Source organism: Pseudomonas sp. CFBP 5748 (assembly GCF_053850495.1).
The window spans coordinates 393221-450891 of the sequence record NZ_JBSPTN010000004.1 but is presented as its reverse complement, the minus strand read 5'-3'; the positions used below and the strand labels follow the sequence as shown (position 1 = coordinate 450891).

52 protein-coding genes (2 of these 52 running past the window's edge) are annotated in these 57671 nt (G+C 60.2%); 38 read left to right on the top strand and 14 right to left on the bottom strand.

The annotated features are described in order from the left end of the window. From mnmG to nudK, 22 genes are all read left to right on the top strand, one after another. Positions 1-1885, top strand: the 3' portion of a protein-coding gene (mnmG, locus tag ACWNZ1_RS12070; RefSeq protein ID WP_135847922.1) for a tRNA uridine-5-carboxymethylaminomethyl(34) synthesis enzyme MnmG. 8 nt of this gene lie to the left of the window's left edge; 1885 of the gene's 1893 nt are visible here — the last part of the coding sequence; its start codon lies beyond the left edge, outside the window; the stop codon is at positions 1883-1885. 5 nt (positions 1886-1890) lie between these two features. Beyond that, positions 1891-2526, top strand: a complete 636-nt coding sequence (gene rsmG / locus ACWNZ1_RS12065) for a 16S rRNA (guanine(527)-N(7))-methyltransferase RsmG (protein ID WP_178084347.1) — start codon at positions 1891-1893, stop codon at positions 2524-2526. An 18-nt stretch (positions 2527-2544) separates the two neighbouring features. Then, entirely contained in the window at positions 2545-3342 is a 798-nt protein-coding gene (locus tag ACWNZ1_RS12060) for a ParA family protein (protein ID WP_003187199.1), read from the top strand. A 9-nt stretch (positions 3343-3351) separates the two neighbouring features. Beyond that, complete coding sequence (locus tag ACWNZ1_RS12055) at positions 3352-4224, top strand: ParB/RepB/Spo0J family partition protein (RefSeq protein ID WP_003207098.1); 873 nt, start codon at positions 3352-3354, stop codon at positions 4222-4224. Between the two features lie 148 nt (positions 4225-4372). After that, on the top strand, positions 4373-4780 hold the full coding sequence (locus ACWNZ1_RS12050; RefSeq protein ID WP_135847920.1) for a F0F1 ATP synthase subunit I: 408 nt from the start codon (positions 4373-4375) through the stop codon (positions 4778-4780). A 16-nt stretch (positions 4781-4796) separates the two neighbouring features. Continuing rightward, positions 4797-5666, top strand: a complete 870-nt coding sequence (atpB, locus tag ACWNZ1_RS12045; RefSeq protein ID WP_135847919.1) for a F0F1 ATP synthase subunit A — start codon at positions 4797-4799, stop codon at positions 5664-5666. Positions 5667-5796: 130 nt separating this feature from the next. Further along, positions 5797-6054 (top strand): F0F1 ATP synthase subunit C, encoded by a 258-nt coding sequence (atpE, locus tag ACWNZ1_RS12040; protein ID WP_003097235.1) that lies wholly within the window; start codon positions 5797-5799, stop codon positions 6052-6054. Between the two features lie 58 nt (positions 6055-6112). Then, positions 6113-6583: a F0F1 ATP synthase subunit B gene (locus ACWNZ1_RS12035; protein WP_122567679.1), complete on the top strand. Its 471-nt coding sequence runs from the start codon at positions 6113-6115 to the stop codon at positions 6581-6583. 12 nt (positions 6584-6595) lie between these two features. Beyond that, positions 6596-7132 (top strand): F0F1 ATP synthase subunit delta, encoded by a 537-nt coding sequence (locus ACWNZ1_RS12030; protein ID WP_135847918.1) that lies wholly within the window; start codon positions 6596-6598, stop codon positions 7130-7132. Positions 7133-7153: 21 nt separating this feature from the next. After that, positions 7154-8698 carry a F0F1 ATP synthase subunit alpha gene (gene atpA / locus ACWNZ1_RS12025; protein ID WP_003207093.1) on the top strand — a complete coding sequence of 515 codons (1545 nt, stop codon included), beginning with the start codon at positions 7154-7156 and terminating at the stop codon, positions 8696-8698. Between the two features lie 50 nt (positions 8699-8748). After that, on the top strand, positions 8749-9609 hold the full coding sequence (gene atpG / locus ACWNZ1_RS12020) for a F0F1 ATP synthase subunit gamma (protein WP_135847917.1): 861 nt from the start codon (positions 8749-8751) through the stop codon (positions 9607-9609). Positions 9610-9636: 27 nt separating this feature from the next. Next, positions 9637-11013 (top strand): F0F1 ATP synthase subunit beta, encoded by a 1377-nt coding sequence (gene atpD / locus ACWNZ1_RS12015; protein ID WP_014340987.1) that lies wholly within the window; start codon positions 9637-9639, stop codon positions 11011-11013. Between the two features lie 45 nt (positions 11014-11058). Further along, the gene (locus ACWNZ1_RS12010; protein WP_003207087.1) at positions 11059-11484 is read left to right on the top strand and encodes a F0F1 ATP synthase subunit epsilon; all 426 of its coding nucleotides are present in this window, start codon (positions 11059-11061) and stop codon (positions 11482-11484) included. 114 nt (positions 11485-11598) lie between these two features. Then, positions 11599-12966, top strand: a complete 1368-nt coding sequence (glmU, locus tag ACWNZ1_RS12005) for a bifunctional UDP-N-acetylglucosamine diphosphorylase/glucosamine-1-phosphate N-acetyltransferase GlmU (protein WP_256453980.1) — start codon at positions 11599-11601, stop codon at positions 12964-12966. A 207-nt stretch (positions 12967-13173) separates the two neighbouring features. Continuing rightward, complete coding sequence (locus ACWNZ1_RS12000) at positions 13174-13950, top strand: DeoR/GlpR family DNA-binding transcription regulator (protein WP_135847915.1); 777 nt, start codon at positions 13174-13176, stop codon at positions 13948-13950. A 1-nt stretch (position 13951) separates the two neighbouring features. Further along, on the top strand, positions 13952-15784 hold the full coding sequence (gene glmS, locus ACWNZ1_RS11995) for a glutamine--fructose-6-phosphate transaminase (isomerizing) (protein WP_135847914.1): 1833 nt from the start codon (positions 13952-13954) through the stop codon (positions 15782-15784). Between the two features lie 539 nt (positions 15785-16323). After that, complete coding sequence (locus ACWNZ1_RS11990; RefSeq protein WP_135847913.1) at positions 16324-17295, top strand: tripartite tricarboxylate transporter substrate binding protein; 972 nt, start codon at positions 16324-16326, stop codon at positions 17293-17295. 75 nt (positions 17296-17370) lie between these two features. Further along, positions 17371-17844 (top strand): tripartite tricarboxylate transporter TctB family protein, encoded by a 474-nt coding sequence (locus tag ACWNZ1_RS11985; RefSeq protein ID WP_135847912.1) that lies wholly within the window; start codon positions 17371-17373, stop codon positions 17842-17844. Between the two features lie 9 nt (positions 17845-17853). Further along, positions 17854-19374 carry a tripartite tricarboxylate transporter permease gene (locus ACWNZ1_RS11980; protein WP_256453979.1) on the top strand — a complete coding sequence of 507 codons (1521 nt, stop codon included), beginning with the start codon at positions 17854-17856 and terminating at the stop codon, positions 19372-19374. A gap of 71 nt (positions 19375-19445) precedes the next feature. Next, positions 19446-20603 (top strand): L-talarate/galactarate dehydratase, encoded by a 1158-nt coding sequence (locus ACWNZ1_RS11975; RefSeq protein ID WP_280944557.1) that lies wholly within the window; start codon positions 19446-19448, stop codon positions 20601-20603. Between the two features lie 9 nt (positions 20604-20612). Further along, positions 20613-22049, top strand: a complete 1437-nt coding sequence (locus tag ACWNZ1_RS11970) for an FAD-binding oxidoreductase (RefSeq protein ID WP_135847909.1) — start codon at positions 20613-20615, stop codon at positions 22047-22049. Positions 22050-22129: 80 nt separating this feature from the next. After that, positions 22130-22723, top strand: a complete 594-nt coding sequence (nudK, locus tag ACWNZ1_RS11965; protein WP_135847908.1) for a GDP-mannose pyrophosphatase NudK — start codon at positions 22130-22132, stop codon at positions 22721-22723. A gap of 67 nt (positions 22724-22790) precedes the next feature. Here nudK and ACWNZ1_RS11960 read toward each other — a convergent pair whose 3' ends face one another. Continuing rightward, positions 22791-25001 (bottom strand): LTA synthase family protein, encoded by a 2211-nt coding sequence (locus tag ACWNZ1_RS11960; protein ID WP_256453977.1) that lies wholly within the window; start codon positions 24999-25001, stop codon positions 22791-22793. 333 nt (positions 25002-25334) lie between these two features. On the opposite strand from ACWNZ1_RS11960, the gene ACWNZ1_RS11955 reads away from it, so the two are divergent. The 4 genes from ACWNZ1_RS11955 to ACWNZ1_RS11940 all read left to right on the top strand — a co-directional run bounded on the left by ACWNZ1_RS11955 (position 25335) and on the right by ACWNZ1_RS11940 (position 30516). Beyond that, positions 25335-26237, top strand: coding sequence for a LysR family transcriptional regulator (locus ACWNZ1_RS11955; protein WP_135847906.1), 903 nt, complete (start codon positions 25335-25337; stop codon positions 26235-26237). 125 nt (positions 26238-26362) lie between these two features. Next, positions 26363-26989, top strand: coding sequence for a glutathione S-transferase family protein (locus ACWNZ1_RS11950; RefSeq protein ID WP_135847905.1), 627 nt, complete (start codon positions 26363-26365; stop codon positions 26987-26989). A gap of 196 nt (positions 26990-27185) precedes the next feature. Further along, complete coding sequence (locus ACWNZ1_RS11945) at positions 27186-28379, top strand: DUF3142 domain-containing protein (RefSeq protein ID WP_256453976.1); 1194 nt, start codon at positions 27186-27188, stop codon at positions 28377-28379. Further along, complete coding sequence (locus ACWNZ1_RS11940) at positions 28366-30516, top strand: hypothetical protein (RefSeq protein ID WP_135847903.1); 2151 nt, start codon at positions 28366-28368, stop codon at positions 30514-30516. Before ACWNZ1_RS11945 ends, ACWNZ1_RS11940 begins: the two co-directional genes overlap by 14 nt. Before the next feature lie 138 nt (positions 30517-30654). On the opposite strand, the gene lpdA is transcribed toward ACWNZ1_RS11940, so the two are convergent. Further along, a complete protein-coding gene (gene lpdA, locus ACWNZ1_RS11935; RefSeq protein ID WP_265072522.1) occupies positions 30655-32055 on the bottom strand; it encodes a dihydrolipoyl dehydrogenase in 1401 nt (466 codons plus the stop codon). A gap of 221 nt (positions 32056-32276) precedes the next feature. On the opposite strand from lpdA, the gene ACWNZ1_RS11930 reads away from it, so the two are divergent. From ACWNZ1_RS11930 to cfaB, 5 genes are all read left to right on the top strand, one after another. After that, the gene (locus ACWNZ1_RS11930; protein ID WP_256453973.1) at positions 32277-34238 is read left to right on the top strand and encodes a protease modulator HflK; all 1962 of its coding nucleotides are present in this window, start codon (positions 32277-32279) and stop codon (positions 34236-34238) included. Continuing rightward, positions 34235-35272, top strand: coding sequence for a protease modulator HflC (hflC, locus tag ACWNZ1_RS11925; protein ID WP_256453972.1), 1038 nt, complete (start codon positions 34235-34237; stop codon positions 35270-35272). Before ACWNZ1_RS11930 ends, hflC begins: the two co-directional genes overlap by 4 nt. Next, positions 35269-36321, top strand: a complete 1053-nt coding sequence (gene hflK / locus ACWNZ1_RS11920; RefSeq protein ID WP_135847899.1) for a protease modulator HflK — start codon at positions 35269-35271, stop codon at positions 36319-36321. The genes hflC and hflK overlap by 4 nt, the downstream gene beginning before the upstream one ends. Continuing rightward, positions 36318-38222, top strand: coding sequence for a heavy metal translocating P-type ATPase (locus tag ACWNZ1_RS11915; RefSeq protein ID WP_256453971.1), 1905 nt, complete (start codon positions 36318-36320; stop codon positions 38220-38222). The genes hflK and ACWNZ1_RS11915 overlap by 4 nt, the downstream gene beginning before the upstream one ends. A 195-nt stretch (positions 38223-38417) precedes the next feature. Next, positions 38418-39605 (top strand): C17 cyclopropane fatty acid synthase CfaB, encoded by a 1188-nt coding sequence (gene cfaB, locus ACWNZ1_RS11910; protein WP_135847897.1) that lies wholly within the window; start codon positions 38418-38420, stop codon positions 39603-39605. Here the strand turns inward: cfaB and cls are convergent. Beyond that, positions 39602-41041 carry a cardiolipin synthase gene (cls, locus tag ACWNZ1_RS11905; RefSeq protein WP_280944555.1) on the bottom strand — a complete coding sequence of 480 codons (1440 nt, stop codon included), beginning with the start codon at positions 41039-41041 and terminating at the stop codon, positions 39602-39604. The genes cfaB and cls overlap by 4 nt on opposite strands. Before the next feature lie 142 nt (positions 41042-41183). Between cls and ACWNZ1_RS11900 the strand changes: the two genes are divergently transcribed. Beyond that, entirely contained in the window at positions 41184-41705 is a 522-nt protein-coding gene (locus ACWNZ1_RS11900) for a DUF3617 domain-containing protein (RefSeq protein ID WP_135847895.1), read from the top strand. Between the two features lie 53 nt (positions 41706-41758). Here the strand turns inward: ACWNZ1_RS11900 and ACWNZ1_RS11895 are convergent, their stop codons facing one another. From ACWNZ1_RS11895 to ACWNZ1_RS11875, 5 genes are all read right to left on the bottom strand, one after another. Beyond that, positions 41759-42634 carry a metal ABC transporter substrate-binding protein gene (locus ACWNZ1_RS11895; RefSeq protein WP_256453969.1) on the bottom strand — a complete coding sequence of 292 codons (876 nt, stop codon included), beginning with the start codon at positions 42632-42634 and terminating at the stop codon, positions 41759-41761. 11 nt (positions 42635-42645) lie between these two features. Beyond that, on the bottom strand, positions 42646-43512 hold the full coding sequence (locus ACWNZ1_RS11890) for a metal ABC transporter permease (protein ID WP_135847893.1): 867 nt from the start codon (positions 43510-43512) through the stop codon (positions 42646-42648). Next, positions 43512-44180: a metal ABC transporter ATP-binding protein gene (locus ACWNZ1_RS11885; RefSeq protein ID WP_256453968.1), complete on the bottom strand. Its 669-nt coding sequence runs from the start codon at positions 44178-44180 to the stop codon at positions 43512-43514. The genes ACWNZ1_RS11890 and ACWNZ1_RS11885 overlap by 1 nt, the downstream gene beginning before the upstream one ends. Further along, on the bottom strand, positions 44177-45073 hold the full coding sequence (gene folE2 / locus ACWNZ1_RS11880) for a GTP cyclohydrolase FolE2 (protein WP_280944976.1): 897 nt from the start codon (positions 45071-45073) through the stop codon (positions 44177-44179). The genes ACWNZ1_RS11885 and folE2 overlap by 4 nt, the downstream gene beginning before the upstream one ends. Positions 45074-45186: 113 nt before the next feature. Next, positions 45187-45585, bottom strand: a complete 399-nt coding sequence (locus tag ACWNZ1_RS11875) for a glutamine synthetase (protein ID WP_135847890.1) — start codon at positions 45583-45585, stop codon at positions 45187-45189. Between the two features lie 159 nt (positions 45586-45744). Between ACWNZ1_RS11875 and zigA the strand changes: the two genes are divergently transcribed. Further along, the gene (zigA, locus tag ACWNZ1_RS11870) at positions 45745-46956 is read left to right on the top strand and encodes a zinc metallochaperone GTPase ZigA (RefSeq protein WP_135847889.1); all 1212 of its coding nucleotides are present in this window, start codon (positions 45745-45747) and stop codon (positions 46954-46956) included. Next, positions 46956-47606: a DUF1826 domain-containing protein gene (locus tag ACWNZ1_RS11865; protein WP_135848086.1), complete on the top strand. Its 651-nt coding sequence runs from the start codon at positions 46956-46958 to the stop codon at positions 47604-47606. The genes zigA and ACWNZ1_RS11865 overlap by 1 nt, the downstream gene beginning before the upstream one ends. Here ACWNZ1_RS11865 and ACWNZ1_RS11860 read toward each other — a convergent pair. Then, the gene (locus ACWNZ1_RS11860; RefSeq protein WP_135847888.1) at positions 47603-47956 is read right to left on the bottom strand and encodes an NADH:ubiquinone oxidoreductase; all 354 of its coding nucleotides are present in this window, start codon (positions 47954-47956) and stop codon (positions 47603-47605) included. The two genes, ACWNZ1_RS11865 and ACWNZ1_RS11860, sit on opposite strands and share 4 nt — an antisense overlap. Positions 47957-47983: 27 nt before the next feature. Between ACWNZ1_RS11860 and ACWNZ1_RS11855 the strand changes: the two genes are divergently transcribed. After that, positions 47984-48949, top strand: coding sequence for a CobW family GTP-binding protein (locus ACWNZ1_RS11855; protein ID WP_135847887.1), 966 nt, complete (start codon positions 47984-47986; stop codon positions 48947-48949). A 12-nt stretch (positions 48950-48961) separates the two neighbouring features. Here the strand turns inward: ACWNZ1_RS11855 and ACWNZ1_RS11850 are convergent, their stop codons facing one another. Then, positions 48962-49384 carry a DUF3301 domain-containing protein gene (locus ACWNZ1_RS11850; RefSeq protein WP_456027646.1) on the bottom strand — a complete coding sequence of 141 codons (423 nt, stop codon included), beginning with the start codon at positions 49382-49384 and terminating at the stop codon, positions 48962-48964. 119 nt (positions 49385-49503) lie between these two features. On the opposite strand from ACWNZ1_RS11850, the gene pdxY reads away from it, so the two are divergent. Beyond that, on the top strand, positions 49504-50376 hold the full coding sequence (gene pdxY, locus ACWNZ1_RS11845) for a pyridoxal kinase PdxY (RefSeq protein ID WP_256453967.1): 873 nt from the start codon (positions 49504-49506) through the stop codon (positions 50374-50376). Between the two features lie 137 nt (positions 50377-50513). Here the strand turns inward: pdxY and ACWNZ1_RS11840 are convergent, their stop codons facing one another. Next, a complete protein-coding gene (locus ACWNZ1_RS11840) occupies positions 50514-50999 on the bottom strand; it encodes an acyl-CoA thioesterase (protein WP_256453966.1) in 486 nt (161 codons plus the stop codon). Between the two features lie 258 nt (positions 51000-51257). Here ACWNZ1_RS11840 and ACWNZ1_RS11835 point away from each other — a divergent pair, with 258 nt between their 5' ends. After that, positions 51258-53021 carry a cation:proton antiporter gene (locus ACWNZ1_RS11835; RefSeq protein ID WP_135847883.1) on the top strand — a complete coding sequence of 588 codons (1764 nt, stop codon included), beginning with the start codon at positions 51258-51260 and terminating at the stop codon, positions 53019-53021. A gap of 22 nt (positions 53022-53043) precedes the next feature. On the opposite strand, the gene ACWNZ1_RS11830 is transcribed toward ACWNZ1_RS11835, so the two are convergent. From ACWNZ1_RS11830 to uvrD, 3 genes are all read right to left on the bottom strand, one after another. After that, positions 53044-53451: an SMI1/KNR4 family protein gene (locus ACWNZ1_RS11830; protein ID WP_135847882.1), complete on the bottom strand. Its 408-nt coding sequence runs from the start codon at positions 53449-53451 to the stop codon at positions 53044-53046. Between the two features lie 138 nt (positions 53452-53589). Next, a complete protein-coding gene (locus tag ACWNZ1_RS11825) occupies positions 53590-54465 on the bottom strand; it encodes a Tim44 domain-containing protein (RefSeq protein ID WP_135847881.1) in 876 nt (291 codons plus the stop codon). Positions 54466-54704: 239 nt separating this feature from the next. After that, positions 54705-56888: a DNA helicase II gene (gene uvrD, locus ACWNZ1_RS11820; protein WP_135847880.1), complete on the bottom strand. Its 2184-nt coding sequence runs from the start codon at positions 56886-56888 to the stop codon at positions 54705-54707. Between the two features lie 261 nt (positions 56889-57149). Here uvrD and ACWNZ1_RS11815 point away from each other — a divergent pair, with 261 nt between their 5' ends. Beyond that, a protein-coding gene (locus ACWNZ1_RS11815) for a putative bifunctional diguanylate cyclase/phosphodiesterase (protein WP_256453965.1) crosses the window boundary here: on the top strand, positions 57150-57671 show its 5' end (the start). 2349 nt of this gene lie beyond the right edge of the window; only the first 522 of its 2871 coding nucleotides appear in the window; the start codon lies at positions 57150-57152; the stop codon falls past the right edge of the window.

Sequence of the window (57671 nt, the reverse complement as noted above, 5' to 3'; positions counted from 1 at the left end):
CCCTTCCCGTTTTGAAGTGATCGTCATCGGCGGCGGTCATGCCGGTACCGAGGCAGCACTTGCATCAGCGCGCATGGGAGCAAAAACCCTGTTGCTGACGCATAACGTGGAAACCCTCGGTGCCATGAGCTGCAACCCCGCCATTGGTGGGATCGGCAAAAGCCATCTGGTCAAGGAAATCGATGCCCTCGGCGGCGCGATGGCTATTGCCACCGATAAAGGTGGTATCCAGTTTCGTGTATTGAACAGCCGCAAAGGCCCGGCGGTACGCGCTACTCGCGCCCAGGCCGACCGGGTCTTGTACAAAGCCGCTGTCCGCGAAATCCTGGAAAATCAGCCGAACCTGTGGATATTTCAACAAGCGGCCGATGATCTGATCGTCGAGCAGGACCAGGTACGCGGTGTCGTCACACAGATGGGCCTGCGTTTCTTCGCCGATTCCGTGGTGTTGACCACCGGGACCTTCCTCGGCGGACTTATCCACATCGGTATGCAGAACTATTCCGGCGGCCGCGCCGGCGATCCTCCGTCGATCGCCTTGGCCCAGCGCCTACGTGAATTGCCGTTGCGCGTTGGTCGCCTGAAAACCGGCACGCCACCACGCATTGATGGCCGGTCTGTGGATTTCTCGGTGATGAGCGAACAACCGGGCGATACGCCGATTCCGGTGATGTCGTTCATGGGCTCCAAAGCGCAGCATCCGAAACAGGTGAGCTGCTGGATCACCCACACCAATGCTCGTACCCATGAAATCATTGCCGCCAATCTGGATCGCTCGCCAATGTATTCCGGCGTGATCGAAGGTATTGGTCCGCGTTATTGCCCTTCGATCGAAGACAAGATCCATCGTTTTGCCGACAAGGAAAGCCATCAGGTCTTCATCGAACCCGAAGGCCTGACGACTCATGAGCTGTACCCGAACGGGATCTCCACCTCGTTGCCGTTCGATGTGCAACTGCAGATCGTCCAATCGATTCGCGGCATGGAAAACGCCCACATCGTTCGCCCGGGTTACGCCATCGAATACGATTACTTCGACCCGCGTGACCTGAAGTACAGCCTGGAAACCAAAGTCATTGGCGGCCTGTTCTTTGCCGGACAAATCAACGGCACCACCGGTTACGAAGAGGCCGGCGCCCAAGGGCTGTTGGCTGGGGCCAACGCTGCGCTGCGTGCCCAGGGCAAAGACAGCTGGTGCCCGCGGCGCGATGAGGCGTACATCGGCGTGCTTGTGGATGACCTGATTACCTTGGGTACACAGGAACCGTACCGGATGTTCACCTCCCGGGCGGAATATCGCCTGATCCTTCGCGAAGACAACGCCGACCTGCGCCTGACCGAAAAAGGTCGTGAGCTGGGGTTGGTGGATGACGTGCGCTGGGCCGCGTTCTGCAAGAAACGCGAGAGTATCGAGCTGGAAGAGCAGCGCCTGAAAAGCACTTGGGTTCGTCCAGGTACCGAGCAGGGCGATGCCATTGCGACCAAATTCGGTACACCGCTGACCCACGAATACAACCTGCTCAACTTGTTGAGCCGCCCGGAAATCGATTATGCCGGGCTGGTGGAAGTGACCGGTCAGGGCGCAGAAGATCCGCAGGTGGCCGAACAGGTCGAGATCAAGACCAAATACGCCGGCTACATCGACCGTCAGCAGGATGAAATCGCCCGGTTGCGCGCCAGTGAAGATACGAAACTGCCTGTGGATATCGATTACACGGGCATTTCCGGGTTGTCGAAAGAGATCCAGAGCAAGCTCGGCGCGACTCGTCCCGAGACCCTGGGCCAGGCTTCGCGCATCCCCGGTGTGACCCCGGCGGCGATTTCCCTGTTGATGATTCATTTGAAAAAACGCGGCGCGGGCCGCCAGTTGGAGCAAAGCGCTTGAGTTCGATGGTCACCTCGCAACATGCTGAAGAGTTATCCACAGGTGCCCGTCAGCTCGGTGTCAACCTGACCGAAGCCCAGCACGCGCAATTGCTGGGTTATCTGGCCCTGTTGATCAAATGGAACAAGGCCTACAACCTGACCGCAGTGCGTGATCCCGACGAAATGGTCTCCCGGCATCTGCTCGACAGCCTCAGCGTCATGTCTTTCATCGAAGACGGTCGCTGGCTCGATGTCGGCAGTGGCGGTGGCATGCCAGGAATCCCGCTGGCGATCCTGTTTCCCGGCTCGCAAGTGACCTGCCTGGACAGCAACGGCAAGAAAACCCGATTTCTGACCCAGGTCAAACTCGAACTCAAACTGGATAACCTGCAAGTTATCCACAGCCGCGTCGAAGCGTTCCAGCCTGCACAGCCGTTCAACGGGATCATCTCCCGGGCGTTCAGCAGCATGGAGAACTTCAGCAACTGGACTCGCCACCTCGGCGATGCCGATACGCGCTGGCTGGCAATGAAGGGCGTTCATCCGGCCGATGAGCTGGTAGCATTGCCGGCAGACTTCCACCTCGATAGCGAACACGCCCTGGCCGTACCCGGTTGCCAAGGCCAACGCCATCTGCTGATACTGCGCCGCACGGCATGATTGGGAACACAAGCAAGAATGGCTAAGGTATTCGCGATAGCGAACCAAAAGGGTGGTGTGGGCAAGACCACCACCTGTATCAACCTCGCAGCATCCCTGGTCGCGACCAAGCGCCGGGTGCTGTTGATCGATCTCGATCCACAGGGCAACGCCACCATGGGTAGCGGTGTGGATAAACATGGCCTGGAAAACTCCATCTACGACGTACTGATCGGTGAATGCGATCTGGGTCAGGCCATGCATTTCTCCGAACACGGCGGTTATCAACTGCTGCCGGCCAACCGTGATTTGACGGCGGCCGAAGTGGTGCTGCTGGAAATGCAGATGAAGGAAAGCCGTCTGCGCAGCGCGCTGGCGCCGATCCGGGAGAACTACGACTACATCCTGATCGACTGCCCGCCGTCGCTGTCGATGCTGACCCTCAACGCGCTGGTGGCCGCCGATGGGGTAATTATCCCCATGCAGTGCGAGTACTTCGCCCTCGAAGGGTTGAGCGACCTTGTGGATAACATCAAGCGCATCGCCGAGCTGTTGAACCCGGAACTGAAAGTCGAAGGCCTGCTGCGGACCATGTACGACCCGCGCCTGAGCCTGATGAACGATGTCTCGGCCCAGCTCAAGGAACACTTCGGCGAGCAGCTCTACGACACGGTCATCCCGCGTAACATTCGCCTGGCCGAAGCGCCGAGCTACGGCATGCCGGCCCTGGCCTACGACAAACAATCCCGTGGTGCGCTGGCCTACCTGGCCCTGGCGGGCGAGATGGTTCGCCGTCAGCGCCGTAACCCACGCACCGCTGCAGCCCAGCCAACTTAAGGAAACCCCATGGCCGTCAAGAAACGAGGTCTCGGACGTGGACTGGATGCACTGCTCAGTGGTCCCACTGTCAGCTCCCTGGAAGAGCAGGCCGTACAGGTCGACCAGCGCGAGTTGCAACACCTGCCGCTGGACCTGATCCAGCGCGGCAAATATCAGCCGCGCCGGGACATGGACCCTCAGGCCCTGGAAGAACTGGCCCAGTCGATCAAGAGCCAGGGCGTGATGCAGCCGATCGTGGTTCGCCCGATCGCCAACGGGCGCTTCGAGATCATCGCCGGCGAACGCCGTTGGCGCGCCAGCCAGCAGGCCGGCCAGGAAACCATTCCGGCGATGGTCCGCGATGTGCCGGATGAAACCGCCATCGCCATGGCGCTGATCGAGAATATTCAGCGCGAAGACCTCAACCCGATTGAAGAAGCGGTAGCGCTGCAACGTTTGCAGCAGGAGTTCCAGCTGACCCAGCAACAGGTCGCTGAGGCCGTGGGCAAGTCCCGCGTGACGGTGGCCAACCTGTTGCGCCTGATTGCGTTGCCGGAAGTCATCAAGACCATGCTGTCCCATGGCGACCTGGAAATGGGTCATGCCCGGGCGTTGCTCGGTTTGCCGGAAAATCAACAAGTTGAAGGGGCGCGACATGTTGTCGCACGGGGCCTGACTGTGCGCCAAACCGAGGCACTGGTTCGTCAGTGGCTCAGTGGTAAACCAGCCCCTGTCGAAGCCCCCAAGACCGATCCGGATATCGCTCGCCTGGAACAGCGCCTGGCCGAGCGCCTGGGCTCTGCGGTGCAGATCCGCCATGGAAAGAAGGGCAAGGGGCAACTGGTGATCGGTTATAACTCCCTCGATGAGCTGCAGGGTGTCCTTGCGCACATTCGCTGAAACAATTGCTCTTGTAGCGCGCAGTCGGAAATCACTACCTGGCAGTTGAATAGGGGCAGAACCGCCCCTATACTCTGCGCGCATTTTGTCGGCACAAATTATGCCAAGTTATTGAATTATGGCGGCCGACTATTGGAGAGCAAAAGCGATGGAAACCCGCACGCCAAACCGCTTGCCGTTCCATCGTCTGGCAGTTTTCCCGGTTTTGATGACTCAGTTTGTCGTTGTACTGATCGCCGCATTGGCGCTCTGGCAATGGAAAGGAGTCGTCGCCGGATACTCAGGGCTTTGCGGAGGCCTGATAGCCTTGCTTCCCAATATTTACTTCGCTCATAGGGCATTTCGGTTTTCCGGCGCCCGAGCAGCCCAGGCTATCGTCCGGTCTTTTTATGCCGGTGAAGCAGGGAAACTGATTTTGACGGCAGTGCTGTTTGCATTGACGTTCGCAGGTGTGAAGCCATTGGCGCCGCTGGCTGTATTCGGCGTCTTCCTGCTGACCCAAATGGTCAGCTGGTTCGCTCCCCTGCTAATGAGAACAAGACTTTCGAGACCTTAGGGCGTTTGAGGCAACCATGGCAGAGACAACCGCTTCGGGCTATATCCAGCACCACTTGCAGAACCTGACCTTCGGTCAGCTACCCAATGGCGGCTGGGGCTTTGCTCACACCGCAGCAGAAGCCAAAGAAATGGGCTTCTGGGCCTTCCACGTCGATACTCTTGGCTGGTCGGTCGCGTTGGGTCTGATCTTCGTTCTTCTTTTCCGCATGGCGGCAAAGAAAGCGACTTCCGGTCAGCCTGGTGCACTGCAGAACTTCGTTGAAGTATTGGTCGAATTCGTCGATGGCAGCGTGAAAGACAGCTTCCATGGCCGTAGCCCGGTGATCGCACCGCTGGCACTGACCATCTTCGTCTGGGTGTTCCTGATGAACGCCGTCGACCTGATCCCGGTCGACTGGATTCCTCAGCTGGCCATCCTGATCTCCGGTGATTCGCACATTCCGTTCCGTGCGGTATCGACCACCGACCCGAACGCCACCCTGGGCATGGCCCTGTCGGTGTTCGCGCTGATCATTTTCTACAGCATCAAGGTCAAGGGCATCGGCGGTTTCATCGGCGAACTGACCCTGCACCCGTTCGGCAGCAAGAACATCCTGGTTCAAGCCCTGCTGATCCCGGTGAACTTCCTGCTGGAATTCGTGACCCTGATCGCCAAACCGATCTCCCTGGCCCTGCGTCTGTTCGGCAACATGTATGCCGGCGAGCTGGTGTTCATCCTGATCGCTGTGATGTTCGGCAGCGGCCTACTGTGGCTTAGCGGCCTGGGTGTAGTCCTGCAATGGGCGTGGGCTGTGTTCCACATCCTGATCATCACCCTGCAGGCGTTCATCTTCATGATGCTGACCATCGTCTACCTGTCGATGGCGCACGAAGAAAACCATTAAGGCCAGTCTCGACTAGTCTGATGTCCTTCCCGGTCAAACGGGAAGGGGCCCGACCAGGGCATGAAACGATTTGTTTTACCGCTTTAATCTAAAAAACCTAAACCATACGACGTAAAAGTCGGGAGGAAAGATGGAAACTGTAGTTGGTCTAACCGCTATCGCTGTTGCACTGTTGATCGGCCTGGGCGCACTGGGTACCGCAATTGGTTTCGGCCTGCTGGGCGGCAAATTCCTGGAAGGCGCTGCGCGTCAGCCAGAAATGGTTCCAATGCTGCAAGTTAAAATGTTCATCGTGGCCGGTCTGCTCGACGCCGTGACCATGATCGGTGTTGGTATCGCTCTGTTCTTCACCTTTGCGAACCCGTTCGTTGGTCAAATCGCTGGCTAATTACTCGGATGTCTCGAGTAGATTGGTGTGATGGACAACGTAACTGCGAGGTGTTGGCGTGAACATTAATGCGACCCTGATTGGCCAGTCCGTTGCGTTCCTGATTTTTGTATTGTTCTGCATGAAGTTCGTATGGCCTCCGGTCATTGCGGCATTGCACGAACGTCAAAAGAAGATCGCTGATGGTCTGGACGCTGCCAGCCGTGCAGCTCGCGACCTGGAGTTGGCCCATGAGAAAGTGGGTCAGCAACTGCGCGAAGCGAAGGCTCAAGCAGCTGAAATCATCGAGCAAGCCAAGAAACGCGGTACCCAGATTGTCGACGAAGCCCGTGAACAGGCTCGCGTCGAAGCTGACCGTGTGAAGGCCCAGGCTCAAGCCGAGATCGAACAGGAACTGAACAGTGTCAAAGACGCGCTGCGTGCCCAAGTGGGTAGCCTGGCCGTTGGCGGTGCTTCGAAGATCCTGGGTGCGACAATCGATCAAAACGCGCACGCAGAGCTGGTTAACCGACTGGCTGCTGAAATCTAAGCGAGGGCGATCATGGCAGAACTGACCACGTTGGCCCGACCTTACGCTAAGGCGGCCTTCGAGCACGCTCAGGCCCACCAGCAACTGGCCAATTGGTCAGCCATGCTCGGCCTGGCAGCAGCGGTGTCGAAAGATGACACCATGCAGCGCGTGCTCAAGGCCCCGCGACTGACGAGCGCAGAAAAGGCCGCCACGTTCATTGACGTGTGCGGCGACAAGTTCGATGCCAAGGCACAGAATTTCATTCACGTCGTTGCCGAAAACGACCGTCTCCTGCTTCTGCCGGAGATCGCCGTCCTGTTCGACCTGTACAAGGCCGAGCAAGAGAAGTCGGTAGACGTGGAAGTCACCAGTGCTTTCGCATTGAACCAAGAACAGCAAGACAAACTCGCCAAGGTTCTCAGTGCACGACTCAACCGGGAAGTGCGCCTGCAAGTCGAGGAAGACAAGTCCCTGATAGGGGGCGTTGTAATCCGCGCCGGCGACCTGGTTATCGATGGCTCGATTCGCGGCAAAATCGCGAAACTTGCCGAAGCATTGAAATCTTGAGTTTGAAGGGGCAGCAGAGCAATGCAGCAACTCAATCCTTCCGAAATAAGTGAAATTATCAAGGGCCGCATCGACAAGCTCGATGTGACCTCCCAAGCCCGTAACGAAGGCACTGTCGTCAGCGTATCTGACGGTATCGTGCGGATTCACGGTCTGGCCGACGTCATGTACGGCGAGATGATCGAGTTTCCGGGCGGCGTCTACGGTATGGCCCTCAACCTGGAGCAAGACTCCGTAGGTGCCGTTGTACTGGGTTCCTACCAGTCGCTGGCCGAAGGCATGAGCGCCAAGTGCACCGGCCGCATCCTTGAAGTTCCGGTTGGTAAGGAACTGCTGGGTCGCGTAGTCGACGCACTGGGTAACCCTGTTGACGGCAAAGGTCCGCTGAACAACACCGAGACCGATGCGGTCGAGAAAGTTGCTCCAGGCGTGATCTGGCGTAAGTCGGTAGACCAGCCTGTACAGACTGGCTACAAGGCTGTCGATGCCATGATCCCTGTTGGCCGTGGCCAGCGTGAGCTGATCATCGGTGACCGTCAGATCGGTAAGACCGCTCTGGCGATCGACGCGATCATCAACCAGAAGAACAGCGGCATTTTCTGCGTCTACGTAGCCATCGGTCAGAAGCAATCGACCATCGCCAACGTGGTTCGCAAGCTGGAAGAAAACGGCGCCCTGGCCAACACGATCATCGTGGCGGCCAGTGCTTCGGAATCTCCTGCGCTGCAGTTCCTGGCACCGTACTCCGGTTGCACCATGGGCGAATACTTCCGCGACCGCGGTGAAGACGCGCTGATCGTTTATGACGATCTGTCCAAGCAAGCAGTGGCTTACCGCCAGATTTCCCTGCTGCTGCGCCGTCCACCAGGCCGTGAAGCTTACCCAGGCGACGTGTTCTATCTCCACTCCCGTCTGCTGGAGCGCGCATCCCGCGTTTCGGAAGAGTACGTAGAGAAGTTCACCAACGGCGCAGTGACCGGCAAAACCGGCTCCCTGACCGCTCTGCCGATCATCGAAACCCAGGCTGGCGACGTTTCCGCGTTCGTTCCGACCAACGTGATCTCCATCACCGACGGTCAGATCTTCCTGGAATCGGCCATGTTCAACTCCGGGATCCGTCCTGCTGTGAACGCCGGTGTTTCGGTATCCCGTGTGGGTGGTGCCGCTCAGACCAAGATCATCAAGAAGCTGTCCGGTGGTATCCGTACCGCCCTGGCTCAGTACCGTGAACTGGCGGCATTCGCCCAGTTCGCTTCTGACCTGGACGAAGCGACCCGTAAGCAACTTGAGCATGGTCAGCGCGTTACCGAGCTGATGAAGCAGAAGCAATACGCACCAATGTCGATCGCTGACATGGCGCTGTCGCTGTATGCCGCTGAGCGTGGGTTCCTGACTGACGTTGAAATCGCCAAGGTCGGCAGCTTTGAACAAGCGCTGATTGCTTACTTCAACCGCGATCACGCCGATTTGTTGGCCAAGATCAACGTGAAGGGTGACTTCAATGACGAAATCGACGCTGGCATGAAAGCCGGTATCGAGAAGTTCAAGGCCACCCAAACCTGGTAAGCCGCAGCGGGAGTCGCAAGGCTCCCGCTTGCTAACCTGATAGGTGTTACATGGCAGGCGCAAAAGAGATTCGCAGTAAGATTGCGAGCATCAAAAGCACGCAAAAAATTACCAGCGCCATGGAAAAAGTGGCGGTCAGCAAAATGCGCAAGGCACAAATGCGCATGGCTGCTAGCCGTCCTTATGCGGAGCGCATCCGCCAGGTTATTGGTCATCTGGCCAACGCCAACCCGGAATATCGCCACCCGTTCATGATCGACCGTGCTATCAAGCGCGTCGGTTACGTCGTGGTGAGCAGTGACCGTGGTCTGTGTGGTGGCTTGAACACCAACCTGTTCAAGGCCCTGGTCAAGGACATGGCTGTAAACCGCGAACAAGGCGTCGAGATCGATCTGTGTGTGATTGGTAGCAAGGGTGCGGCTTTCTTCCGCAACTTCGGCGGTAACGTCGTCGCCGCTATCAACCACCTGGGTGAAGAGCCGTCGATCAATGATTTGATCGGCAGCGTCAAGGTGATGCTGGATGCTTACCTGGAAGGCCGGATTGACCGCCTGTCCGTGGTATCCAACAAGTTCATCAACACCATGACGCAACAGCCAACCGTGGAGCAATTGATCCCACTGGTGGCGACCCCGGAACAGGAACTCAAGCACCACTGGGACTATCTCTATGAACCGGATGCCAAGGAGCTGCTTGACGGCTTGATGGTCCGCTACGTGGAGTCGCAGGTGTACCAGGCGGTGGTCGAGAACAACGCAGCTGAACAAGCAGCGCGGATGATCGCGATGAAGAACGCTACCGACAACGCCGGTGATTTGATCAGCGATTTGCAGCTGATCTACAACAAGGCGCGTCAGGCTGCGATCACCCAAGAGATCTCGGAAATCGTCGGCGGCGCTGCCGCGGTTTAACGGTTCAAATATTCAGAGGATCCAGCTATGAGTAGCGGACGTATCGTTCAAATCATCGGCGCCGTTATCGACGTGGAATTCCCACGCGACAGCGTACCGAGCATCTACAACGCGCTGAAAGTACAAGGCGCGGAAACTACCCTGGAAGTTCAGCAGCAACTGGGCGACGGCATCGTTCGTACCATTGCGATGGGTTCCACCGAAGGCTTGAAGCGCGGTCTGGACGTTGTCGACTCTGGCGCTGCCATCTCCGTACCGGTCGGTAAAGCGACCCTGGGCCGGATCATGGACGTACTGGGCAACCCGATCGACGAAGCTGGTCCGATCGACACCGAAGAGCGCTGGGGCATTCACCGTCCTGCGCCATCCTTCGCTGAACAGGCGGGCGGCAACGACCTGCTGGAAACCGGCATCAAGGTTATCGACCTGGTTTGCCCGTTCGCCAAGGGCGGTAAAGTGGGTCTGTTCGGTGGTGCCGGTGTGGGCAAGACCGTAAACATGATGGAACTGATCCGTAACATCGCCATCGAGCACAGCGGTTATTCCGTGTTCGCTGGTGTGGGTGAGCGTACTCGTGAGGGTAACGACTTCTACCACGAGATGAAGGATTCCAACGTTCTGGACAAAGTGGCACTGGTTTACGGTCAGATGAACGAGCCGCCGGGAAACCGTCTGCGCGTAGCCCTGACCGGCCTGACCATGGCCGAGAAGTTCCGTGACGAAGGTAACGACGTTCTGCTGTTCGTCGACAACATCTACCGTTACACCCTGGCCGGTACCGAAGTATCCGCACTGCTGGGCCGTATGCCTTCGGCAGTAGGTTACCAGCCGACCCTGGCTGAAGAGATGGGCGTTCTGCAAGAACGTATCACTTCGACCAAGGAAGGTTCGATCACTTCGATCCAAGCGGTATACGTACCTGCGGATGACTTGACCGACCCGTCGCCAGCGACCACCTTCGCCCACTTGGACGCCACCGTCGTTCTGTCCCGTGACATCGCTTCCCTGGGTATCTACCCAGCGGTAGACCCACTGGACTCGACTTCGCGCCAACTGGACCCGAACGTGATCGGCCAGGAGCACTACGACACCGCTCGCGGCGTTCAGTACGTGCTGCAGCGCTACAAAGAGCTGAAGGACATCATTGCGATCCTGGGTATGGACGAGCTGTCGGAAGCCGACAAGCAGTTGGTATCCCGCGCTCGTAAGATCCAGCGCTTCTTGTCGCAGCCGTTCTTCGTGGCTGAAGTCTTCACCGGTGCTTCGGGTAAATACGTTTCCCTGAAAGACACCATTGCTGGCTTCAAAGGCATCCTCAACGGTGACTACGACCACCTGCCAGAACAAGCGTTCTACATGGTCGGCGGCATCGAAGAAGCGATCGAGAAAGCCAAGAAACTGTAATCCCGGCGCCCGGCAACGGGCGCTAATTTAGGTTGAGGCAATCAGATGGCTATGACAGTCCATTGCGATATCGTCAGTGCGGAAGGGGAAATCTTCTCCGGTCTGGTCGAGATGGTGATTGCGCACGGTGAGCTGGGTGATCTTGGTATCGCCCTGGGTCACGCACCGCTGATCACTAATCTGAAACCAGGTCCGATCCGCTTGATCAAGCAGGGCGGGGAAGCCGAGGTGTATTACATCTCCGGTGGTTTCCTCGAGGTTCAGCCGAACATGGTCAAGGTCCTTGCCGACACTGTGCAACGTGCTGCCGACCTGGACGAAGCCTCCGCTCAGGAAGCCGTCAAGGCTGCCGAGAAGGCCCTGCACGAGCGAGGCGCGGAGTTCGATTACGGTTCTGCTGCTGCACGTCTGGCCGAGGCCGCAGCCCAGCTGCGCACCGTCCAGCAGATCCGCAAGAAGTTCGGCGGCTAAGCGTCTGCTTCCTGTGCGGTTGATTAAAAAGGGTAGCCTCGGCTACCCTTTTTTCTTTTCCCGACATTCATCTTCTGGTCGCAGCCGTTGACCACCCAGGATTGGTAGCCAGTCATGTCTCTCGAAATCGTTATCCTCGCGGCCGGTCAAGGCACTCGCATGCGTTCGGCGCTGCCCAAGGTCTTGCACCCGGTGGCAGGCAACTCCATGCTTGGCCATGTTATCCACAGCGCCCGACAACTTGATCCACAGCGCATTCACGTGGTGATTGGCCACGGTGCCGATGCGGTTCGTGAGCGCCTGGCGGCTGATGATCTGAATTTCGTCCTGCAGGATAAACAACTGGGGACCGGTCATGCCGTGGCCCAGGCCGTGCCATTCATTACCGCCGACACGGTGCTGATTCTCTACGGCGACGTGCCGTTGATCGAAGTCGAAACCTTGCAGCGCCTGCTCAAGCGCGTTGCTCCACAGCAGTTGGGCCTGTTGACCGTCAAACTGGACGACCCCACGGGTTACGGCCGCATCGTACGCAACACCGACGGCCAGGTAATGGCCATTGTCGAGCAGAAAGACGCCAACGAAGCCCAACGAGCTATTACCGAGTGCAACACCGGGATTCTTGCCGTACCGGGCGGATCCCTGGGGGATTGGATGAGTCGCCTGTCGAACCACAATGCCCAGGGCGAGTACTACCTGACGGATGTGATTGCCATGGCCGTCAATGACGGACTGGTAGTCGCCACCGAGCAACCGTTGGACGCCATGGAAGTGCAGGGCGCCAACGATCGTCGGCAACTGGCCGAGCTGGAGCGTCACTATCAATTGCGTGCCGCCCGCCGCTTGATGGCGCAAGGCGTGACCCTGCGCGACCCGGCCCGTTTCGACGTGCGCGGTGAAGTCAGCGTGGGCCGCGACGTGGTCATCGACATCAACGTTATCCTTGAAGGCAACGTCGTCATTGAGGACGACGTGGTCATCGGCCCGAACTGCGTGGTCAAGGACAGCACCTTGCGCAAAGGCGTGGTGATCAAGGCCAACAGTCATCTCGAAGGCGCGGTCATGGGTGAGGGTAGCGACGCTGGCCCGTTTGCCCGCCTGCGTCCCGGCACCGTGCTGGAAGCTCGCGCGCATGTGGGTAACTTCGTCGAGCTCAAGAACGCCCACATGGGCGAAGGCGCCAAGGCCGGTCACCTGACCTACCTGGGTGACGCCGAAATCGGCGCTCGCACCAATATTGGCGCCGGTACTATCACCTGCAATTACGATGGTGCCAACAAGTACCGGACGACCATTGGTGAAGACGTGTTCATCGGCTCCAACAACTCGCTGGTAGCCCCCGTGACTATCGGTGATGGTTCAAACACGGCCGCGGGTTCAACCATCAATCAGGATGTGGATAAGTCCCAACTGGCCGTGGCGCGCGCGCGTCAGCGCAATATCGATGGCTGGAAGCGCCCGGTAAAAATCAAGAAAAGCTAAGTTATCCACAGAACCTCTGTGGGAGCGGGCTTGCTCGCGAAAGCGGTGTATCAGGTAAAGCAGTATCGCCTGACACGCCCTTTCGCGAGCAGGCCCGCTCCCACATTGTGTTTATGATTTCTGAATTTTTCTTCCCTCGCCTTGACGATTTCGCTGCAATAGGTTTTGATTACTTACGTTATCTTTCGAATCGAAACTTATCCCGTTATGTCAAAGCGCAATACGCCACAACGCCGCCACAACATCCTTGCCTTGCTCCAGGAGCAGGGCGAGGTCAGTGTGGATGAACTGGCCAAACGCTTCGAAACCTCGGAAGTTACGATTCGCAAGGACCTCGCCGCCCTGGAAAGTAATGGCTTGCTACTGCGTCGTTACGGTGGCGCGGTCCCCATGCCTCAGGAGCTGGTGGCCGATAACGGGCAGACCGTCTCCAAATACAAACAAGCCATCGCGCGGGCCGCCGTGAAGCGGATCCGCGAACATGCGCGAATCATCATCGACAGCGGCAGTACCACGGCGGCCATGATTCCCGAGCTCGGCCAGCAGCCGGGTCTGGTGGTGATGACCAATTCCCTGCATGTCGCCAGTGCCTTGAGCGAACTGGAACATGAACCGGTGCTGTTGATGACCGGTGGCACCTGGGACCCTCATTCCGAGTCGTTCCAAGGTCAAGTCGCCGAGCAGGTCCTGCGTTCCTACGATTTTGACCAGTTGTTCATCGGTGCCGACGGCATCGATCTGGTCCGTGGCACCACCACCTTCAACGAACTGCTGGGCCTGAGCCGTGTGATGGCTGAGGTAGCCCGCGAAGTGATCGTGATGGTGGAGGCCGACAAGATCGGCCGGAAAATCCCCAACCTGGAGCTGCCGTGGAGCAGCGTCCATACCCTCATTACCGATGATCGCCTGCCCGTAGCGGCCCGCGATCAGATTCAGGCCCGCGGCATCAACCTGATCTGCGCGCCTGTCAGCCAGGAGAAATAGCATGTGTGGAATTGTCGGCGCCGTTGCTGAACGCAACATCACTGCAATCTTGCTCGAAGGCCTCAAGCGCCTGGAATACCGCGGCTACGACAGCGCCGGTGTGGCGGTGTTTACCAATGATGAGAAGCTCGAGCGTATGCGTCGGCCGGGCAAGGTCAGTGAGTTGGAGCAGGCGCTGGACGCCGATCCGCTGATCGGTCGCCTGGGCATCGCCCACACCCGTTGGGCCACCCATGGCGCACCGTGCGAGCGTAACGCCCACCCGATGTTCTCCGAAGACCTGGCGGTGGTGCACAACGGCATCATCGAAAACCACGAAGCCTTGCGTGAACAACTCAAGGCGCTCGGCTATGTGTTCACCTCGGACACCGATACTGAAGTGATCGCGCATCTGCTCAATCACAAGCTCAAGGACATGGCAGACCTGACCGTGGCCCTGAAGGCGACGGTCAAGGAACTGCACGGCGCCTATGGCCTGGCGGTCATCAGTGCGAAACAACCGGATCGTCTGGTGGCGGCGCGCAGCGGCAGCCCGTTGGTGATTGGCCTGGGCCTTGGGGAAAACTTCCTGGCCTCCGATCAGTTGGCGTTGCGCCAGGTGACCGACCGCTTTATGTACCTGGAAGAGGGCGATATCGCCGAGATTCGCCGCGACAGCGTGCAGATCTGGGACATCGACGGCAAAGCCGTGGAGCGCGAGACTGTCCAGTACCGCGACGGCGCCGACGCCGCCGACAAGGGCGAGTTCCGCCACTTCATGCTCAAGGAAATCCACGAACAACCGGCGGTGGTGCAACGTACCCTGGAAGGGCGCATGAGCCAGAGCCAGGTGCTGGTCCAGGCGTTCGGTCCGCAAGCGGCCGAGCTGTTCGCCAAGGTGCGCAATGTGCAGATCGTTGCCTGTGGCACCAGCTATCACGCCGGCATGGTCGCTCGTTACTGGCTGGAAGAACTGGCCGGTATTCCGTGCCAGGTCGAAGTGGCCAGCGAGTTCCGCTACCGCAAAGTGGTGGTGCAGCCTGACACGCTGTTCGTCACCATTTCCCAGTCGGGTGAAACCGCCGACACCCTGGCCGCCCTGCGCAACGCCAAGGAATTGGGCTTCCTCGCCAGCCTGGCGATCTGCAACGTTGGCATCAGCTCGCTGGTGCGTGAATCCGACCTGACCCTGCTGACCCAGGCCGGCCGTGAGATTGGCGTGGCGTCGACCAAGGCGTTCACTACGCAACTGGTGGGCCTGCTGTTGCTGACCCTGTCCCTGGGCCAGGTGCGCGGGACCTTGGAAGAGGGTATCGAAGCAAAACTGGTGGAAGAACTGCGTCGCCTGCCAACCCGCCTGGGCGAAGCCTTGGCGATGGACAGCACGGTGGAAAAAATCGCCGAGCTGTTCGCCGAGAAGAACCACACGCTGTTCCTGGGCCGTGGTGCGCAATTCCCGGTGGCGATGGAAGGGGCCTTGAAGCTCAAGGAGATTTCCTACATCCACGCCGAGGCCTACCCGGCCGGAGAGCTCAAGCACGGCCCGTTGGCCCTGGTGGACAACGACATGCCGGTGGTCACGGTGGCGCCAAACAACGAGCTGCTGGAAAAGCTCAAGTCCAACCTGCAGGAAGTGCGCGCCCGTGGCGGTCAGTTGATTGTCTTCGCCGACGAGAAGGCCGGCATGACCAATGGCGAAGGCACCCACGTGGTGCACATGCCGCACATCCACGACATCCTGTCGCCGATCCTCTACACCATCCCGTTGCAGCTGCTGTCGTACTACGTCGCTGTGCTCAAGGGCACCGATGTGGACCAACCGCGTAATCTGGCGAAGTCCGTGACGGTGGAATAAAGAATGTAGCGCGGGCAACGGATCCAGCCTGCCGGCGTGGACCCGAAACGCTCGTAGAAAAACAACCCCCTGAATTCAGGGGGTTTTTTATGGCTGACCGTAAAGTTTTATGCCGGCTCAGGCCAGGCGCATAGATTCAATTGCGTCTTGGTCGCCAGCCCTGTTCGTCGCATTCACAGCGAGCCGCTGAACAACCGCGTTGACAACAAGGGTCATAGGTGATGATATTCAGTCATACGACAACGTATGACATAGAAAATAATAAAAACGAAAGGCGCAGCCCATGTCTTCTACATTTGCCGCCCCGCGAATTCACAGTCCAGCAGCCCCACGCGTTATCACTTTGCGCCAGCTACCTTCTTTGCCTCCCGGAAAGCCCCGCGGGAGGTCGCACGTTCATTCGAACTCCCCGATCTCAACGTCCAAGCATCCTCGCCTGCCTCGCCTGCCTCGCCTGCCTCGCCAGCCGTTAGCGCTGGGCGTGTTCGTTTCCTGCTCAACTCAATCCCACAATGAATGGCTGCATCCGGAGAACAATAATGAAGAAAACACTCTGCGCCTCTTTGATCGCCTCTTTTCTGAGCCTGACCGCTGGCACAGCAATGGCTGCCGACGCCAGCGCCTGGCCAAGCCGTCCAGTGCAGGTGGTGGTGATTGCCAATGCCGGCGGTGACACCGATTTCAATGCACGAATGATGGCCAAGTACTTCACCAAGCTCACCGGAAAATCCATGGTGGTGACCAATATGGCCGGTGGGGGCGGGACGATTGCCGCCGATGCGGTCAAGAGCGCGGCGCCGGACGGCAATACCATCCTGTTCACCCATACCGGCCAATTGATCGTCAATGAGGTCGCGGGGCTGTCGGAGGATCGCTTTGATGCCTTTGATATCTCCTGCATCGCCGGCGTCGACAAAGGCGCGGTGTTCGTCTCGGCGAAAAGCTCGGGCATCGACAGCCTCGACCAACTGATTGAAAAAGCCAAGGCCAAGCCCGGCACCATCACCTACGGCACCGAGATGGGCAACTTCTCTCACCTGCAGGGCCTGATGTTCGAGAAGCTCGCCGGCGTGAAACTGAAAATGGTCGACAGCGGCACGGTGTCCGAAAAAATCGTCGCCTTGCTGGGCAAGCGCATTGACCTCGGTGCCATCAGCTATGGCTCGGTCCAGGATTACATTTCCAGCGGCAAGATGACTGCCCTGGGCCAGCCCAACGCTGAGCGCAATGCGCTGCTGGGCGACGTCAAGACCTTCAAGGAGCAAGGCGTGGACCTGATCCTGGACAAGCCTTACGTCGTCGCCTTCCCGAAAGGCACGGACCCGGCCATCGTCAAGAAAATGGCCGACACCATGAAGAAAATCACCGAAGAGCCGGAATATGCCGAGGAATTGAAGAAGTCATTCAAACAGCCGGTCAGCTTCCAGGGCTCCGAAGAAGCCATCGCCACGTTGAATAAAACCCGCGACAGCTTCATGCAGTTCAAGGACGAGATGCGTAAAGCCAAATAATTTACGTAACGGCTCGGGTGTGCGTCGCGTTGGCAAGCACCCGATCGCCAGTCCTTTCCAGCAAGAGGAGCCTGCATGGATTCCTATAAAAGAAACGAGCTGTTATCCGGCCTGGCCATGTTCGGTGCCGGCGTGGCTTATCTGGTATTGACCTTGAACCTGCCGCGTCGCGGTTTCGTCGATGCCGCGTTTGTGCCCTGGGTACTCGCCGTCGCGTTGTGCCTGTTGGGGGCTTTACAGCTGTGGGCGTGGCGAAAGCTGCCGGATAAACGTGGCGAACCCGCCGAAAAAACCGAGTCGATCGACTATCCAACGGTCTTTAAATCCCTGGCGTTGGTGCTGCTTTTCACGGCGCTGCTGGAGACCGTGGGTTTCGTGATCATGACGGTGCTTTATCTCTATGCCCAGTTCATCGTACTGACCCCTGCGGAACAAAAGGTCAAGCACCTCCAATACGCGCTGATAGCGGTCGTTTCGGCTGTCGTGATCTTTTACATCTTTCGCCATGGCTTCGACTTGCTCCTGCCTGTCGGCTTATTGGATTTCTAGGGGACGGCCATGATTGAACTCATGCAAACAGGCTTCGCGGCCGTACTTACACCCTACGTCTTTCTCCTGATCACCCTCGGCGTTGCGGTGGGGATCGTTTTTGGTGCGGTGCCCGGGCTCTCGGCCACCATGGCTATTGCGCTGTGCTTGCCGTTGACATACTCGATGGGGCCCGGCCCGGGCCTGGCGCTGCTGGTCGCGCTGTTTGTCGGTGCTACCTCGGGAGGGCTGATATCGGCGATATTGCTCAACATACCGGGAACGCCGGCCTCCATCGCCACGACATTCGATGGTTGGCCGCTGATGAAACAAGGCCATGGCGTCAAGGCTCTTGGGATTGGCGTGGTGTTCTCGTTTCTTGGCACGATTTTCAGTATCGCCGCGCTGATGTTCATCGCCCCGATCCTGGCGGAACTGGCCCTGAGTTTTGGCCCGCACGAATACTTTTCCATCGCGATTTTCTCGCTGACGTTGATCGCCACGCTGTCTACCGGCTCGCTGGTCAAAGGCTTGTTTGCCGGTGCCCTGGGCTTTGCCTTTTCCACCGTGGGGATTGCGCCGGTCGAGGCCATTCGCCGCTTTACCTTCGACCTGCCGAGCCTCAATGGCGGCTTCGCCATGCTCACCGTCATGATCGGTATGTTTGCGGTCGCCGAAGTGCTGAAGTTTGCTGAGAGTGCGCGCCTGAGCCACCGGGCCAAACCACAGCACGTCAGCATGAAAGGCGTGAAAGGTTTCGGTTTTTCGATGAAGGAGTTTGTCGGCCAGTTGCCCAACGCCACTCGTTCCTCCCTGATCGGCCTGGGCATCGGTATCCTGCCCGGCATCGGTGCCGGTACTTCGAATATCGTCTCTTACATCGTGGCGAAGAAACGGTCCAAGACGCCTGAGGAGTTCGGCAAAGGGAAGATTGACGGTGTGGTGGCCAGCGAGACGGCAAACAATGCCGGCATCGGTGGCGCGATGATTCCATTGCTGACGCTGGGCATTCCCGGCGATACCACCACGGCAGTCATGCTCGGTGGCTTCATGATCCACGGCATCCAGCCCGGGCCTCTGCTGTTCATCAGCCAGGCACCGCTGGTCTACACGATTTTCGCCGCGCTGATCCTCGCTTCCGTGCTGATGCTGGTGCTCGAGTTCTACGGCTTGCGCATGTTCATCAAGTTGCTGGCGGTGCCCAAGCACATTCTGCTGCCAATCATCCTGGTGCTCTGTGTGGTCGGGGCCTTCGGCCTGAACAGCCGGATTTTCGATGTCTGGGCGGTGTTGCTGTTTGGCTTGCTGGGATACGGGTTCGTAAAAGCCGGTTTGCCGATTGCACCGTTCATCATCGGTTTCATCCTGGGCCCCATGGCTGAAACCAACTTGCGTCGTGGCTTGATGCTGTCCGATGGGAACTTCGGCGGCTTCTTGAGCAATCCCATCTCAGCCGGCTTTCTCATCCTGGCTGCCGCTTCCATCTCCTGGCACCTGGTGACAGTGATCCGTCACAAGAAGAGTGCTGCCATTGAACTGATGCGCAGCTGATTCAGCTCAACCCATGGGTTTGGCTGGTGCAACGCAATCTTGCGCTGCGCCAGTCGAACTGGAGGATAGCCATGCCAAGCCCGACCCCTCTTCCGTCAGCCGACGACGACCGCATCAGTTGGGTCCGCATCGCGTCGGTATTTCTACCGCTGGCCAACCCCATCAGCGATGCCAAGGTTCTCACGGGCCGGCAGAAGCCGATGACCGAAATCGCCATCCTGCTGGTGGAAATTGAAACCAGAGATGGCCACAGCGGCCTGGGTTTCAGTTATTCCAAGCGCGCCGGTGGGCCCGGGCAATTTGCCCATGCCCGGGAAATCGGTCCCACGCTCATCGGGGAAAACCCCAGCGATATTTCAAAGCTCTGGGACAAGCTCTGCTGGGCTGGCGCCTCGGTGGGGCGCAGCGGTCTGGCGACACAAGCCATTGGCGCCTTCGATGTCGCCTTGTGGGACCTGAAGGCCAAGCGTGCCAACCTGTCCCTGGCCCGTCTGCTCGGCGCCCATCGTGATTCGGTCCAGTGCTACAACACCTCCGGCGGGTTCCTGCACACGCCGCTCGATCAGTTAATGATCAATACCGATATCTCCCGGGAGAAGGGCATCGGCGGGATCAAGCTCAAGGTCGGCCAGCCAGACCAGGCGCTGGATCTGCACCGTGTCAGCAGTATTCGCAAACACCTGGGCGATGCCTTCCCGCTGATGGTCGACGCCAATCAGCAATGGGACCGGCCCACGGCGCAGCGCATGTGCCGCCATCTGGAGCAGTACAACCTGGTCTGGATCGAGGAACCGCTCGATTGCTATGACGCCGAAGGCCATGCCGCCCTCGCGGGGCAATTCGACACGCCCATCGCCACCGGTGAAATGCTCACCAGCGTTGCCGAGCATTGGGAATTCATCAAGTTGCGTGCCGCCGATTATCTGATGCCCGATGCGCCGCGGGTGGGGGGCATCACGCCCTATCTGAAGGTCCAGGCGCTGGCCGAGCAAGCGGGGCTGATGATCGCCCCGCACTTCGCCATGGAACTGCACATCCATTTGGCCGCTACCTATAGCCGCGAGCCTTGGGTCGAGCATTTCGAATGGTTGGAACCGTTGTTCAACGAGCGCATGCAAACCCGGGATGGACGGATGCTGGTGCCGACCCGGCCAGGGCTCGGCCTGTCGCTCAGCGAGCAAGTCGCCGGTTGGACTGCGCAACAGGTTGAGATCGGCCAGCGTGCTTGAGGAGATACGATGTCGTCGCCGTTGAGTCATGAATTGATCGAAAGCATCGAGCGCCTGGTGGGCCCTGCCGGGCTGGTGCGCGATCCCGAGCTCATGCAGGGCTACCTGACCGATTGGCGCAACGCTTACCAAGGCCTGGCTGCGTTAGTGGTGCGCCCGGCCAGCACTGAGGCGTTGGCGGCGGTGGTGCGGCTCTGCCATGACGCCGGGGTGGCGCTGGTGCCCCAGGGCGGCAACACCGGGCTGTGCGGTGGTTCGATCCCGGACGCCTCGGGTCGGCAGGTGGTGCTGTCCTTGAGCCGGATGAAGCGCATCCGTGAAATCGACTTGGCCAATGAAACCATTACGGTCGAGGCCGGGGTGATTCTGCAACATTTGCAAGAAGCCGCCAGCCAGGCAGGCCGACTGTTCCCGCTGTCGCTGGGGGCTGAGGGCAGTTGCACGGTGGGCGGCAACCTGGCCACCAATGCCGGGGGGACGGCGGTACTGCGCTACGGCAACATGCGGGAGCTGACCCTGGGTCTTGAAGTGGTGCTGCCCGACGGACGCATCTGGAACGGCTTGCGAGGCCTGCGTAAAGACAACACCGGCTACGACCTCAAACATCTGTTCATCGGTTCGGAGGGTACCCTGGGCATTATTACGGCGGCGGTGCTCAAGCTGTTTCCGGCGACCCACAGCACGGCAACCGCCTGGGTGGCGCTGCCTTCTGCGCAGGCGGCTGTGGACCTGATCGGCCATGTTCGCAGCCTGTGCGCTGATCGTTTGACAGGCTTCGAGATGATGTCACGCCAGAGCCTGGCGTTCGTTCTGGAGCATGTTGCCGGTTGCAGTGACCCGCTGGACACGCCGCATCCGTGGTACGCCTTGATCGAATTGCGCGACACGGTGCCTGACGCGCCGTTGACCCAGTTGCTTGAAAGCGGCCTGAGTCATGCCTTCGAACAGGGTTGGGTGATCGATGCCGTGATCGCCAGCAGCCAGGCGCAGGCCGCCGCGCTGTGGGCCCTGCGCGAGGGCATTTCCGAAGCACAAAACCATGAAGGCCCCAGTCTCAAGCATGACATCAGCGTGCCCGTCAGCCGGATCCCGGAATTCATCGAACGCACGGACCGCGCGTTACAACAAGATTTCCCCGGTGTGCGCATCGTTTCTTATGGCCACATGGGCGATGGCAACCTGCATTACAACATCAGCAAGCCAGTCGGCCATGGGGACGCCCCGTTCAAGGCCCAGGAGAGGGCGATCATGCAAGTGATCTACCGGATGACGAGTGCCTTCAATGGCAGCATCAGTGCCGAACATGGTCTGGGGCAGGCCAAGCCGGCCGCTGCGGCCCAGTTCAAGGACCCGCTGGAGATCGAGCTGATGCGTGCCATCAAACGCACTCTGGACCCCGCCGGTTTAATGAATCCCGGCAAAGTGTTTGCCAGCGGGCTGGAGTGATCGAACCGGCCTCTGCTAACCTGCCTGAGCTCATGGCAGGCCGTCCTGCCGCTTTCTGATAGCAGACTTGGAATGGCTGAATGACGCAGGCAAACACCAAGGATCGGGTACGCATCAAGCACGTCGAAGTTCTCTCGGACGACTGGTACGTGCTGCGCAAAACCACCTATGACTACCTCGGCCGCAACGGCCAATGGCGCGAGCTGACCCGCGAGACCTATGACCGGGGCAACGGCGCCACCATCCTGCTGTACAGCAAAGTCAAGCAAACCGTGGTGTTGACCCGGCAATTTCGTTTTCCGGCCTTCGTCAACGGGCACGATGGCTTGCTGATCGAAACCTGCGCCGGCCTGCTGGACAACGACGACCCGCACACCTGCATTCGCAAGGAAACCCAGGAAGAAACCGGCTATATCGTCCAGGACGTGCGCAAGGTATTCGAAGCCTTCATGAGCCCGGGCTCGGTGACTGAGCGGGTGCATTTTTTCGTCGGCGAATACTTCGATGAAGACAAACGGCACGAAGGCGGCGGGCTTGAAGCGGAGGGCGAGGAGATCGAGGTGCTGGAGCTGCCGCTCGACCAAGCCTTGGGCATGATCGAAAGCGGGGAGATTTGCGACGGCAAGACCATCATGCTGTTGCAATACGCCAAGTTGCATCGGTTGCTGGATTAGCCACCGGCGATCCAGGCCCTGAGCGGATAAAACGCGCAGCCGTATCCAGCGACTGCGCGTTTTTCGTTTAGCTGGACTGGGCCTCGCTGTCGTCCTGCATGTCGTCCAGGTATTCCGGCTGGTCGGTCTGGTCCGGCAGTTCGGTCACGACGCTGAAGTCGCTGATCTCGACGGCGCCCACTCCGTGACCAAGCAAATGAAAGGAAAACGCCTTGCGCGGTTGCGGGTTGTCGAAACGGATGTTCATCACCAGTGGCTGCCCGGGGGTTACCGCCACGTCTGTGGGCAGGTCCATCGGCACATCCTGCTCGAACTCCTTGGCCTTGAGGGAAATATAGGCGGCATGGTCTGCCTCCACGGCGCGGATGGTCAGGCTGACGCGGGTCTGTGAGCCCTTGGGCATTTCCAGGTATTGAGCGCCGATCAGGTTGTCGGTCCAGTCATTGGTGACCTGGGCTGGCAGTGGGATTCTATCGGCGCTGCCAAACTGATAATGCTGGTTCAGGGGCGTGTGTAGCAGGGTCTGGTCGAGGGCCGTGGCCCGGGCGCTGATCAGTCGGGCTCGCTGGCCGCTGTATTGTCCGCCGTAGCTGGCACGGTCGGCGATGAAGCCTGGGCTGCTGTAGTAGCGGCAGTTCTGCAGGAAATCGCACTCGGTGAATGTGCCCTTGCCGTCGTGGTAGCGCAGCTTGCCGTTGGTGAACGACATGATTTCCCGGCCTGTCGGGTAGTCCCGGAACAGCGAGCGACCGGACAACGACGTGGGCACCGCGAAGCCGAAGTAATCGAGGATCGAGGCGGTCAGGTCGACATGGCCGTAGGTCCCTGACTTGATCCTCGGTAATGGTTCCGGCGCCAGCGTCAAATTGAACCCCCAGGACGACGCCAGGCGCACATCGTCGATGCCATGGGACTCATCCGAGGTGATGACCACCAGGGTGTTTTCCAGAATGCCCTGGCGTTCCAGGCCCGTCAGGAAACTCTCCAGCGCGTCGTCCAGGTAACCCACGGCGGCCTGCTTGGCGGTGTCGTAGCGTTGCAAGTAGTCATCCGGCGCGGAGTACGGCTGGTGGGTACCCACGGTCAGCAGGGTGAGCATCCAGGGCTTGTCTGCCTGTTGCAGCTGCCCGACGTAGTCCAGGGCGCCTTCGAAGAAGGTCTTGTCGTCCTTGCCCCAGGGGAATTCCAGGTAGGCCGGTCGGGTGAACCAGTCCATGCCCAGGGTCGTGTCGAAGCCAATGTGCGGCATGATCCGGTCCTTGGCCATGAACCGCAGGCCCGCACCTTGGAGGAAGTGGGTGGAGAAGCCGTTCTGGCGCAACTGGGCCGGCAGGCACGCCTGGTTGCGCTGGGTCTGGTTGAGCATTTCGACGCCTTTGGGCGTGCCATCGTTGAGCTTGTCGTAGTCGCCACACAGCATCGCGTACAGGCCGCGGATGGTCTGGTGACTGTGCAGGACGTAATCGGGTGTGTTCATGCCGCGCTCGGCCCAGGCACTGAGGTGCGGCATCAGGTTTTCTTGGTAGCGGCTGTTCAAGGCCTGGCGGTTGGCGCTCAGGTAGGCGCCAGGAATGCCTTCGAGGGCGATGACCAGGACGTTGCGCGCGCGGCCCGGCGCGGCCAGCAGTTTTTGTCCCTCCAGGTCCAGCCGGGTAAGGCCCTGCATGGGCGGGACCGGCTCCACGACATCGCCTTCGAGCCATTGCTGGGCCTGTTCCTGGCCAGCCACGATACCCGCCGTGACGAGTTGATGGGGCAGGTTGAACAGATTCCATTGGTCCGCCTCACTGGGCCGCCAGGATTGCACGGCGCTGTGCACCAGCAAGAGCAACACCGGCAACGTCCAGGCGTGGCGAGGCAGGCGTGGTGCCAGGCGCGGACGGCTGGTCCATTGGACCATCAGCCAGAATGCCAGCGCGATCAACTGGATTGCGGCCAGCCAGGGATGGGCGAAGCCGCCGCTGGTGGAATTTTCAACGAACTGCGGGTCGATCAGGTAATGCACATCCGAGGGGCTGGGCATTCGCCCGACAGCGCTGACCAACTCGATACTGGCCAGCGTCAGCGCACTCCAGGCCAGCATTACAGGTAGCGCGAGCCACCAGGGACGACGGTAAAGCAACGCGATCAGTAACCCACCGATGCCCAGATCCGACAGATAGCCTTGCGGATCGGACCAGCCCAGCACCAGACGCAGCAGCATCGGGATCAGTAATACGCATCCGGCCAGGGCGATAAGGGAAGCGAGGGGATGGTTTAAATGGCGGTAAACGTTCACAAATACAGGCCTTTAGGTTGAAGCCAATCCATTGAACAACACACATAACCCTGTGGGACCGGGCTTGCTCGCGAAGGCGGCATGTCAGTCAGCATCATCACCGGCTGATACACCACCTTCGCGGGCAAGCCCGCTCCCACAAGGGTTTTCTCGCAGTCATTAAACTGTCACAAAAATGGATGGTAACAAGCGCAGCCGCCAACGGCCGGGTCCATGTCCCGGTGTTCGGCTGCGCTGCGCTGTGGTTCACTGGTTCAGGCCTCTACAGCGGCCGTATGGCGCGGCTTTGAGACGCGCAGAAAACTTGTATCAGGATTTCTCATCGGGGGATGGATGGACAGGTTTCAGGAAATGCAGGTTTTTGTCGCCGTGGCTCAGGAGTCGGGGTTTTCAGCGGCGGCGCGGCGCCTCGGCCTGTCGGCGGCCAGCGTCACGCGAGCCGTGGCGGGGTTGGAGCAACGTATCGGTACGCCGTTGCTGGTACGTACCACGCGCAACGTGTACCTGAGCGAAGCCGGCCAGCGCTTTCTCGAGGACAGTCGGCGGATCCTTTCCGATTTGCAGGAAGCCGAGGATTCGGCGGCCGGCAGCCACGTCCAACCTCGAGGGCAACTGACGATTACGGCGCCGGTGCTGTTCGGTCAGTTGTTCGTCACACCGGTGCTGGTCGATTACCTGCAGCAGTTTCCCGAGGTCAGCATCAACGCCTTGCTGCTCGATCGTACAGTCAGCATGGTCGAGGAGGGCATCGACGTTGCGGTGCGCATTGGCGAGTTGCCAGACAGCAACCAGCACGCCGTCCGCGTGGGTGAGGTGCGGCGGGTGGTCTGCGGCTCCCCTGGTTTTTTCGCACGCCACGGCCGGCCCAAGCATCCGCAGGATCTGGAACGAATGCCGGTGGTGGCGTCATCGGCCATCGGCCAGATCAAAAGCTGGACCTTCGTCGAGGCAGGCCAGCCGTTGGCGGTCCGGCCTGTGCCACGCCTGGTGGTGACGGCCAACCAGGCCGCGATCACCGCCGCCTGCCAAGGGCTGGGAATGACACGAATCCTGGCTTATCAAGTGGCGAGCAATGTCGCTGCCGGTGAGTTGGAAATCGTCCTGGCGGATTTCGAACTGCCGCCTCTACCGATCCATGTGGTCTACCAGGGTGGGCGCAATGCGCCGGCGCGGGTTCGCAGTTTTGTCGATTTCACCGTCCGCGCATTACGCGAACATCCGGCTTTGAGCAGCTGAGGAATTGTTGCGCTGGATGAAACAATGGATTGCACTTGTGGGTGATTCTCTTGTTTTCAGCTAGAGAGGAGGATGACTCCATCGACGCCGTTCTGCTAATGGCGTCATTTCCAGCGGAGTCGACCATGAACCCTATCAAGCTCTACCACTTCCCGCTTTCTGGCCATGCACACCGTGTCCAACTGATGCTTTCGTTGCTCGAACTGCCTGTCGAAATGGTCTTCGTCGACCTGGCCAAAGGCGCGCACAAACAGGCGGATTTTCTTGCCCTCAATGCGTTTGGCCAAGTGCCGGTGATTGACGATGACGGTCTGGTGCTGGCCGACTCCAACGCCATCCTGGTGTACTTGGCGCACAAATATGGCAAGGGCCGCTGGCTGCCAACCGATCCGATCGGTGCCGCCCAGGTGCAGCGCTGGTTGTCGGTGGCGGCTGGGCCGATCCACTCGGGGCCGGCCACGGCGCGACTGATCACCGTGTTCGGCGCGCCCTACAACGCCGAGGACGTGATTGCCCGCTCCCACAGCCTGTTGAAAGTCATTGATCAAGAATTGAGCAACCGTGCTTATCTGGCAGGCGACGCTGCGACGATTGCCGACGTCGCGGGCTACAGCTACATCGCCCATGCACCGGAGGGCAACGTGTCGCTGGAGGACTACGTTCATGTGCGCGCCTGGTTGGCGCGAATCGAAGCCTTGCCAGGGTTCGTGGGCATGCCGCGTACCGCTGTCGGCCTGCAAAGATCCGCCTGAGCAGATGCAGCTGAGGTCTTGATGACCATCGGCCAATAACCTGAAGTTCTCCACCCTGTGGGAGCGGGCTTGCTCGCGAAAGCGCTGTATCAGTCAGCAAAGATGCTGCTGATCCAAAGCTATCGCGAGCAAGCTCGCTCCCACAGTCATGTGCAACGCGTTAATCTGCGAAGCTTTTACGGGGTGGTGAGGTTTCATGACTTTTCTTGTCCGGCTCTCGCTGGCGCTCGCCTTGTTGCTTTTGAGCGGCTGCGAACAACCGCCAATGCCATCCCTCGATCAACAACTCTATGTCTGGCAACGCCAATGGACGCCGGCCCACGAACCGGCGTTGCGTCAGAGCCATGGCGACTTTTCCCGTCTGCGGGTGTTGGCACTGCAGGCTTTTCCCGGGGCTGGCTGGAGCCGCGCGCGGATTGATTCGGTCATGCTCAAGGCGGATGGTCGACCGCTGATTGCCGTGATTCGCCTGGACGGTCAGCTCAAATCCCTGGACCAGGACGAGGTGATCACGCAGATCCAGCAACTGTTGAGTGACTGGCAAGCCCAGGGTCTGGCTCCGGTGGGGGTGGAAATCGACCATGACGCCGGTAACGCACGCTTGCCGGCCTACGGGGCATTTCTAGCCCGGCTGCGGCAGGCCTTGCCGGCCACCCTGGGATTGAGCATCACGGCACTGCCGGCCTGGCTCGACAGCCCCGCGTTGCCGGGGCTGTTGCAGACGGTGGACAGTAGCGTGTTACAGGTTCACGCGGTGAGCGATCCGCGCCAGGGACTGTTCGATCCGAAGCAGGCCCGGCGCTGGGCTGAGCGTTGGAGCGGCGTTACCACTCGGCCGTTCTATCTGGCCCTGCCGGCCTACGGTGTGGCGCTGCTGACCCAGGAGAGCGGGGCGCCGGTGGTGGAGAGCGAAGTGCCGATCGATCGAGGTGGCGAGCGTCGCGAGCTGTTGGCCGATCCGCAACAAGTGGCCGGTCTTGCGGCGCAGCTGCGCACCGAACCACCGAAACACCTGGCCGGGTTGATCTGGTTTCGTCTGCCGTTGGCGGGTGACCGGCGTGCCTGGAGCCTGACCACCCTCGGCGCTGTCGCTCGGGGTGACAGCCTGGACAGTCGCCTGGCGTTGCAGGTGGGGGAGCACGAAGGTCTGTACGATATCCGACTGATGAATCAGGGCAATCTTGACAGCCCTTGGCCCCAGCGCCTGACGCTTGCCGTCGGCGCGTGTGACGGCGTCGATGCCTTGGCTGGTTACACGTTGCAACAAACCCCTGGACTGCTTACCTTCACCCGCATTCAGGAAGGCCGCTTGGCCGCCGGTGCCCAGCGGGCAATCGGCTGGGCGCGCTGTACAAAAATTGACCAAGGAGGTTTCAATGTCTACCCGTAAGTGGCCTCGCCATCTGCTCTGTCTGAGCCTCAGCCTGCCGCTGGGACAGGCACTGGCCTGCGGGCCGGATTTTCCGATGCGCCTGCTGGATAACCGCGCGCAATCACTGTCCGAATTGCCCGAAGGCAGCTTCCGCTTCGAGGTCAGCCGCCTCGGCCGAGCGATTGCCGGGCTCAAGCCGGCCACCGATGCGACGCGCAACCCGGATTACAGCTATGACGATATGGCTTCTTACGTCGAACAACGCAGCAAGGCTGAACAGATTGGCCTGACCCCGCCGCAGCAAGCGGTGGTGGAGCGTTTGCGGGCGCTGACCGATGTCGAGCAGGTTGTCACCGAAGCGGCCAACCTGCCTGCCGAGCTGCGGCTGTACGCGATTGGCGCGGCGGCTTTTAACGCCGGTGAGCATCAGCGGGCAGCCGAATCGTTCCAGCAGTTGCTGGCGCTGCCGGCTGATCAGCGCCCGTTGCGTAGCACCTGGGCCGCGTATTCCCTGGGGCGGGCCTTGTTTGCCCTGAGCACCGAGGCCGGTGGCGGCGAACCCGCAGCGTTGCAGCAGCAGGCTCGGGAAGCGTTCCGCCAGGCCCGCGAGCTAAGCGTTGCCGGCTTCAGCGATCCGCTGGAACTGGGTATCGCCAGTCTCGGCGAAGAAGCCCGGGTGGCCTATACCGTTGATGATTGGAACAGCGCTGTCGAACTGTATGCGACTCAGTCCCTGCAAGGCTCCCAGGTCGGTTACAGCTCGTTGCTGCAACTGGCGGGCGACCTGAGTATCCAGCCGGATGAACGCTTGAGCCAATTGCTCAAAACCCCGGCGGTGCAGCGATTGGTGACCGCGTATTTGCTCAGCCGCGTCGGCTGGTGGGACGGTGAGGAGCCGTCGGGTGAGAAAAGGCTCTTCACGCTGTTGCAAGCCAACGCCCAGGGCAACCTGGAAGATGCCGACCGTTTGGCGGCGGTGAGTTATCAGCACGGCGATTACACCGGCGCCAAGGCCTTTGTGGAGAAGGCCCCCGACACAGGTTTGGCCTGGTGGGTGCGGGCCAAACTGGCGCTGCGCGACGGGGACAAAGTCGCCGCGGCGGCGGCTTATGCCAAAGCGGCCCAGGCGTTTCCGAAGGATGAGTCCTGGGGCAGTCGACGTACACCGGATTGGGATTTCGAGTCGGTGCAGCCCAAGTGCCGGGTCGAAGGCGAAAGTGCGATCCTGGCCTTGCAACGGGGTGACTACCTGCAAGCCTTCGATCAGCTTTATCGCGGCCAGGCCAACTATTGGTACGACGCTGCCTTGGTTGCCGAGCGTGTGCTGACGGTGGATGAGCTGAAACAATACGTCGACGCGCAAGTCCCTGCGCCACCGGCATTGAGCCAACAAGATCGCGACAACTACGTGCCACTGCCGGTGGCCGCGAGCCTGCGCAACCTGCTGGGTCGTCGCTTGCTCAGGGAAGGGCGCTACGATGAGGCTCCGGCGTATTTCGACAACGCTGACCTGCAGAATAAAGCCCGTGCTTATGGACAATTGCGCCAGGATGCCGAGTCCAAGTGGTGGCCAACCGGGCGGGCCGAGGCGTATTTCAATGCGTCCTGGATGGCCCGCAAATGGGGCATGGAACTGCTCGGCTACGAGATGGCGCCGGATTACGCCAGCCTGGGGGGCAGCTATAGCCTGGAACCCGTTGAGCTGAAGATCGGGCCGCTGGTGGCTGAAGGTGAAGTGCAACGCCAGCAGGCCAGCGCCGCGCAACCGGACGTGCGTTACCACTATCGGTTTGTCGCCACGGCGCTGGCCAGCCAGGCGGCAGATAACTTGCCCCATACCAGCCAGGCGTTTGCGGCCGTACTGTGCAAAGCGGTCGGTTACAACTCAAGCCTGGAAGAGCAAAGCGCGTTGTATCAGCGGTACGTGAAGGAAGGCCCCTACGTGGAGTGGGCCGGGGATTTCGGTCATCAATGCCAGGAGCCGGATTTCCGCACCGCGAACAAACGCTACGTCACCCAGGCCCTGGAGCCGATTCGCTCGACGCTGCGACCTTACAAGGGGTGGCTGCAAGTGGGTGGTTTGGTGCTGGTGGCAGCGGTGGTGTTGGGGTTGATCAGCCGTCGCCAGCGCAAGGCACGGATGGCTGCCAACTAGGCTGAAGATGTAACTGTGGGAGCGGGCTTGCTCGCGATGGCGCAGGGTCAGCTTGCATCGATGTTGGATGTGCTGCCGTCTTCGCGAGCAAGCTCGCTCCCACAGGGTCAGGTGTGATTAGCCAATAGAGAACACCCTCTACATCTGCGTCGCCATCCCCTCCACGTTCATCGCCGCCTGGCGCAACGCCTCCGAACGGGTGGGGTGTGGATGGCAGGTCAGGGCTATGTCCTCGGCCGAGGCGCTGAATTCCATGGCCACGCAGTATTCGCCGATCATCTCACTGACGCTCGGGCCCACAAGATGCACCCCGAGGATTTCGTCGGTGCGCTCATCGGCCAGGACTTTGGCGAAACCCTCGGTCTCGTGGTTGATCTTCGCCCGGCTGTTGGCCGTGAATGGAAACTTCCCAACTTTGTAGGCGCGGCCTTCAGCCTTGAGTTGTTCTTCGGTCTTGCCGACGCTGGCCAGTTCCGGACGGGTGTAGATGACGCTGGGGATCAGCGCGTAATTGACCTCGGCGGCCTTGCCGGCGATCTGTTCGATGCAGGCCATGGCTTCGTCTTCGGCTTTGTGGGCCAGCATCGGCCCGGACGTCACGTCGCCGATCACCCAAATGCCGGGCGCTTCGGTGCGATGGCCTTGGTTGGCCAGCAGGCCGCGTTTATCGGTGCTCAGCCCGACGTTCTCCAGACCCAGCCCTTGGGTATAGGGCCGCCGGCCAATGGCGACCAGCACGTAATCGGCGTCCAGGGTCAGCGCTTCGCCGCCCGCCGCGGGTTCAATCTGCAATTGCACACCGCTGGCCGACGAAACGGCGCCCGTGACTTTGGAACTCAGCTTGAATTGGATGCCCTGTTTTCCCAGGGCTCGCTGCAGGGTTTTGCCGGCCTCGCCATCCACGCCCGGGCAGATGCGATCAAGGTATTCCACCACCGTCACCTCGGCGCCCAGGCGCCGCCAGACCGAACCCAGCTCCAGGCCGATGACGCCTGCGCCAATCACCACCAGATGCCGGGGCACTTCACTCAGGGACAATGCGCCGGTGGAGTCCAGGATGCGCTGGTTATCAATCTCGACACCTGGCAGCGGTGTGGGTTCGGAGCCGGTGGCGATGACGATGTCCTTGGCACTCAGTTCGGTCTTGCCGCCGTCTTCGCCGGTGACGGTCACTTTGCCCGGCCCGTCGATGTGGCCCCAGCCCTTGATCCAGTCGACTTTGTTCTTGCGAAACAGAAACTCGATGCCCTTGGTCAGGCCCGCCACGCTTTCGTCTTTCTGCTTCATCATTTGCGCAAGGTTGAGGCTGGGTTTGACGTCGATGCCCAAGTTGGCGAACTCTGCCCCCATGGCTGCTTCGTATAATTCCGAGGCATGGAGCAACGCTTTGGAGGGCATGCAGCCGACGTTCAGGCAGGTGCCACCCAGGGTCGCACGGCCTTCGACACAGGCGGCCTTCAACCCCAGCTGCCCGGCGCGAATCGCCGCGTTATAGCCGCCGGGCCCGCCGCCCAGAATGATTACGTCATAGTTGCTCATCGCTGTTCTCCCGCTTGGCCAGATAAAAAATTATGAGCGTAATATGAGCGTTCCCGAAGATTTAGGTCAAGGCTTTAGTCAAGGGGTAGGCGCAGGGCGCGTCATGAAGAATTCAAAACAGAAATTTCACAGTAATCGTTATAAGGTAACGACATATAACGGAGCGGCGGTGGCGTCTGTCCACGGGCCCGGATTCTGATCGCCACAAGCGCTGGGGTGGTATGCAAGTCGATCTTGATGTCGAGGGGGCAGCGGTTGCCGAGTGGCCGCGCTTTCAGCGGGCGTTGTTTCAGGGGCGTCGCTTGAAGCGAATCGCCTACGCGCTGGCTAGTCTGGCAGGCCTGGGATGGGGGCTGGCGCTTTTCATCGGGCTGTTTTCGCCGCAATCACTTTGGCCGGCGTTGCTGGTCAGCCAGAGTGCGGGTTTACTGGTACTGGTGGCGGGTTTGCAGTCGGCCTGGTGGATCACGCAATGGCGGGGCAGGGCACTGCGGCCGGCTGTGGATATCTCTACTCCCGCAGACGAGCCTGTTGATAACTTGGGTTGGTATGAGCGGCTGCTCGAGCGAATCGGCGCGCGCTGGGTCGGCCTGCTGAAGCAGATCGGCGCATCCACCTTGTGGCTGGCCGGTTGGTCAGTGATGGTATTGCTGAGTCTGGAGCAAGCCTGGAACCTGCAATTACCTGGCGCTGCCCTTGGCGTGTCCGCCAGTGTGGGCGCGGTGCTTTCTTTGTTGCTGGCGTTTGGGTTGCTGGTGTTCGAACGTCAATTGGCCCAGCAGCCTGGCGTGGAGTGGCCGGAAGCATCGTCGCTGGCGCAGTTGACGCGGGTGGCGATCATCGTGCTGGTGCTCGGTGCCTTGTGCTTGTTGTTCGCCGCAGAAACGTCGCTCTGGCCGGTGCGCCTGGCGGTGCTGATCGGATTATTGCCAGGGTTGGTGGCGGTGGAGTTGTTACTGCGCGCGCTGCTGTCGTTGTTCAGCCCACGCCGGGATTCCCTGGAGCCGACCCTGTTGGGGCGCAGCGTCGTCGCGGACCTGTTGCGCTGGCCGCCGCAACCGTTATTGGCTTTGCAGCATGAGCTGCACAACCGTTTTGGTATCGACCTGCGGCAGATCTGGGCTTTCAGTTACATGCGTCGGGCCTTCTTACCGGTGTTGGCGCTGGTATCGCTGGTGGGTTGGCTGCTGACAGGCGTGCATGAAGTGCCGCTGCAGGAGCGCGGTATTTATGAGCGCTTCGGTAAGCCGGTGGAGGTTTTCGCCCCGGGTCTGCACGCCGGCTTGCCCTGGCCTTGGGGCAGGGTGCTGAGCGTCGAGAACGGTGTCGTGCATGAACTGGCCACCAGCGGCGCTGCTAACCGGGCGCCCACCGAGGCTGAGCCGGCTGAGGGGCCGGCCCCGGCGATTGCCAATCGGCTGTGGGACGCCAGCCATGTGAACGATAAATCCCAAGTCATCGCCAGCCGTCGTGCCGACCAGCAGAGCTTCCAGATCGTCAACATGGACGTGCGTTTCGTCTATCGCATCGGCTTGACTGATGCAGCGGCGCTAGCGGCGACCTACAACAGCGCCGATGTGCCGACGCTGATTCGCAGCACCGCCAGCCGCGTCCTGGTGCATGAGTTTGCCTCGCGCACGCTGGACGGTTTGCTGGGCGCGGACCGTGTCAGGCTGGCCGATGAAATCGGCCGTGCCGTGCAGGCCGACTTGCAGTCGCTCGACAGTGGTGTGGAAATTCTGGCGACAGTGGTCGAAGCGATTCACCCGCCGGCCGGAGCGGCCAATGCTTACCACGGCGTGCAAGCGGCGCAGATCGGCGCCCAGGCAATGATTGCCCGGGAGCGCGGCGCGGCGGCGGAGCAGACCAACCAGGCGCAACTGCAAGCCAGCGTCGCCCATGACCAGGCCAAAGCCTCCGCCCGGGAAATCAACGCCACCGCCCAGGCCGCCGACTTGCGCTTCAGCGCCGAGCGCAAAGCCTACGCGACGGCCGGCCACGCATTTGTGTTGGAGCAATACCTCAGCCAACTGAGCCAGGGCCTCGGCAATGCCAGGTTGCTGATTCTCGATCATCGCCTGGGCGGCAGCGGCAACGCGCCGACCATCGATCTGCGTACCTTCACGCTGCCGGCAGACCCCGTGTCGCCGCGTAACCCTGTCCAGCCAGGAGCTGCCCATTGAGCCAGTCCTCTTCACACGATCACCACGACCACGCCGGTCACGATCATGCTCATGCCGGCCACCACCATGGGCATCATCACCATCACGGCGATCCGCAGCACGCCGGGCCGTTCCCCTGGCGGCGGATGGGTTGGGCGACGTTGCTGGTGGCGTTTGCCGTGGCAGCCGCCAGCCTGGTGCAAGTGCGGTCGGGAGAGGCCACGGTCATCACCCGTTTCGGCAACCCGGCAAGGGTGTTGTTGCAACCGGGCCTGGGCTGGCGCTGGCCGGCACCGTTCGAAGCGGCGATTCCGGTGGACTTGCGATTGCGCACTACTTCCAGCGGTCTACAGGACGTCGGCACACGCGACGGATTGCGGATTATCGTTCAGGCGTACGTGGCGTGGCAGGTCCAGGGCGACCCGGACAACGTGCAGCGTTTCATGCGTGCGGTGCAGAACCAGCCGGATGAAGCTGCCCGGCAGATCCGCACCTTCGTCGGTTCGGCGCTGGAAACCACGGCTGCCAGTTTCGACTTGGCAAACCTGGTCAACACTGACGCCAGCCAAGTGCGCATCGCCGATTTCGAAGCGCAATTGCGTCAGCAGATCGATCAACAGTTGCTCACCACCTACGGAGTGCGCGTGCTGCAAGTCGGTATTGAGCGCCTGACCTTGCCGTCGGTGACGCTGACTGCGACGGTGGATCGCATGCGTGCCGAGCGCGAAACCATCGCCACCGAGCGAACGGCGATCGGCAGGCGCGAAGCGGCGCAAATTCGCTCTGGCGCAGAGCGCGATGCGCGAATTCTACAGGCCGATGCCACGGTGAAAGCCGCCGATATCGAAGCGCAGTCCCGGGTGGAGGCTGCCGAGATTTACGGCAGGGCATATGCCGGCTCACCTCAGCTCTACAACCTGTTGCGCTCGCTGGATACGTTGGGAACCATTGTTTCGCCGGGTACGAAATTGATTCTGCGCACCGACGCCGCGCCCTTCCGGGTGTTGGTAGAAGGCCCGCCTGTCGTGGAACCCAAGGGTGGAACACAACCATGAGTTTGGTTCCACGTGGAACAAACGGCTTATCCAGTCCATGGATTCAGGCAGGACGTTTGGCTTTTCTGGCGTTGTACGCGGTCACGGTTCTGGCGGCGTTGGCCTGGGCGTTTTCCAACGTGCGGCAGATCGATCCGCAGAGCCGTGCGGTAGTCCTGCATTTTGGTGCCATGGATCGAATCCAGAATGCCGGCCTTCTATTGGCATGGCCTCGTCCCGTGGAACAAGTGATCCTGCTGCCAGCGGCGGATCGGGTGCTTGAGCGTCGAGTGGAATACCTGCTGCGTTCGGATGCGGCTTTGCAGGCGGATCGCGTCGCCAGTTTTGCCACGCCGGTCAGCGATGCGTTAGCCGGTTCTGGTTATTTATTGACCGGTGACGCCGGTGTAGTGCAACTGGATGTGCGACTCTTCTACAAAGTAACCGACCCCTACGCCTTCGTTTTACAAGGCGAACATGTATTGCCGGCGTTGGATCGACTGGCGACTCGCAGTGCCGTGGCCCTTACCGCCGCCCGGGACTTGGACACCATTCTGGTGGCGCGCCCTGAACTGATGGGCAGTGACAACCAGGCCGCCGAGCGCCGTGAGCGCTTGCGCGGCGATCTGGTGCAAGGTATCAACCGACGCCTGGCCGATCTGGCTGCAACCGGGCAGGGCCTGGGCATTGAAGTGGTGCGGGTCGACGTGCAGTCGAGCCTCCCAGGGTCCGCGGTGAGTGCATTCAACGCGGTACTGACCGCCAGCCAACAGGCCGACAAGGCCATTGCCAATGCCCGAACCGAGGCTGAAAAATTGACCCAGAGCGCCCGCCAGGACGCCGACCGTGCGGTGCAAGTCGCCCATGCCCAGGCCAGTGAGCGGCTCGCCAAGGCGTCGGCCGATACCGCCACAGTGCTCGGCCTGGCAAAGGCCCAAGGCACCGATCCGCAAATGCTGTTGCGCCTTTATCGTGAGCGCATGCCCGCTATCCTTCGTCAGGCCGGCTCGGTGACAACGGTCGATCCGAAGGACGATTCCCGCCTGATCATTCAGGGAGCCGAACAATGACCGCTCAATCCGCCGTGGTGCCGATGTTGTCTGGCGCCGAACAACGTACAGCCGCCCGCCAACTGACCTTGGCGATGCTCGCCCTTGGGCTGCTCGCCTTGGGCCTGGTGTGGCGCGGTTGGTCGCAGGAGCAGGGCGGTGTCAGTCAACTGCTGCTGGGATCCGCCTCGCTGCTGGTGGCAGTGCCGGTGATGCGTTCGGCCTGGTACAGCCTGCGTTATCCGAGCCTGCACGGGATCACCGATCAACTGATTGCCCTGGCGATGCTTGGCGCCTGGGCCACGGGTGATCTACTGACGGCAGCGCTGCTGCCAATCATCATGATCTTCGGCCATGTGCTGGAGGAGCGCAGCGTCATTGGTTCCCAGGAAGCGATTCATGCCCTTGGCCAACTGACCCGCAGCCTGGGCCGCAAGGTGCTGGCTGACGGTACGATCGTCGAGGTCGATAACGGCACGCTTCGGCCCGGTGATGTGGTGGAGGTGCGCGCCGGTGACCGGGTGCCGGCCGATGGTCGCGTGTTGTCCGGTCAGGCTAGCCTCGACACCGCGCCCATCACCGGCGAATCGGTGCCACTGGAGGCCGTGGTCGGCACCGAAGTCTTTGGTGGCGCGATCAATCTTGATGGGCTGTTGCGTCTGGAGGTGACCCGCACCGGCAATGAGTCAACCTTGGGCAAGGTCATTGCCCTGATGCAAAACGCCGAACGCTCCAAGCCGCCCATTACCCGGTTGCTGGAACGCTACGCCGGCAGTTATCTGGTGCTGGTGTTGCTGCTGGCGGCGGTGACCTGGTTTGTCACTAACGACTCTCAGGCGATGCTCGCCGTATTGGTGGCGGCGTGCCCTTGCGCGTTGGTGCTGTCGGCGCCGGCGACGGCCATTGCCGGGATCGCGGTGGCGGCGCGCCACGGGATCCTGATCCGCAGTTCGGCCTTTCTGGAAGAACTGGCGGACCTGACGTCGTTGGTCGTCGACAAGACCGGCACCCTGACGTACGGCGCCCTGCGCCTGCAATCTATCGAAAGTGCCCACGACGATCACGCGCCTTTACTCGCATTGGCCGCCAGCCTCGGTTCGGCCAGCAGCCATCCGGTCAGCCGTGCGTTGGCGGGACTGGTGGAGCAGGAAAATTGCCTGCCGCTGAGCGATATCCGAGAGCGCCAGGGCCTGGGTGTGGTGGCGATGACCGGGCAGGGCGAAGCGGCGCTTGGTCGGCCAGAGTTGTTTACTCAGTTGGGCATCGAAACCCCAGCAGTCCCCAACCATGATGGCCCGATTGCCGGGTTGGCCCTGGATGGAAAATTTCTCGCCTGGCTGCTGCTGGCTGACAGCGTCAAGCCGGAAGCACGGATTGCCATGGCTGAACTACGGGAACTGGGCCTTGGGCGTCAGTTGCTGCTGACCGGTGACCGCCAGAGCGTGGCCAACACCTTGGCGCAGGACATCGGCCTCGGCGACGTACAGGCCCAGGCCTTGCCGGAAGATAAACTCAAGCGAGTGATGGCCGAAATCGACCACGGGTTCCGGCCAATGGTGGTGGGCGATGGGATCAACGATTCCCTGGCGCTCAAGGCTGGCGTAGTGGGTGTCGCGATGGGCGCCGGTGGTGCAGATATTGCCCTCGCATCGGCGGACATCGTGTTGATTGGCAGCGATCTGCGACGTCTCGGTACCTGCGTTCGGCTCAGTCGCCAATGCAGGCGTACGCTGCAAGTCAACGTGATCATCGGCTTGGGCTGGACCCTGGCAATTGTTGCCTTCGCGGCGTTCGGTTGGCTCGGTGCGGCGGGGGCGATGATCGCGGCGTTGCTGCATAATTTGAGCACGTTGCTGGTGTTGGGGAATGCCGGGCGCTTGCTGCGGTTTCAAGAGCCGTTGCTGAAGATTCGGGATGAATAGGCCGTTTGGGCATGTTGGCGAACTGTGGGCCATACTCATAGTCAGCTAGGGAAGAGGGCGAACCACTTCAGGCAGTTACTGGCTCCAACAGTAGTTTTGGAAGGCGATAGAAAAAGGCTATAAATTCGATAGCCTGCTATTTTTCTACGATGGTCTACCCTCATTTTCAGATGTCTGAAACGAGGGGGTTATTTCATGCTCGCGCAACTTCCACCGGCCTTACAGAATCTTCATTTACCGCTTCGGCTGCGGCTCTGGGATGGCCATGAATTTACGCTGGGTGCCGACCCCAGCGTCACGATCGTGGTCAAGGACCCACAAATGGTCGCGCAACTCTCCCATCCCAGCCTGGATGCGCTGGGGGCGGCGTTCGTAGAGGGCAAACTCGAACTCGAAGGTTCGATCCACGAAGTGATCCGGGTCTGCGATGAATGGAGCCAGGCGCTGATCAAGGAAGATTCTGACAACCCGCCGGTGCGTTCGATTCATGATAAGGAAACCGATGCCAAGGCGATTTCCTATCACTACGACCTGTCCAACGCGTTCTATCAGCTGTGGCTCGACAGCGACATGGCCTACTCCTGTGCCTATTTCGAGACAGGCAGCGAATCCCTCGAACAGGCCCAGCAAGCTAAATTCCGCCACTTATGCCGCAAACTGCGTCTGCAACCTGGCGACTATCTGCTGGATGTGGGCTGCGGATGGGGTGGCTTGGCGCGTTATGCGGCGCGGGAATTCGGCGCCAAGGTCTTTGGCATTACCCTGAGCGAGGCGCAACTGGCGTTGGCCCGCGAACGGGTCAAGGCGCAAGGCCTGGAGGATCAAGTGGAGTTGCAACTGCTGGACTACCGGGACCTGCCCCAGGATGGTCGCTTCGACAAGGTGGTCAGTGTCGGCATGTTTGAGCATGTCGGCCATGCCAATCTCAAGCAGTACTGCAAGACCTTGTTCGGCGCCGTTCGCGAGGGTGGGCTGGTGATGAACCACGGCATCACCGCCAAGCACACTGACGGTCGTCCGGTCGGTCGCGGCGCGGGTGAGTTTATTGAGAAGTATGTGTTCCCCAACGGCGAGCTGCCGCACCTGTCGATGATCTGCGCCGAGATCAGCGAAGCGGGGCTGGAGATTGTCGACGTGGAAAGCTTGCGCCTGCACTACGCGCGCACGCTCGACCATTGGAGTGAACGCCTGGAGGACAACCTCGAGGCCGCCTCGAAGCAAGTGCCGGAACAGGCGCTGCGGATCTGGCGTTTGTACCTGGCCGGTTGCGCCTACGCGTTTGCCAAGGGTTGGATCAACCTGCACCAGATCCTGGCGGTGAAGGCCCACGCCGACGGTAGCCATGATTTACCTTGGACCCGTGACGATATCTACATACCTTAGAGTATCGGGGAAATAAGCCGGGCGATCCGCATGCCGACCTTCTGCAGGCGGTGGGTCTCCCGGCTTGCCTGTTTGTCGATTTCCTGGGCCTGGGCGAAGTCGTTCTCGAGCATTTGCTCCACCTCGCTGGCGAATGGGATATCCACGGTCAGCAGCATCACTTCGAAATTCAATCGGAACGAACGATTGTCCAGGTTCGCACTGCCGATGGCGCTGATTTCCCCGTCGATCAGCACCACCTTCTGATGCAGAAAGCCCGGCTGATAACGGAACACCCGCACGCCAGCCCGCACCGCTTCAAATGCATACAGGCTGGACGCGGCGTAGACGACCTTGTGGTCCGGTCGCGAGGGCAGCAGGATGCGCACGTCCACGCCGCGCAGCACCGCCAGGCGTAACGCTGCGAATACCGCTTCGTCAGGAATAAAGTAGGGCGTTGTGATCCAGACTCGGTCGCTGGCCGCGTGAATAGCCTCGACGAAAAACAGTGAGCAGGTTTCGTAGGCATCAGCCGGTCCGCTGGCTAGTAGCTGGCAGAGCACACCGTCGTCCGGGTAGCTGTCCGGCAGGATCAGCGGTGGCAACGAACGGGCCGCCCAGAACCAGTCTTCGGCAAACGACTCTTGCATGCTCCCCACCACCGGCCCGCGCACTTCAACGTGGGTGTCGCGCCATGGTGCCAAGGGCGGCTTTTCGCCCATGTATTCGTCGCCCACATTGTGCCCGCCGACGAAACCCAAAACACCATCCACCACCACGATCTTGCGATGGTTTCGAAAGTTGACCTGGAACCGGTTGAGCCAGCCGCTGCGGGTGGCGAAGGCTTTCACCTGGACGCCACCGTCGCGCAAGGCCTGAACGTAGCGGTGGGGCAGGGAGTGGCTGCCGATGCGGTCATAGAGTAAATACACGGCCACGCCTTCGGCGGCTTTTTTCAAGAGCAGTGTATGCAGGCTTTGGCCAAGGCGGTCGTCGTGGATGATAAAAAATTGAATCAGCACCGCCTCACGGGCACTGTCGATGGCCTGGAAAATCGTCTCGAACGTGGCGTGACCATTGACCAGCAATCGCACCTGATTGTTTGCCAGGCACGGTGTGCGCCCCAGCTTGGGCATGGCCCGTAACGAGGCGTAGGCCTGGGAGGCGCGGGCGGTCAAGGCCTCCTCGACCCACGGCCGCCAGTTCAACTCGGAGATCGCCTTGCGCATTTCTTCGTTGGCTTGCCGCCGGGCCTTGATATAACCATCAAAGGTACTGCGGCCGAAAACCAGGTAGGGAATCAGCGTCAGGTAAGGAATGAACACCAACGACAGGGCCCAGGCGATCGCACCTTGGGCCGTGCGCACCGTCAGTACGGCGTGGACGGCGGCGATGGAGCCCAGGGTATGGAGCAGCGCGATCAGGTAACCGAAAATATGGGGGCCAAAAAAATCCATGGGGCTGCCTTGCTCCTGACATTTTCAATGCTTAACAGACCATGTTCCCTGGCGAATGTCGCTATTTAATTCACTCGTACCGGGTCTGAACCGAAGCTTATGGGCGGCGTCTAACGGCCACTTGTCCTCTGGAGTTTATGCAATGAATGTTCGTCTGCTGGGTTTGGCCTTGGCGGTTGGCTTGTCGGTTCCGATGGCGGCTCAGGCGCAGATGCTTCAACCGGGTTTGTGGGAACTGACAACGAGCAATATGAAAGTCGATAACCAGAACCTGCCGGACCTTCAACTGATCCTCGGCCAGTTGCAAACCCAGATGACCCCGGAGCAACGGGCGATGCTGGAAAAGCAGGGCATCACCATGGGCGGCAAAGGCATTCGGGTTTGCCTGACCCCGGAGCAGGTCAAAACCAATGATATCCCGCTGCAAGACCCGCAATCGGGTTGCAAACAGCAGATCACCGACCGGACTGGCAATCAGTGGAAGTTTCGCTTCAGCTGCCCGAAGGCCCAGGGTAATGGCATCGCGACGTTCCAGAGCGATCGTGAATTCACCACCAAGGTCAACGGCACGTTCAACGCTACCGGCATTCAGCAGAACGGCAGCCTCGACACCCGGGCTGTGTGGCTCGGGCAGGATTGCGGGACAGTCAAGCCGAGGGCTTGAGCCTCATGTGTAGTAACAGCGTGAGAGCAAAGCTTGCTCCCACGCATGATCGATCAAGGCCGACTCAACGCCTCGTACAACGTATTGAGGTTGTATTCAAACAGCCCCGTGAAGGTGCTGGCCGGTCCACTGGCCGCTAGGGCATCGGAGTACAGCGTACCGCCAATGTGCGCGCCGCTTTCGTCAGCGATCTGCTTGAGCAGGCGCGCATCCTTGATGTTTTCCATGAACACCGCTTTGACTTTCGCCTGGCGAATCTGGGTGATCAACGCGGCGACTTCTGCAGCCGAAGGTTCACGTTCAGTGGACAACCCCTGAGGCGCCATGAACTCGATACCGTAGGCCTGGCCCAAGTAACCGAACGCATCGTGAGACGTCACGATCTTGCGATTGCCTGGCGGCAAGGCCCCGAGCTTGGCCTTGGCTTCGGCGAGCAGGGCGTAGATCTTCTTCAGATACGCCTGGCTGTTGCGTTCGTAGTCAGCCTTGTTCGCCGGGTCTGCCGCTTCCAGTGCCTTGGTGATGTTGCTGACATACAGTTCGGCGTTTGCCAGGTTGTGCCAGGCGTGAGGGTCGGGGATGGTCTCGCCATCTTCATCCAGCGAACGTGGGATCACCCCGCGGCTGGCGCTGATCACCGGGGCGCCGGTTTCCGTGCTGGTGACCAGGCGATCCAACCATGGCTCGAAACCCAGCCCATTCTTGATGATCAGCTTAGCGCGAAGTAGCGCCTTGGCGTCGTCTGGTGTGGGTTCGTAAGTGTGCGCATCGGCGTCCGGCCCGACCATGTTGGTGATTTGGATATGCTCGCCACCGACCTGTCGGGTCATGTCGGCGAGGATGCTGAAGCTGGTTACCACCTGAAGTTTTTCGGCGGCGGATAAGGACATGGACAGCATCAGACTGAACAGCACGAGCAGGACGCGCATCGGGAAACACCTCATTGGGATGTGAGCAAAGGCGGGCGGCGCAACAAACCGTGCACCGGACCGAACACCACGGACAACAGATATAACGCGCCGGCTACCAGTACGATGGCCGGTCCGCTGGGCAGCGAGAAATAGAAGGACAGCAACAGGCCCAGCCACACCGAAAGACAACCGAGCAGCGCCGCGACCATCATTAGAATCGGCAGGCGCCGGCTCCAGAATCGCGAAGCGGCAGCCGGAAGCATCATCAGGCCGACCACCATCAGCGCACCGATGGCCTGGAAGCCGATCACCAGATTCAACACCACCAACGTCAGAAACACGCCATGGGCCAAAGGGCCCAAGCGACTGACGGTTTGCAGGAACAGCGGATCCAGGGTGTCGAGCAATAGGGGCCGATAAATCAGCGCCATGGCCACCAGGCTGGCCCCGGAAACCCAGAGCATGCCGGTGAGTGTCGGGCCGTCTACCGCCAGTGCCGAGCCGAACAGCAAGTGAAGCAAATCCAGGCGTTTGCCGGCCATGCCGAGGATCAACACGCCGGCTGCCAGGGAAATCGGATAAATCGCCGCGAGGCTGGCGTCTTCCCGCAGACCGGTGCGCCGGGTAATCCAGGCTGCCAGCCCGGCCATGCCCAGGCCCGCGCCGAGGCCACCGATTGTCAGGGCTGGCAGGCTCAAACCAGCGAACCAGAAACCCAGGGCGGCGCCTGGCAAAATACCGTGAGCCACGGCATCGCCGATCAGACTCATACGTCGAAGAATCAGAAATACTCCCAGCGGGGCTGTGCTGCACGCCAATACCAGACCGCCAAGCAAGGCCCGGCGCATGAAGACGAACTCCTGGAATGGTTGCCAGAGATGGGTGGCCGCGAGCATCACGCCACCCGCATGCGAGGTTGTTGGGCGATCAAGTCGACACTGCGATTGAGCGTGCAGCCGGCGTGGCTGACCAGCAATGTGTGAGGAATGTGTTCGCGTACCGCCGCCAGGTCATGACAAACCACCACCACGGTTCTGCCTGCCGCGTGCCAGCCATGGATGTGTTTCCACAGTAGCGCCTGGCCTTGTTCGTCGAGGGCCGCGTGGGGTTCGTCGAGCAACAGCAGCGGCGCTTCGGCCAGGCTCAGGCGAGCGAGCAGGGCGCGTTGTAACTCGCCGCCAGACAATGCCATCAACGGACGATTTTCCAGCCCCGCCAGAGCCCAGTCGTCCAAGGCTGTCTGGAGCAGTTGCCTGCGCATGGCGGGTGTGTGCCTATTCCCCCAGGAGCCGGCGGCCACCAACTCCTGCAAGCTGATGGGGAACTGCCGATCCAGATGTTGTTGCTGCGGCAGGAATGAGACACCGCCGCGGCGGGGGACGTCCAGCGTGACCTTCCCGGACAGGGGTTTTTGCAACCCCGCGAGTACTTTCAGCAGGCTGCTCTTACCCGAACCGTTGGCGCCGATGATGGCCGTCAGGCTGCCCGCTGGCCGCTCCATATTCAGCGGTGGTGTGAGAGGTTGCCCAGGGGCACCCCAGCGCAAGGTTTGGCAACGGATCATGATGCCTCCCGCTGCCAGCGGCTTTGGGCCACGGCGTCATGGGCATGCAGGCTCTCGGCGTGGACGACGCGTACATCCAGGGCGGTGATGCTGGATGAGCGCCTCAAGGCGGTGCTCAATCGCCGAGCGGCGTCTTCGCAGAACATCAGGTTTTGGCCGTTGGCGAGCGCGAACGCCTGCTCATCGGCGCGTTTGACTGCGGTTTGCACAGCAGTGCCTAGGGCCGCTTCGGCCTCGTTGATGAGAGACAGCAGCGGCAATTCGTCGACATGGGTGTCCAGCCGTAGATTCAACGCGGCCATGCTGCGTTGACTGTGGGGAGTAGCGACAATGCCGTTTGCTGAGCCCAGCCAGGCCAGGATTTCAGCGTGCTCGAGGCTTTGGTTGGCGAAGTCGTCTACGAATTGCTGCTGAATCAACTGTCGGGCGAGCGCCGCTGAGCAAGGGCAGGTGGACGAGTAGGGGATCTGAATTTTCAGTTCCACGTGGAACACTGCGTATTTCAGGTGCGCTTCAATACTCACGGGATAACGCTTCCAGCCGGCCAGCGGGCTGATTAGCGCCGGACGTTTAAGCAACAAATCGGTGTGGATGCTTAGGGAAGCAAAATGGGACAGGCCTTCATGGCTATCGAGAAATTGCCGCAATACGCGATGCAATAGCGCTGGAGAAAGAGGTGTTTCTTCAAGTATTTCCAGCGCCAAATACAAACGTGACATATGGATGCCACGAGCATCACCGTCGTCGAGGCTGACACCTGCGTCGGCCGTCGCGCTCAGACGCTGGCCGTCGATCAAAACCGGTGTGGCGATCCCACACATGCCTACCCAATCGAGGGGTAAAGCTTGGCGTGAAGCCTGCGCAGCAACATCTGGCAGCGTTAACGCATTCATGGGCAAGGTCCATCATAGGTTCGAATTTAATGTTATAGTATAACAGTAAATTCGAATAAACCTCTTTCATGAACGGAGTTTCATTTCTTTACTCCCACGTTCCACGTGAAACATCAGTGCGACGAACTCTGACAACCGTTCATGCGGCCGCATATGAACGCACCGCCGCTACCACCACCGCCTGCGCTGGAGAAGCGGTTGATGGTCGTCCAGCCAACTCGTCGGTTGTATCCAACCCAACTTTCACCATCGGACGCCAAGCCTGTGAAGAAAGTGATTTGACCGTAACGACTGTTCGTTTGCGCCCAATGGCGACGACTGACCGCTTCAAAACCACGCAGATAAAGGGTGTTTCCGCTTGTTGCGACGCTGTAGGCATTACCTTGCCCGTCAACGCACGCCAGCAAGCTCGCACTGCGGGTGCAGTTGGCCAAGAGCGGGCTTTGGGCCGAAGCGCTCAGCGCCAACAGCAACAACGGGCTCGCTAATACGAGTTTCAGACAAGTGTGCATCGATTGTTCTCAGGCTAATGAGGGCGGCAGGGTTGGCTGAATTGTGTTGTTATACTATAACATAAAACTACCCAGGCATGATCCAAGCCCAAGCCTGAAAACGAGCCAAAACGCGCGTGAACAGCGTCAGCAATGGCCGCCCCGATGAGGATATACCTGATGCCCAATCGCCTCCCCGTTACCGTGCTTTCCGGATTTCTTGGTGCCGGTAAAAGCACGCTGCTCAACTATGTCCTGCGCAATCGCGACAATTTACGCGTCGCCGTAATCGTCAACGATATGAGCGAGATCAACATCGATGGCAGCGAAGTCCAGCGAGATGTCACCCTGAGCCGCTCCGAAGAGAAACTGGTGGAAATGAGCAACGGCTGCATCTGCTGCACGCTGCGTGAGGACTTGCTGGAAGAAGTCGGCCAGCTCGCCAGGGAGGGGCGCTTCGATTATCTGCTGATCGAGTCCACGGGTATTTCTGAACCCTTGCCGGTGGCGGAAACCTTCACGTTTCGTGATGAAGAGGGTCGCAGCCTGGCCGATGTTGCCCGGCTCGACACCATGGTGACGGTGGTTGATGGGGTGAATTTCCTGCTGGATTTCCAGGCCGCCGAAAGCCTTGCGTCCCGGGGCGAAACCCTGGGCGAGGAAGACGAGCGCTCGATTACTGACCTGCTGATCGAGCAGATCGAGTTCGCCGACGTGATTTTAATCAGCAAAATCGACCTGATCAGCCGTGACGAACGGGAAGAATTGATTGCGATCCTGGAGCGTCTCAACGCCCAGGCGCAGATCATTCCCATGGTCATGGGGCAGGTCCCCTTGGGGCGCATTCTCGATACCGGCCTTTTCGACTTTGAACGCGCCGCGCAAGCGCCTGGCTGGCTACGGGAGCTGCGCGGCGAGCATGTACCCGAGACCGAAGAATATGGCATCGCCTCGACAGCCTACCGGGCGCGCCGACCGTTTCATCCTCAGCGTTTTTTCAGTTTGATCGACCGTCCGTGGACCAACGGCAAACTCCTGCGTTCCAAAGGGTTCTTCTGGCTGGCCAGCAAACCTGAGGAAGCGGGCAGTTGGTCTCAGGCCGGCGGTTTGATGCGGCACGGATTTGCCGGGCGCTGGTGGCGGTTTGTGCCAAAAAACCAGTGGCCGCAGGATGAGGAAAGTAGCGCTGCCATCCTGAAAAACTGGCTGCCTAGCACGGGCGATTGCCGCCAGGAGCTGGTATTCATCGGACAAGACATCGACTTCACCCAGCTCACCGCTGAACTGGACGCTTGTCTGCTCAGCGACGCGGAAATGGCCCTGGGTGTCGAAAGTTGGCGCTTGCTGCCGGACCCGTTTGGCCCGTGGCATGACGACGAGGTCGCAGCGTGATGCTGGCGCCCAGCCTGAATAGGGCTGCACCGGTGCGGCAGGTCCAAGGTGAAACGCCACGGATCCTGACACAAATTCTGGAGGACGGCACCAACCTGGCTGTCTGGCAACGTCAGCTTCCGGCGCATATCAGCGACTTTGCGGCCATGGTGCTTTCGATGGAGCAGCCGCTGGCTGAGTCGCTGGTGCTCGACTTGCCGGAGGACGACACTCAGCCGGCGCTGCACGGCCTGGCCGCGGGGTTCAGCGATCTGCAGGGTTACGAAGGCTTTATCGCCGACGTTGCCTGGTTGGTCAGTGCGTTTGCCTGTCTGCTGGGCGCCAAACGTGTCGGCCTGCGTCTGCGCGCACTGGACAAGGCCATGTGTCCGCGCTTTCACGTTGACCATGTACCGGTGCGGCTAATCACTACTTATGTCGGTGTCGGCAGTCAGTGGCTCAAGGAAAGTGCCATGGACCGTCGATGTTTGGCGCAGCCTGAAGCCGAGCCCGGCGATCCGCGGATGATCCAGCAGCTTTACAGCGGTGATGTGGCGTTGCTTAAAGGCGAGAAGTGGCACGGCAATGAAGGGTTCGGCCTGATCCACCGCTCGCCGGAACCGGCCCCGGGGGAGCGCCGATTGATCCTCACACTGGATTGGCTGGCTTAAGGTTTGAGCCAGTTGCCCTGGCTTTGGCCTTCACAAAACGGCTGGAGATAAGCGGCGTCAGTGGCCACGCCGTAATAGTGAATATCCTGGCGGTAAGGCATATTGGCGACCTGGGCGTTGCTGCAGATGCCAAACGCGCCGCCAGGGCACTGATCGACGTACTGCACCTCGACTTTTTGCCCGGCGAGGCTTGGCTGGCAGAAGCCGTCGGCGAACAACTTCTGCGGGATGTTGCGGTTCTGCTGGCAGACTTTTACATCGAGCCGCTCCGCCTGACTGTGCACCACACAAGCCTGGGCCAGTGCCTGGTTTGACGTCAATGCCAGTAACAACCAGCCGAGCATCCGCATTTTCACCTCCATCGAAAGCCGTCGATTATGTTGCAGAACATTCCCACCCATGTCATCGCCGGCCCCTTGGGGGCTGGCAAGACCAGCTTGATCAAGCATCTGCTGACACAGCGTCCGGCCAATGAACGCTGGGCGGTGCTGATCAACGAGTTCGGCCAGATCGGTCTGGATGCCGCGTTGCTGACCCAGGCCGCCGATGGTATCGCACTGGGCGAAGTGGCCGGGGGCTGTTTGTGTTGCGTCAACGGCGCGCCGTTTCAGATTGGTCTCGGTCGATTGCTGCGCAAGGCGCGACCAGACCGTTTGTTTATCGAACCTTCGGGGCTGGGCCATCCGGCGCAACTGATGCGGCAATTGAACGAGGCTCCATGGCTCGGCGTGCTGAGTGTCCAACCTGGCGTGCTGGTGCTGGATGCCCAGGCGATGGCGGACGGTAAACCACTGCCTGATGCGCAGCAGCGTGCTTTGGCCGATGCCGGGCTGCTGGTATTGAATAAGTCCGAGAAGCTCTCTGAGATCGATCGAGCACGTATCACGGCGCAACTGCCGGCGCTTGCGTTGTATTGGACGCAACAGGCTGAGTTGCCGCTGGATCGACTGCCGGGTCTTGCAACTCGGGGAAGTGGGGTTGTGGATAACTTCAGGCTACCCAAGGATGTGGGTTACATGCCGGCCATCTGGACCGACCCGAGATTGCCGATCTGCCTGCATCAGCAGCAGGAAGGTGGCTGGAGCATCGGCTGGCGCTGGCATCCGAGCCAGTTGTTCGACACGGCGGCGCTCACTCAATGGCTGCAAGGCTGGGGTTGGAAACGCGCGAAGATGGTTATCCACAGCGTGGACGGCTGGGTTTCAGCCAATGCACTGGAGGGCGCGGTCCTGGATTGGGGGACCAGCGAGTGGCGACAGGACTCACGGATCGAACTGATTTTCGCCGAGGCGCAAGACGTTGATGCTCTACAGGCCGGTCTGGCGAGTTGTCGTTGTGAATAAGTCAGCGCTGTTTCAAGGCTTCCACTTGTGGTGTTCCTGGCGCCACTGACTCAACTCGATCACTTCGGCCCGGGGCCTGGTCTGGACCGCTTCAATGGACGCCTGGGGCGTTTCTTCGAACGGCATGGGGTAGGGCGCCAGCTCGATTTGCGCGCTGTGGGCACCGAATTGGGTAATGGTGCCCGAATGGCGGGTCTCACCCGTGACGGTAAATTCGAAATTATAGATACGCGCCAGGCGTCGTCGGCCGTTTGCATCTTTTACGAAACCGATCCTTTTCAGCGCCACGTTGCCGTCCAGGAGCTCGATCTTGAGGTTGGCGCAATGCTGCATGACCCTCGCCAAGGCCCGCTCGCGCAAGCCGTGGTTGTGCCACAGCCAGGCGCAGCCAGTGGCCAGCAGCATCAGCACGAAAATATTTCCAAGGGTCAGCATGAACGAAGTGCTCCAACAAGTTGCGGTCAGCTTAACTGTGTCGCTGGTCTGTCGTACAGGCTGCGTTTAGTCGCATACTGCGCGGCTTGAATTTCAATCGTTTTACGGAAACTTCCCGCATGAAACGTACACCTCATCTGCTTGCCATCCAGTCTCACGTGGTATTCGGTCACGCTGGCAACAGCGCTGCCGTGTTTCCCATGCAGCGGGTCGGGGTGAACGTATGGCCGCTCAATACCGTGCAATTTTCCAATCACACCCAATACGGTCAATGGACCGGGGAAGTGCTTGCGCCTGAGCAAATACCGGCATTGGTAGAGGGCATTGCGGCGATCGGTGAGCTGGGGAACTGTGATGCGGTGCTGTCCGGTTACCTGGGCAGCGCCGCTCAAGGGCGGGCGATTCTGACGGGCGTGGCGCGGATCAAGGTCGCCAATCCCAAGGCGCTGTACCTGTGCGACCCGGTCATGGGGCATCCGGAGAAGGGCTGCATCGTAGCGCCCGAGGTGAGTCAGTTTCTGCTGGAAGAGGCCGCGGCCGTGGCGGACCTCATGTGCCCGAACCAATTGGAGCTGGACAGCTTCTCCGGGCGCAAGGCGCAGTCGCTGCTGGACTGCCTGGCCATGGCCCGCGCGCTACTGGCCCGCGGACCGAAGGCGGTGCTGGTCAAACATCTGGCCTACCCAGGCAAGCCCGATGACAGCTTCGAAATGCTGCTGGTGACCGCTGACGGCAGCTGGCACCTGCGCCGTCCGCTGCTGGCCTTCCCTCGCCAGCCGGTGGGCGTGGGGGACCTGACGTCGGGGCTGTTCCTGGCGCGGATACTGTTGGGCGACAGTCTGGTGGCGGCGTTCGAATTTACCGCCGCCGCCGTGCATGAAGTGTTGCTGGAGACTCAGGCGTGTGCCAGCTACGAGTTGGAACTGGTCCGCGCCCAGGACCGGATCGCCCATCCGCGGGTGCGGTTTGAGGCTGTGCCGATCAGCCTTTGATCGCACCCGTGGAAATGCTGCAAATCCCTGTGGGAGCGGGCTTGCTCGCGATGGGGGCATCACATTCAACATAAATGTTGGCTGTGATATCGCCATCGTGAGCAAGCTCGCTCCCACATTTGGTTTTCATCTGTCTGTTAAGGCCCGTCCGCCTTGATCTCCTGGTAACGCTTTTCCAGTTCCTGGCGGATCTGCCGGCGTTGCTGGGCTTGTTCGTAGCGACGCTTTTCTTCCCCGTTCTGCGGTTGCAACGGCGGGACGGTGGCGGGTTTGCGCTGATCGTCCACCGCGACCATGGTGAAGAAGCAGCTGTTGGTGTGGCGTACCGAGCGTTCGCGAATATTTTCGGTCACGACTTTGATGCCCACTTCCATCGACGTGTTGCCGGTGTAGTTCACCGACGCCAGGAAGGTCACCAGCTCGCCGACGTGAATCGGCTCGCGGAAGATCACCTGGTCGACCGACAACGTCACCACATAGCGCCCGGCGTAGCGGCTGGCACAGGCATAGGCGACTTCGTCGAGGTATTTGAGCAGGGTGCCGCCATGGACATTGCCAGAGAAGTTGGCCATATCGGGGGTCATTAACACCGTCATCGACAGCTGGGCGTTTCCGGGTTCCATAACGTACTCACGGTTCAAGGCAGCAATTTCGGGAGTGCACCTCTGCGGGTGCTGGAAGGTTTTAAAAACCACCGATATCGGGACGCCGCACCTGTGGCTGCCGTCACGCCCCGATGGATCTGTTTCCATATATTGCACTGACTTTTTGTCGGAAGTCGCGGTGTTACCCTTCAAAAGCCGTTGCGAGGGCTTTTCCTACAAAGGAAACGGACTTATCCAGCTCCGCGATGAGTCATTTTGAACAGGGAGCCCCAAACCATGCATGCCATCAGTTTCATTCAAGACCTGGCAATCATCATGATGGCAGCGGGGTTGGTGACCGTTCTCTTTCATCGTTTTAAACAACCGGTGGTCCTGGGCTATATCGTGGCCGGCTTCATCATCGGCCCGCATACGCCGCCGTTCGGTTTCATCCACGACGAAGACACGATCAAGACACTGGCCGAACTCGGGGTGATTTTCCTCATGTTTTGCCTGGGCCTGGAATTCAGCCTGCGCAAGTTGTTCAAGGTGGGCGCCACCGCGTTCATCGCGGCGTTCCTCGAAATCGTGCTGATGATCTGGATCGGCTACGAAATTGGCCGCTGGTTCGACTGGAGCACCATGGACTCGCTGTTCCTCGGCGCTATCCTGGCCATCTCCTCGACCACCATCATCGTCAAGGCCCTCAACGACCTGAAGATGAAAAACGAGCGCTTCGCACAGTTGATTTTCGGGGTGTTGATCGTCGAGGACATTCTGGGCATTGGCATCATCGCCTTGCTGTCGAGCATTGCCGTCAGTGGCACGGTGAGCTCCGGCGAGGTGTTTTCCACAGTCGGCAAGTTGTCGCTGTTCATGATCGTCGCGCTGGTCATTGGCATTCTGCTGGTGCCGAGGCTACTGGCCTACGTGGCAAAGTTCGATAGCAACGAAATGCTGCTGATCACTGTGCTGGGCCTGTGTTTCGGTTTCTGCCTGTTGGTGGTGAAACTGGAGTACAGCATGGTGCTCGGGGCATTCCTGATCGGTGCGATCATGGCCGAGTCCCGGCAACTGCAGAAAGTCGAACGACTGGTGGAGCCGGTACGCGATCTGTTCAGCGCGATTTTCTTCGTGGCCATCGGGCTGATGCTCGATCCGGCGATATTGCTGCAGTACGCCTGGCCGATCGCCGTGATCACTGGCGCAGTGGTCCTTGGCAAGATGCTGTCCTGCGGCCTCGGTGCCTTTATCGCTGGCAACGACGGACGCACCTCACTGCGAGTCGGGATGGGGCTTTCGCAGATTGGCGAATTCTCCTTCATCATCGCGTCGCTGGGGATGACCCTGCAGGTCACCAGTGATTTCCTCTATCCGGTCGCCGTCGCGGTCTCGGTGTTGACAACACTGCTGACGCCTTACCTGATCCGGGCTGCCGACCCGTTGTCCGTCAAGTTGGCGACGGTCATGCCGCAACGGCTGACGCGGGTGCTGGGGATGTATGGTGAATGGCTGCGCAGCATCCAACCCCACGGGGAGGGAGCGGTGGTGGCCTCGATGATCCGGCGGATCCTGCTACAGGTCGGAGTCAACCTTGCACTGGTCATCGCGATTTTTGTTTCGGGTGGTTTTTTTGCCGAGCGGATGTCGGCTTACCTGCAAATGTGGATCAGCGACCCGAGCTGGCAGAAAGCATTGATCTGGGGTGGGGCGTTATTGCTATCGCTACCGTTTCTGATCGCCGCGTATCGCAAGCTCAAGGCACTGTCGATGCTGCTGGCAGAGATGAGCGTCAAGCCGGAGATGGCCGGCCGCCATACCCAGCGTGTGCGTCGAGTGATCGCCGAAGTGATCCCGATCCTCTCGTTGCTGGTTATTTTCCTGCTATTGGCGGCCTTGTCGGCCAGCATCTTGCCGACCAACAAGTTGCTGGTGTTGATTGCAGTGGTGGCGATTGCCGTCGCAGCCTTGCTCTGGCGCTGGTTCATCCGCCTGCATACGCGGATGCAGGTGGCCTTGTTGGAAACCCTGGACAATCACAAGGAGTCGTCCGGGCATTGACCCGCGGCGGGGCGCTGGTGGATCAGCTTTCCAACCAGACGTCCCGCGCCCAGTGCCAGACGGATTCCCAGGTTTCCTCGGCAATCAGTTCTTCCTCGGCCTGCCACAGCACCACAGTGCCGTCTTCTTCGACGCAATAATAATCGTCACCGTCCTGGCAGATCGGGATCAGGCTGCGCTCCACACCGGCATCCCAGGCATTGGCGGCCACATCCGGCAGATAGGTGTGGGATTGGGGATCGGTGACGGTCACCGGCTCCAGGCTGCCATAGACGACATCGCTGACGGTGAGCAAAAACTCCCTGAAGACGAACGGGATATCGATGAACAGCTGTTCTTCGATCTCTACCAACAAATCTTCGTCAGGCAACTCCAGCGGAACCGGTACGGGTTCGTTGGCTTCACGCAATTGTTCGATGATTTCTTCCACGTCCGGGATCCTCTTTCTCGATGGCGCGGTTTATATGGAGCGGTTTATACAGTAGCTCGCTATAGATGCAACCGCGAAATAGAAAACCCCGGCCTGAGCCGGGGTTCTTTTATTTCAACATGCAAAACGCGCAGAGGTTTAACTGTTCTGGCGGATACCGGCCACCAGCCAAGGCTGGTCATCGCCTTGGGCACGTTCCATGTTCCAGCTTTCGCTGAACGCTTCGCCCTTGTCGAAGCGCGAGTCCTTCGACACACCGCTGAAGGTCAGGGTGGCGATGGTCTTGTCGGCGCGATCGTCGACGCCGTCCAGTTGTACTTGCAGATTGTCGATGTAGGTCGACTGGAAGCCATCGCCCAGTTCGGCCCGCTCGCGCTTGAGGAATTCCAGCAGTTGCGGGGTCACGAACTCAGAGATCTTGTCCATTTCGTTCGCATCCCAGTGTTGCTGCAGGGACATGAAATGGCTGCGCGCAGCTTCGACGAAGCGCTCTTCGTTGAACCAGGCTGGCGCGTTGATGACCGGACGGGCGGCCACTGGCGCTGCCGAACCACCGAAAATCGAACCGCTGGCCGGTTGCTGGTTGAACACTTCACGTTGCATCGGTGCATGACCGGCCGGAGCCAATTGCTCCTGCTGCTTGCGACGACGGGCGGCAATGAAGCGGAAGACCAGGAAGGCGATGACCGCCATGATCAGGATGTCGAAGATCTGCATGCCCTGGAAGCCGTCGCCCATGAACATGGACGCGAGCAGGCCGCCGGCGGCGATACCGGCCAGAGGGCCGAGCCAGCGCGAAGCACCGCTGGCCTTGGTGGCAGCGCCAGCGGCACCGGCCGCGCCTGCGGTAGCAGCGGTGGACCCGGCGGCGGAGGACGGCGCCATCTGGCTGGTCTGGTGAGTCGGGGCTGCGCCCGAACTTTTACCACCGCCAAAGCGCTTGGCGGCATTGGCGTCGATGGCCATCGTCAGGCCGATGCACAACGCCATGGCGATGCTAAGAAAACGTTTCATATAAAGGCATTCCCATTTGTGGATAGCACGCGCGCCATGTTGCACAGCTGAACTGTTGCTGGCTAGCGGCAGAGTGTTTCGGGCTTTTGCGTGACAGGTGAGGTTCAGCTTCAGCCGCGCAAGAGGGCCTGTTCGCTTTGGGCTGTAGGAAAGAGGAACAAGTTCTATCGGAAATGTTTTGACGTCCCCCAGAACAACTGTGGGAGCGAGTTTGCTCCCACAGGGTCCTGCACAAATCTCTAGATCGCTTCCAGCTTGGCATACCCCAGCATCAGCCACTTGCTGCCTTCGCTGAAGTTCACCTGCACCCTGGCCTGGGCCCCGGCGCCTTCGAAGTTGAGGATCACCCCATCGCCGAATACTGAATGCCGCACGGTCTGGCCGAGGCTGAAGCCGGTTTCCGGGATATCGCTGCCGCCGAACAGGCTGCTGGTGCTTTGTTGCTGGCCGCCACCGAATGGACGGCTGACGCTGTTGGACAGCCGCACTTCCTGAATCAGGCCTTTCGGCACTTCGCGTACGAAGCGTGACACCTTGTTGTAGGTCTCGCTGCCGTACAAGCGTCGGGTTTCGGCGTAGGTCAGCACCAGATTCTGCATGGCGCGAGTGATGCCGACGTAGGCCAGCCGCCGTTCCTCTTCCAGACGCCCCGGTTCTTCCAGGCTCATCTTGTGGGGGAACAGGCCTTCTTCCATGCCCACGAGGAATACGTAGGGGAATTCCAGGCCCTTGGCGCTGTGCAGGGTCATCAGTTGGATACTGTCTTCGTGTTCGTCGGCCTGGGTGTCGCCGGCCTCCAGGGAGGCATGGCCCAGGAAGGCCGAGAGTGGTGACAGGTCTGCGTCTTCTTCGGTGTTCTCGAAGTTGCGCGCGGCGCTGACCAGTTCCTCAAGGTTTTCCACCCGGGCCTGGCCTTTTTCACCCTTTTCGGCTTCATGGTAGGCGATCAGACCGGACTGCTCGATGACCGTCTGGGTCATCAAGTGCAGCGGCATCTCCCCGCACTTGGCGGCGAGGTCTTCAATCAGGTCCATGAAGGCCTTCAGTGCACCGGCGGCGCGCCCGGTCACGCCTTTGTTGGTGACCAGCTGACGTATGGCTTCCCACATGGACACATGGCTGTGGCGGGCGTGATCGCGAATCGCTTCGACGGTTTTTTCGCCGATGCCCCGGGTTGGCACGTTGATCACCCGCTCCAGGGCCGCATCGTTGCCACGCCCTTCGAGCAGGCGCAGGTAAGCCATGGCGTTCTTGATTTCGGCGCGCTCGAAGAAGCGCTGGCCGCCGTAGATACGGTACGGGATCCGTTCGCGCAACAAGGCCTCTTCCAGTACCCGCGACTGGGCGTTGGAGCGATACAGGATGGCGATGTCGCTGCGGGCCAAGCCGGTTTTCAGCGCACTTTCGATGGTTTCCACCACGTAGCGGGCTTCGTCGTGTTCGTTGAAGGCGGCGTAGAGGTTGATCGCTTCGCCTTCGCCGCCATCGGTCCACAACTCCTTGCCCAAGCGCCCGGTATTGTTGGCGATCAGGGCGTTGGCAGCCTTGAGGATACCGGCGGTGGAGCGATAATTCTGTTCCAGGCGGATGACTTCGGCGTCAGGAAAGTCCGCCGAGTACTGGTGGATATTCTCGATTTTGGCGCCGCGCCAGCCGTAGATCGACTGGTCGTCGTCGCCCACCACCATCAGGCTGTCGCCACCCTTGGCCAGCAGGCGCAACCAGGCGTATTGCACGGCGTTGGTGTCCTGGAATTCGTCCACCAATACATGCCGGAAGCGCTTCTGATAATGAGCCAGCAGGCCCGGGTGATCGCGCCACAGATCCAGCGCACGCAGCAGCAGCTCGGAAAAGTCGATGACGCCTGCGCGCTGGCATGCCGCCTCGTAAGCTTCGTAGATGCTGCGCATGGTCGCCAGGAACAGGTCGCCGCTGGCCTGGATATGTTGTGGGCGCAGGCCTTCGTCTTTCTGGCCATTGATGAACCATTGGGCCTGACGGGCTGGCCAGCGCTGTTCGTCCAGGCCCAGTTCGCGGATCACTCGCTTGACCAGGCGTTGCTGGTCGTCGCTGTCCAGGATCTGGAAGGTCTGGCTCAGGCCGGCTTCCTGCCAGTGCGCCCGCAACAAGCGGTGCGCCAGGCCGTGGAAGGTACCGACCCACATGCCGGCCGGGTTGATGCCCATCAACTGCTCGATGCGATGGCGCATCTCGGCAGCGGCCTTGTTGGTGAAGGTCACCGACAGGATCGAATGGGGCGAGGCGTTCTCGACCTGGATCAACCAGGCGATACGGTGCACCAGCACTCGGGTCTTACCGGAGCCGGCACCGGCCAGGACCAACTGACGACCCACGGAGGCAGCTACGGCCTGGCGTTGGGCATCGTTGAGGGAGTTCAGCAGAAGGGAGAGGTCATCGCGCATCGGGGCATTCTAGGGTGCGGCGTCACCTCGGGCAAACCGAGCTTTGCATCCGCCGATAAAAGACCGGTCGATGATGACCGGTTGGTCATCGGCTACAGACCCTGGCGGGGCTCGCTTGAAGGCCACGCCGCCCAATAAAATAGCGACTTTTTCCGCACTTTTATGAGCTGGGGCAGTGTGGGATGGCGTTTGGCTTGTGTATGCTCGGTGCTCGTTTCGGGTTCTCCATGCTCCACTGAATAAGAACAAGAACAAGTGCCTATGACCCTCAATTCCGATCTGGCGGGCCCCTGTGTGGAACCGCGGGTCATCTGCAAGCAGTACGCCATGGAAATGGCGGTCGAACGCACACGTCTGCTGTATCAGGGCTCGTTGCTGCCCACGCTGTTCATGCTGGTCAACGGCCTGGTCTGCGCCGCTCTGCTATGGGAGCCGGCGCGCTATGTTCTGGTCAGCGTCTGGCTGGTCTGGTTGCTGTCACTGGTGGCGTTGCGGGTGATTCAGGTGGCCGCCTTCGATTCGGCGATGCCCAGCCGTCAGGCACACCCTGTCTGGTTGCGTATGTTTTTGCTCGGCTCGGCGATGACCGGCCTGACGCTGGCCGGGGCTGGCATCGCCCTCGTTCCGGCCGACAGCTTCCAGCAGCAGGCCTGGGTGTTCGGCCTGATTGGCGCGGCCACCCTGTCGGCCAGCGTCGCCTATGCCGTGAGTCTTCCGGCGTTTCTGTCCTTTACCTTGCCGTGCCTGTTGCCGGCTATCGGCTATCTCTTCTGGGGCGGTGAT

Bases quoted from the DNA above. Each gene is read 5' to 3' on its own strand.
- folE2 (WP_280944976.1), bottom strand. From the start codon at position 45,073: ATGAATGCGTTAACGCTGCCAGATGTTGCTGCGCAGGCTTCACGCCAA.
- ACWNZ1_RS11890 (WP_135847893.1), bottom strand. From the start codon at position 43,512: ATGCTCGCGGCCACCCATCTCTGGCAACCATTCCAGGAGTTCGTCTTC.
- ACWNZ1_RS11895 (WP_256453969.1), bottom strand. From the start codon at position 42,634: ATGCGCGTCCTGCTCGTGCTGTTCAGTCTGATGCTGTCCATGTCCTTA.
- pdxY (WP_256453967.1), top strand. From the start codon at position 49,504: ATGAAACGTACACCTCATCTGCTTGCCATCCAGTCTCACGTGGTATTC.
- hflK (WP_135847899.1), top strand. From the start codon at position 35,269: ATGAGTTTGGTTCCACGTGGAACAAACGGCTTATCCAGTCCATGGATT.
- ACWNZ1_RS11850 (WP_456027646.1), bottom strand. From the start codon at position 49,384: ATGCTGACCCTTGGAAATATTTTCGTGCTGATGCTGCTGGCCACTGGC.
- cls (WP_280944555.1), bottom strand. From the start codon at position 41,041: ATGGATTTTTTTGGCCCCCATATTTTCGGTTACCTGATCGCGCTGCTC.
- glmU (WP_256453980.1), top strand. From the start codon at position 11,599: ATGTCTCTCGAAATCGTTATCCTCGCGGCCGGTCAAGGCACTCGCATG.
- ACWNZ1_RS12060 (WP_003187199.1), top strand. From the start codon at position 2,545: ATGGCTAAGGTATTCGCGATAGCGAACCAAAAGGGTGGTGTGGGCAAG.
- ACWNZ1_RS12010 (WP_003207087.1), top strand. From the start codon at position 11,059: ATGGCTATGACAGTCCATTGCGATATCGTCAGTGCGGAAGGGGAAATC.
- ACWNZ1_RS11875 (WP_135847890.1), bottom strand. From the start codon at position 45,585: ATGCACACTTGTCTGAAACTCGTATTAGCGAGCCCGTTGTTGCTGTTG.
- cfaB (WP_135847897.1), top strand. From the start codon at position 38,418: ATGCTCGCGCAACTTCCACCGGCCTTACAGAATCTTCATTTACCGCTT.
- nudK (WP_135847908.1), top strand. From the start codon at position 22,130: ATGACGCAGGCAAACACCAAGGATCGGGTACGCATCAAGCACGTCGAA.
- ACWNZ1_RS11990 (WP_135847913.1), top strand. From the start codon at position 16,324: ATGAAGAAAACACTCTGCGCCTCTTTGATCGCCTCTTTTCTGAGCCTG.
- ACWNZ1_RS11915 (WP_256453971.1), top strand. From the start codon at position 36,318: ATGACCGCTCAATCCGCCGTGGTGCCGATGTTGTCTGGCGCCGAACAA.
- uvrD (WP_135847880.1), bottom strand. From the start codon at position 56,888: ATGCGCGATGACCTCTCCCTTCTGCTGAACTCCCTCAACGATGCCCAA.
- atpB (WP_135847919.1), top strand. From the start codon at position 4,797: ATGGCAGAGACAACCGCTTCGGGCTATATCCAGCACCACTTGCAGAAC.
- glmS (WP_135847914.1), top strand. From the start codon at position 13,952: ATGTGTGGAATTGTCGGCGCCGTTGCTGAACGCAACATCACTGCAATC.
- ACWNZ1_RS12030 (WP_135847918.1), top strand. From the start codon at position 6,596: ATGGCAGAACTGACCACGTTGGCCCGACCTTACGCTAAGGCGGCCTTC.
- ACWNZ1_RS11980 (WP_256453979.1), top strand. From the start codon at position 17,854: ATGATTGAACTCATGCAAACAGGCTTCGCGGCCGTACTTACACCCTAC.
- ACWNZ1_RS11835 (WP_135847883.1), top strand. From the start codon at position 51,258: ATGCATGCCATCAGTTTCATTCAAGACCTGGCAATCATCATGATGGCA.
- ACWNZ1_RS11840 (WP_256453966.1), bottom strand. From the start codon at position 50,999: ATGGAACCCGGAAACGCCCAGCTGTCGATGACGGTGTTAATGACCCCC.
- atpE (WP_003097235.1), top strand. From the start codon at position 5,797: ATGGAAACTGTAGTTGGTCTAACCGCTATCGCTGTTGCACTGTTGATC.
- ACWNZ1_RS12000 (WP_135847915.1), top strand. From the start codon at position 13,174: ATGTCAAAGCGCAATACGCCACAACGCCGCCACAACATCCTTGCCTTG.
- ACWNZ1_RS11975 (WP_280944557.1), top strand. From the start codon at position 19,446: ATGCCAAGCCCGACCCCTCTTCCGTCAGCCGACGACGACCGCATCAGT.
- atpA (WP_003207093.1), top strand. From the start codon at position 7,154: ATGCAGCAACTCAATCCTTCCGAAATAAGTGAAATTATCAAGGGCCGC.
- ACWNZ1_RS11860 (WP_135847888.1), bottom strand. From the start codon at position 47,956: ATGCGGATGCTCGGCTGGTTGTTACTGGCATTGACGTCAAACCAGGCA.
- ACWNZ1_RS11930 (WP_256453973.1), top strand. From the start codon at position 32,277: ATGCAAGTCGATCTTGATGTCGAGGGGGCAGCGGTTGCCGAGTGGCCG.
- ACWNZ1_RS11855 (WP_135847887.1), top strand. From the start codon at position 47,984: ATGTTGCAGAACATTCCCACCCATGTCATCGCCGGCCCCTTGGGGGCT.
- ACWNZ1_RS11945 (WP_256453976.1), top strand. From the start codon at position 27,186: ATGACTTTTCTTGTCCGGCTCTCGCTGGCGCTCGCCTTGTTGCTTTTG.
- zigA (WP_135847889.1), top strand. From the start codon at position 45,745: ATGCCCAATCGCCTCCCCGTTACCGTGCTTTCCGGATTTCTTGGTGCC.
- atpG (WP_135847917.1), top strand. From the start codon at position 8,749: ATGGCAGGCGCAAAAGAGATTCGCAGTAAGATTGCGAGCATCAAAAGC.
- ACWNZ1_RS11940 (WP_135847903.1), top strand. From the start codon at position 28,366: ATGTCTACCCGTAAGTGGCCTCGCCATCTGCTCTGTCTGAGCCTCAGC.
- ACWNZ1_RS11970 (WP_135847909.1), top strand. From the start codon at position 20,613: ATGTCGTCGCCGTTGAGTCATGAATTGATCGAAAGCATCGAGCGCCTG.
- rsmG (WP_178084347.1), top strand. From the start codon at position 1,891: ATGGTCACCTCGCAACATGCTGAAGAGTTATCCACAGGTGCCCGTCAG.
- ACWNZ1_RS11985 (WP_135847912.1), top strand. From the start codon at position 17,371: ATGGATTCCTATAAAAGAAACGAGCTGTTATCCGGCCTGGCCATGTTC.
- ACWNZ1_RS11885 (WP_256453968.1), bottom strand. From the start codon at position 44,180: ATGATCCGTTGCCAAACCTTGCGCTGGGGTGCCCCTGGGCAACCTCTC.
- ACWNZ1_RS11865 (WP_135848086.1), top strand. From the start codon at position 46,956: ATGCTGGCGCCCAGCCTGAATAGGGCTGCACCGGTGCGGCAGGTCCAA.
- atpD (WP_014340987.1), top strand. From the start codon at position 9,637: ATGAGTAGCGGACGTATCGTTCAAATCATCGGCGCCGTTATCGACGTG.
- ACWNZ1_RS12055 (WP_003207098.1), top strand. From the start codon at position 3,352: ATGGCCGTCAAGAAACGAGGTCTCGGACGTGGACTGGATGCACTGCTC.
- ACWNZ1_RS11955 (WP_135847906.1), top strand. From the start codon at position 25,335: ATGGACAGGTTTCAGGAAATGCAGGTTTTTGTCGCCGTGGCTCAGGAG.
- ACWNZ1_RS11900 (WP_135847895.1), top strand. From the start codon at position 41,184: ATGAATGTTCGTCTGCTGGGTTTGGCCTTGGCGGTTGGCTTGTCGGTT.
- ACWNZ1_RS12050 (WP_135847920.1), top strand. From the start codon at position 4,373: ATGGAAACCCGCACGCCAAACCGCTTGCCGTTCCATCGTCTGGCAGTT.
- ACWNZ1_RS11950 (WP_135847905.1), top strand. From the start codon at position 26,363: ATGAACCCTATCAAGCTCTACCACTTCCCGCTTTCTGGCCATGCACAC.
- ACWNZ1_RS11825 (WP_135847881.1), bottom strand. From the start codon at position 54,465: ATGAAACGTTTTCTTAGCATCGCCATGGCGTTGTGCATCGGCCTGACG.
- lpdA (WP_265072522.1), bottom strand. From the start codon at position 32,055: ATGAGCAACTATGACGTAATCATTCTGGGCGGCGGGCCCGGCGGCTAT.